48 protein-coding genes (2 of these 48 only partly in view) are annotated in these 57,671 nt (G+C 62.2%); 19 read left to right on the top strand and 29 right to left on the bottom strand.

Annotated elements, in window-relative coordinates; genetic code table 11:
* A protein-coding gene (locus ABZS45_RS12065) for a LytR C-terminal domain-containing protein (protein ID WP_412100037.1) crosses the window boundary here: on the bottom strand, positions 1 to 531 show its 5' portion. The gene continues 234 nt to the left of window position 1, outside the view; only the first 531 of its 765 coding nucleotides appear in the window; its start codon is at positions 529 to 531; its stop codon lies beyond the left edge, outside the window.
* 26 nt (positions 532 to 557) lie between these two features.
* Positions 558 to 812: a DUF3263 domain-containing protein gene (locus tag ABZS45_RS12060; protein WP_101736071.1), complete on the bottom strand. Its 255-nt coding sequence runs from the start codon at positions 810 to 812 to the stop codon at positions 558 to 560.
* 16 nt (positions 813 to 828) lie between these two features.
* On the opposite strand from ABZS45_RS12060, the gene ABZS45_RS12055 reads away from it, so the two are divergent.
* From ABZS45_RS12055 to ABZS45_RS12040, 4 genes are read left to right on the top strand one after another with little or no spacing between them, the layout of a single operon-like run.
* Positions 829 to 1,443, top strand: a complete 615-nt coding sequence (locus ABZS45_RS12055; RefSeq protein ID WP_070711593.1) for a peptide deformylase — start codon at positions 829 to 831, stop codon at positions 1,441 to 1,443.
* Positions 1,443 to 2,441, top strand: a complete 999-nt coding sequence (locus tag ABZS45_RS12050) for a GNAT family N-acetyltransferase (protein ID WP_412100036.1) — start codon at positions 1,443 to 1,445, stop codon at positions 2,439 to 2,441. Before ABZS45_RS12055 ends, ABZS45_RS12050 begins: the two co-directional genes overlap by 1 nt.
* A gap of 5 nt (positions 2,442 to 2,446) precedes the next feature.
* Complete coding sequence (locus ABZS45_RS12045) at positions 2,447 to 3,256, top strand: exodeoxyribonuclease III (protein WP_412100035.1); 810 nt, start codon at positions 2,447 to 2,449, stop codon at positions 3,254 to 3,256.
* A gap of 6 nt (positions 3,257 to 3,262) precedes the next feature.
* Positions 3,263 to 4,726 (top strand): phospholipase D-like domain-containing protein, encoded by a 1,464-nt coding sequence (locus tag ABZS45_RS12040; RefSeq protein ID WP_412100034.1) that lies wholly within the window; start codon positions 3,263 to 3,265, stop codon positions 4,724 to 4,726.
* A 502-nt stretch (positions 4,727 to 5,228) separates the two neighbouring features.
* On the opposite strand, the gene ABZS45_RS12035 is transcribed toward ABZS45_RS12040, so the two are convergent.
* From ABZS45_RS12035 to ABZS45_RS12020, 4 genes are read right to left on the bottom strand one after another with little or no spacing between them, the layout of a single operon-like run.
* On the bottom strand, positions 5,229 to 6,404 hold the full coding sequence (locus ABZS45_RS12035) for a multidrug effflux MFS transporter (protein ID WP_412100033.1): 1,176 nt from the start codon (positions 6,402 to 6,404) through the stop codon (positions 5,229 to 5,231).
* Positions 6,401 to 7,165, bottom strand: a complete 765-nt coding sequence (locus ABZS45_RS12030; RefSeq protein ID WP_412100032.1) for an ABC transporter permease — start codon at positions 7,163 to 7,165, stop codon at positions 6,401 to 6,403. Before ABZS45_RS12030 ends, ABZS45_RS12035 begins: the two co-directional genes overlap by 4 nt.
* Entirely contained in the window at positions 7,165 to 8,103 is a 939-nt protein-coding gene (locus ABZS45_RS12025; protein WP_412100031.1) for an ATP-binding cassette domain-containing protein, read from the bottom strand. Before ABZS45_RS12025 ends, ABZS45_RS12030 begins: the two co-directional genes overlap by 1 nt.
* 39 nt (positions 8,104 to 8,142) lie before the next feature.
* On the bottom strand, positions 8,143 to 8,631 hold the full coding sequence (locus ABZS45_RS12020) for an NUDIX domain-containing protein (protein WP_070524690.1): 489 nt from the start codon (positions 8,629 to 8,631) through the stop codon (positions 8,143 to 8,145).
* A gap of 84 nt (positions 8,632 to 8,715) precedes the next feature.
* Between ABZS45_RS12020 and ABZS45_RS12015 the strand changes: the two genes are divergently transcribed.
* Genes ABZS45_RS12015 through ABZS45_RS12005 form a run of 3 tightly spaced genes read left to right on the top strand, consistent with a single transcriptional unit; the run spans position 8,716 to position 13,831 of the window.
* The gene (locus tag ABZS45_RS12015) at positions 8,716 to 10,152 is read left to right on the top strand and encodes a hypothetical protein (RefSeq protein WP_412100030.1); all 1,437 of its coding nucleotides are present in this window, start codon (positions 8,716 to 8,718) and stop codon (positions 10,150 to 10,152) included.
* Positions 10,152 to 11,243 carry a glutamate ABC transporter substrate-binding protein gene (locus tag ABZS45_RS12010; protein WP_412100029.1) on the top strand — a complete coding sequence of 364 codons (1,092 nt, stop codon included), beginning with the start codon at positions 10,152 to 10,154 and terminating at the stop codon, positions 11,241 to 11,243. The genes ABZS45_RS12015 and ABZS45_RS12010 overlap by 1 nt, the downstream gene beginning before the upstream one ends.
* The gene (locus tag ABZS45_RS12005) at positions 11,243 to 13,831 is read left to right on the top strand and encodes a tetratricopeptide repeat protein (protein WP_412100028.1); all 2,589 of its coding nucleotides are present in this window, start codon (positions 11,243 to 11,245) and stop codon (positions 13,829 to 13,831) included. Before ABZS45_RS12010 ends, ABZS45_RS12005 begins: the two co-directional genes overlap by 1 nt.
* Here ABZS45_RS12005 and ABZS45_RS12000 read toward each other — a convergent pair.
* Together ABZS45_RS12000 and pta are read right to left on the bottom strand one after the other, a co-directional pair.
* Positions 13,828 to 15,048, bottom strand: coding sequence for an acetate kinase (locus tag ABZS45_RS12000; RefSeq protein ID WP_412100027.1), 1,221 nt, complete (start codon positions 15,046 to 15,048; stop codon positions 13,828 to 13,830). The genes ABZS45_RS12005 and ABZS45_RS12000 overlap by 4 nt on opposite strands.
* On the bottom strand, positions 15,049 to 16,413 hold the full coding sequence (gene pta, locus ABZS45_RS11995; RefSeq protein ID WP_412100026.1) for a phosphate acetyltransferase: 1,365 nt from the start codon (positions 16,411 to 16,413) through the stop codon (positions 15,049 to 15,051).
* A gap of 354 nt (positions 16,414 to 16,767) precedes the next feature.
* Here pta and ABZS45_RS11990 point away from each other — a divergent pair, with 354 nt between their 5' ends.
* Both ABZS45_RS11990 and ABZS45_RS11985 read left to right on the top strand, forming a co-directional pair.
* Entirely contained in the window at positions 16,768 to 18,882 is a 2,115-nt protein-coding gene (locus ABZS45_RS11990) for a glucose PTS transporter subunit IIA (protein WP_412100025.1), read from the top strand.
* 158 nt (positions 18,883 to 19,040) lie between these two features.
* Positions 19,041 to 19,868 (top strand): PRD domain-containing protein, encoded by an 828-nt coding sequence (locus ABZS45_RS11985; protein WP_412100024.1) that lies wholly within the window; start codon positions 19,041 to 19,043, stop codon positions 19,866 to 19,868.
* Between the two features lie 6 nt (positions 19,869 to 19,874).
* On the opposite strand, the gene purT is transcribed toward ABZS45_RS11985, so the two are convergent.
* The 3 genes from purT to ABZS45_RS11970 all read right to left on the bottom strand — a co-directional run bounded on the left by purT (position 19,875) and on the right by ABZS45_RS11970 (position 23,920).
* Positions 19,875 to 21,221: a formate-dependent phosphoribosylglycinamide formyltransferase gene (gene purT / locus ABZS45_RS11980; RefSeq protein ID WP_412100023.1), complete on the bottom strand. Its 1,347-nt coding sequence runs from the start codon at positions 21,219 to 21,221 to the stop codon at positions 19,875 to 19,877.
* A gap of 171 nt (positions 21,222 to 21,392) precedes the next feature.
* Positions 21,393 to 22,685: an adenylosuccinate synthase gene (locus ABZS45_RS11975; protein WP_412100022.1), complete on the bottom strand. Its 1,293-nt coding sequence runs from the start codon at positions 22,683 to 22,685 to the stop codon at positions 21,393 to 21,395.
* A 149-nt stretch (positions 22,686 to 22,834) separates the two neighbouring features.
* Entirely contained in the window at positions 22,835 to 23,920 is a 1,086-nt protein-coding gene (locus ABZS45_RS11970) for a hypothetical protein (RefSeq protein WP_412100021.1), read from the bottom strand.
* A 189-nt stretch (positions 23,921 to 24,109) separates the two neighbouring features.
* On the opposite strand from ABZS45_RS11970, the gene ABZS45_RS11965 reads away from it, so the two are divergent.
* Positions 24,110 to 25,039, top strand: a complete 930-nt coding sequence (locus ABZS45_RS11965; protein ID WP_412100020.1) for a hypothetical protein — start codon at positions 24,110 to 24,112, stop codon at positions 25,037 to 25,039.
* A 29-nt stretch (positions 25,040 to 25,068) separates the two neighbouring features.
* Here the strand turns inward: ABZS45_RS11965 and ABZS45_RS11960 are convergent, their stop codons facing one another.
* The 10 genes from ABZS45_RS11960 to ABZS45_RS11915 all read right to left on the bottom strand — a co-directional run bounded on the left by ABZS45_RS11960 (position 25,069) and on the right by ABZS45_RS11915 (position 38,332).
* The gene (locus ABZS45_RS11960) at positions 25,069 to 26,289 is read right to left on the bottom strand and encodes an FUSC family protein (RefSeq protein ID WP_412100019.1); all 1,221 of its coding nucleotides are present in this window, start codon (positions 26,287 to 26,289) and stop codon (positions 25,069 to 25,071) included.
* Positions 26,290 to 26,429: 140 nt separating this feature from the next.
* Complete coding sequence (fbaA, locus tag ABZS45_RS11955; RefSeq protein ID WP_412100018.1) at positions 26,430 to 27,464, bottom strand: class II fructose-bisphosphate aldolase; 1,035 nt, start codon at positions 27,462 to 27,464, stop codon at positions 26,430 to 26,432.
* A gap of 185 nt (positions 27,465 to 27,649) precedes the next feature.
* Positions 27,650 to 28,846 carry a glycoside hydrolase family 76 protein gene (locus tag ABZS45_RS11950; RefSeq protein ID WP_412100017.1) on the bottom strand — a complete coding sequence of 399 codons (1,197 nt, stop codon included), beginning with the start codon at positions 28,844 to 28,846 and terminating at the stop codon, positions 27,650 to 27,652.
* Between the two features lie 63 nt (positions 28,847 to 28,909).
* Positions 28,910 to 29,584, bottom strand: coding sequence for a TrmH family RNA methyltransferase (locus ABZS45_RS11945; protein ID WP_070448055.1), 675 nt, complete (start codon positions 29,582 to 29,584; stop codon positions 28,910 to 28,912).
* Entirely contained in the window at positions 29,577 to 30,122 is a 546-nt protein-coding gene (gene pyrE / locus ABZS45_RS11940) for an orotate phosphoribosyltransferase (protein WP_010188690.1), read from the bottom strand. The genes ABZS45_RS11945 and pyrE overlap by 8 nt, the downstream gene beginning before the upstream one ends.
* Positions 30,123 to 30,270: 148 nt before the next feature.
* Positions 30,271 to 31,512: a hypothetical protein gene (locus ABZS45_RS11935; RefSeq protein WP_412100016.1), complete on the bottom strand. Its 1,242-nt coding sequence runs from the start codon at positions 31,510 to 31,512 to the stop codon at positions 30,271 to 30,273.
* Between the two features lie 64 nt (positions 31,513 to 31,576).
* Positions 31,577 to 32,428 (bottom strand): sulfurtransferase, encoded by an 852-nt coding sequence (locus ABZS45_RS11930; RefSeq protein WP_412100015.1) that lies wholly within the window; start codon positions 32,426 to 32,428, stop codon positions 31,577 to 31,579.
* Positions 32,429 to 32,523: 95 nt separating this feature from the next.
* A complete protein-coding gene (gene clpB, locus ABZS45_RS11925) occupies positions 32,524 to 35,085 on the bottom strand; it encodes an ATP-dependent chaperone ClpB (RefSeq protein WP_412100014.1) in 2,562 nt (853 codons plus the stop codon).
* 261 nt (positions 35,086 to 35,346) lie between these two features.
* Positions 35,347 to 36,750, bottom strand: a complete 1,404-nt coding sequence (locus tag ABZS45_RS11920) for a TetR/AcrR family transcriptional regulator (RefSeq protein WP_412100013.1) — start codon at positions 36,748 to 36,750, stop codon at positions 35,347 to 35,349.
* Positions 36,751 to 36,961: 211 nt separating this feature from the next.
* Positions 36,962 to 38,332: a sodium/glutamate symporter gene (locus ABZS45_RS11915; RefSeq protein ID WP_412100012.1), complete on the bottom strand. Its 1,371-nt coding sequence runs from the start codon at positions 38,330 to 38,332 to the stop codon at positions 36,962 to 36,964.
* A gap of 168 nt (positions 38,333 to 38,500) precedes the next feature.
* Here ABZS45_RS11915 and ABZS45_RS11910 point away from each other — a divergent pair, with 168 nt between their 5' ends.
* Positions 38,501 to 39,700, top strand: a complete 1,200-nt coding sequence (locus ABZS45_RS11910) for an FAD-binding oxidoreductase (RefSeq protein WP_412100011.1) — start codon at positions 38,501 to 38,503, stop codon at positions 39,698 to 39,700.
* A 51-nt stretch (positions 39,701 to 39,751) separates the two neighbouring features.
* Here the strand turns inward: ABZS45_RS11910 and ABZS45_RS11905 are convergent, their stop codons facing one another.
* Entirely contained in the window at positions 39,752 to 40,561 is an 810-nt protein-coding gene (locus ABZS45_RS11905; protein ID WP_412100010.1) for a carbon-nitrogen hydrolase family protein, read from the bottom strand.
* 102 nt (positions 40,562 to 40,663) lie between these two features.
* On the opposite strand from ABZS45_RS11905, the gene ABZS45_RS11900 reads away from it, so the two are divergent.
* Complete coding sequence (locus tag ABZS45_RS11900; RefSeq protein WP_412100009.1) at positions 40,664 to 40,924, top strand: hypothetical protein; 261 nt, start codon at positions 40,664 to 40,666, stop codon at positions 40,922 to 40,924.
* Entirely contained in the window at positions 40,921 to 42,072 is a 1,152-nt protein-coding gene (locus ABZS45_RS11895) for an alpha/beta hydrolase (protein ID WP_412100008.1), read from the top strand. Before ABZS45_RS11900 ends, ABZS45_RS11895 begins: the two co-directional genes overlap by 4 nt.
* Here the strand turns inward: ABZS45_RS11895 and ABZS45_RS11890 are convergent.
* The 5 genes from ABZS45_RS11890 to dnaK form a co-directional block, all read right to left on the bottom strand.
* A complete protein-coding gene (locus ABZS45_RS11890; protein WP_412100007.1) occupies positions 42,069 to 43,589 on the bottom strand; it encodes an aldehyde dehydrogenase family protein in 1,521 nt (506 codons plus the stop codon). The genes ABZS45_RS11895 and ABZS45_RS11890 overlap by 4 nt on opposite strands.
* A 347-nt stretch (positions 43,590 to 43,936) precedes the next feature.
* Complete coding sequence (locus ABZS45_RS11885) at positions 43,937 to 44,359, bottom strand: heat shock protein transcriptional repressor HspR (protein ID WP_070448076.1); 423 nt, start codon at positions 44,357 to 44,359, stop codon at positions 43,937 to 43,939.
* A 12-nt stretch (positions 44,360 to 44,371) separates the two neighbouring features.
* On the bottom strand, positions 44,372 to 45,577 hold the full coding sequence (gene dnaJ / locus ABZS45_RS11880) for a molecular chaperone DnaJ (RefSeq protein ID WP_412100006.1): 1,206 nt from the start codon (positions 45,575 to 45,577) through the stop codon (positions 44,372 to 44,374).
* A gap of 134 nt (positions 45,578 to 45,711) precedes the next feature.
* Entirely contained in the window at positions 45,712 to 46,401 is a 690-nt protein-coding gene (gene grpE / locus ABZS45_RS11875) for a nucleotide exchange factor GrpE (protein ID WP_412100005.1), read from the bottom strand.
* A 3-nt stretch (positions 46,402 to 46,404) separates the two neighbouring features.
* The gene (gene dnaK, locus ABZS45_RS11870; RefSeq protein WP_412100004.1) at positions 46,405 to 48,249 is read right to left on the bottom strand and encodes a molecular chaperone DnaK; all 1,845 of its coding nucleotides are present in this window, start codon (positions 48,247 to 48,249) and stop codon (positions 46,405 to 46,407) included.
* Between the two features lie 508 nt (positions 48,250 to 48,757).
* Here dnaK and ABZS45_RS11865 point away from each other — a divergent pair.
* Together ABZS45_RS11865 and ABZS45_RS11860 are read left to right on the top strand one after the other, a co-directional pair.
* Positions 48,758 to 52,201, top strand: coding sequence for a bifunctional proline dehydrogenase/L-glutamate gamma-semialdehyde dehydrogenase (locus tag ABZS45_RS11865; RefSeq protein WP_412100003.1), 3,444 nt, complete (start codon positions 48,758 to 48,760; stop codon positions 52,199 to 52,201).
* Between the two features lie 35 nt (positions 52,202 to 52,236).
* The gene (locus ABZS45_RS11860) at positions 52,237 to 53,529 is read left to right on the top strand and encodes an AI-2E family transporter (protein WP_412100002.1); all 1,293 of its coding nucleotides are present in this window, start codon (positions 52,237 to 52,239) and stop codon (positions 53,527 to 53,529) included.
* A gap of 123 nt (positions 53,530 to 53,652) precedes the next feature.
* On the opposite strand, the gene ABZS45_RS11855 is transcribed toward ABZS45_RS11860, so the two are convergent.
* Complete coding sequence (locus tag ABZS45_RS11855; RefSeq protein ID WP_412100001.1) at positions 53,653 to 54,231, bottom strand: nucleosidase; 579 nt, start codon at positions 54,229 to 54,231, stop codon at positions 53,653 to 53,655.
* A 111-nt stretch (positions 54,232 to 54,342) separates the two neighbouring features.
* Between ABZS45_RS11855 and ABZS45_RS11850 the strand changes: the two genes are divergently transcribed.
* The 4 genes from ABZS45_RS11850 to ABZS45_RS11835 all read left to right on the top strand — a co-directional run bounded on the left by ABZS45_RS11850 (position 54,343) and on the right by ABZS45_RS11835 (position 57,109).
* Positions 54,343 to 54,831, top strand: coding sequence for an LppP/LprE family lipoprotein (locus tag ABZS45_RS11850; RefSeq protein WP_412099999.1), 489 nt, complete (start codon positions 54,343 to 54,345; stop codon positions 54,829 to 54,831).
* Between the two features lie 51 nt (positions 54,832 to 54,882).
* Positions 54,883 to 55,494 carry an LppP/LprE family lipoprotein gene (locus ABZS45_RS11845; RefSeq protein ID WP_412099998.1) on the top strand — a complete coding sequence of 204 codons (612 nt, stop codon included), beginning with the start codon at positions 54,883 to 54,885 and terminating at the stop codon, positions 55,492 to 55,494.
* A 92-nt stretch (positions 55,495 to 55,586) separates the two neighbouring features.
* Entirely contained in the window at positions 55,587 to 56,450 is an 864-nt protein-coding gene (locus ABZS45_RS11840) for a hypothetical protein (RefSeq protein ID WP_412099997.1), read from the top strand.
* A 35-nt stretch (positions 56,451 to 56,485) separates the two neighbouring features.
* Complete coding sequence (locus ABZS45_RS11835; protein WP_412099996.1) at positions 56,486 to 57,109, top strand: hypothetical protein; 624 nt, start codon at positions 56,486 to 56,488, stop codon at positions 57,107 to 57,109.
* A 41-nt stretch (positions 57,110 to 57,150) separates the two neighbouring features.
* On the opposite strand, the gene ABZS45_RS11830 is transcribed toward ABZS45_RS11835, so the two are convergent.
* Positions 57,151 to 57,671: the end of a sulfate adenylyltransferase subunit 1 gene (locus ABZS45_RS11830; protein WP_412099995.1), read on the bottom strand. It continues 775 nt past the right edge of the window; 521 of the gene's 1,296 nt are visible here — the last part of the coding sequence; its start codon lies beyond the right edge, outside the window; its stop codon occupies positions 57,151 to 57,153.

The raw sequence follows: 57,671 nt of genomic DNA, 5'->3' as shown, positions 1-57,671 counted from the left end.
CTTTTCGGTCTTGAGGCGCTCTGCCTCGTCAGCGGCGTAGTTGGCGCGGCCGGAGTTGTTGAAAACGTTGACGGGGATCTCCGCCTGCGGGCGCTCAGAGTTGCCTACGGCGGCGCCCGCCTCAGCATTCTCTTCGCGGTTCTCCTTGTGCTCCGCGCCGGCCTGGTCGGCGCTCTCCGAGTCGGCGTCGGCATCAGCCGGGCGCTCGTGCTCGGCGGCGTCCTTGTTCTTGTCGGCTTCGCCCTCCGCACCGCCGGTGACAGCATCGCCTTCAACGCCACCGGGGGCGGGACCGGAGACGGCGGCGTCGTTGGCGGGCGCATCCTGCGCGGTGTCCTCGGAACCATCCGAGGTCATGGCGTACAGAGCCCACATGCCGAGCATGACGGCCACGGCGATGAGCACCATGGCAACACCACGCAGCGGGAGCTTGCTAGCGGAGGCCGGGGCGGCGGCAGCCGAATCGGAATCGGCGGCGTGGCGCGCGCGGTCAGCGGACGAGGCAGAGTTTTCCGGATTCACATTAGTCACACTGGCAACTCTAGTATCTATGGGCCTCAGTCCGGTGCATTGTCGTGTGCGGCGCGCCGGACGTCCTCGCGGGCGTCGCGAAGCCGGCGCAAACGCGTCACCAACAGCGGGTAGGAAGCGTGCGCGGCGGGGTTATCAAGGAGCACGTTGAGGCGTTGGTGATAGCGGACCGGAGTAATGTCCAGCTGCGCACGGATGGCCTCCTCCTTGGCGCCGATATCGCGCGGGGCGTGGGCCTCGAACTCCAAAATCGCGGCGTCTAGGTCTGACAGGGAGTGCATGCTTAGACTGTATGCCATGACTATTCGTCCCATCGTTATCCACGGCGACCCGGTCCTTCACAATCCCACCGAGCCGGTCACCGAAGCCATCGACTCCCCCGAGCTGCAGGAGCTCATCGCGGACATGCACGAAACCATGGATGCCGCGCACGGAGTAGGCCTGGCTGCCAACCAGATCGGCGTGAACAAGCGCCTCTTTGTCTACCACTGCCCCGACACCGACGGGCCAGATGGCACCGAGCTTCCCGAAGGCGGCATGCGGCGCGGCTGCGTGATCAACCCGGTGCTGGAGACCTCCGAGATTCCGGAAACCATGCCGGCTGACGACGGCTCCGAAGACGAAGGCTGCCTCTCTGTTCCGGGTGAGGGCTTCCCCACCGGCCGCGCCGACTGGGCGCGTGTGACCGGAAAGAATGAAAAGGGTGAAGACATCTCCATCGAGGGCTACGGTTTCTTCGCGCGCATGCTGCAGCATGAGACTGGCCACCTCGACGGCTTCGTCTACACCGACGTGCTCACCGGCCGCTACAAGCGCCAGGCCAAGAAGGCCATTAAGCGCAACGGCTGGACCGAAGCCGGGCTTACCTGGCTTCCGGGCGAAGACGAAGATCCCTTTGGACACGACGACTAATGTCCCGCATCTTCCGCTCCGATTCCGTCCAGGTGGGCGAGCGCGTGGTGGCCCGGCGCGATTTCGGCGGCGTGCACAGTGATGTGATTGGCCACGTGCTCAGCCTGGAGCCGCTGGTCATCCGCCCGCAGGAGGTCGGTGGCTACCCCTCTTCGCTCGACGCAGTGGAGATTCCGCCGGAGCAGCTCAAGATTATTAAGCGCCTCTCCCCGCGCACCGTCCGCAACTCCGATATCCGCGCCGTCGAGGTAGCCACCGCGGCTGCCTTCCCGGGCAAGGAGCACACGTGGACATCTGATGGCCAGTGGCTCCTGCGCGCAGGTGATGGCGTGACGGGCCGCTCCAATTCGGCGGTGCCGCTGGGCCCGTCTGCGGGTTTCTTGCCGGTGCCTCTCGAAGAGATTGAAGCCTTCTACGCGCGCCACGATCTTCCTGTGCGCTTGGCCATCCCGGAGCGCATCGGCAAGCCTGCCGAGAAGCTCGTGGCGGCGCAGCCCGAAGCCTGGGAGCTCGAACCGGAAATCTTGGTGATGGTCCGAGACCTGGAGGAGCTGCCGGCGCTTTCCGACGTCCACTTCGTCGTCGACAAGCAGCCCGATGCCGAGTGGCTCGACCTTTACCACTTCCGCGGCCAGGCGCTCCCGCCGCTGGCGCTGGAGTACCTGCGCAGCCACATTGAGGGCACGATGGGCTTCGGACGCCTCCTTTCCCCTGCTGGTGAGACCATCGCGATCACGCGCGGCACGCTCACCGAATCCGGGGACGGCACCGTGTGGCTGGGTTACTCCGCCGTGGAGGTGGCCGAAGGCTGGCGCCGCAAGGGCCTGGGCACCGCGCTGGGCGCGCACATGCTGGCCTGGGGCAAGGCACAGGGAGCGGAGAAGGCCTACCTGCAGGTCGTGGCTCATAATACGGCGGGAATTCGCCTCTACGAGAAGCTCGGCTTCCTCGAGCAGCACCGCCACCGTTACGCCCGCCGCCTGCCTCAAGTACCCTAAACCACATGCGCATCGCTACCTGGAACATCAACTCCGTTCGCACCCGCGCGCAGCGCGCGGTGGATCTTCTGGCCAAGCACGACATCGACGTGCTCTGTCTGCAAGAAACCAAGGTGGCGGATGCGAAGTTCCCCCGCGAGCCTTTTGAGGAGGCCGGCTACCACGTCACCTGCCACGGGCTTAACCAGTGGAATGGCGTGGCCATCCTGTCCAAAGACGAGCCGGAAGAGATCCAGACCTTCTTCCCCGGTCAGCCCGGTTTCCACAAGGACCCCGCTAAGGAGCAAGCGCGCGAGGCCCGAGCGGTTTCCGCGCGCATCCGCGGGATTGAGATGTGGTCCCTCTACGTTCCCAACGGGCGCGACATCACGGACCGGCACTTCGACTACAAACTGGACTTCCTCTATTCGTTGGCGCGCTATGCGGAGACCCGCGCGCAGTCGAAGCTCTTGCTCACGGGCGACTTCAACATTGCCCCGCGCGATGAGGACGTCTGGAATATGTCCCTTTTCCGCGGCAAGACGCACGTCACCGAGCCGGAGCGCGCGGCCTTCCAGATGTTGGAGGAAGCCGGGCTGGTGGAAGTCACGCGCCGCTTCACCGAGGCGGAGCGCTGGACCTATTTTGATTACAAGTCCCTGCGTTTCCAGAAGAACGAGGGCATGCGCATCGATTTCCAGCTGGCCAGCGAACCCCTCGCACGCCTCGTCCAAGGAGCGCAGGTGGACATGGTTGAACGCGCCGGCGACAAGACCTCCGACCACGTGCCACTAATCGCGGATTTCGATGTCCCCGATTTCGCGTCAGTGCGCTAGCCTGCCATGAACCTCAACATCGATCTCTCCGTCTGGCAGTTTGTACTGCTGCTTATTGATTACGGCATCAAAATCATCGCCATCGGCGTGGTCCCCGAGGGCCGCCGCCCCTCCAGCTCCACTGCCTGGCTGTTGGCCATTCTTGTGCTGCCCATCGTGGGGCTGCCGTTGTTCTTGCTCATGGGCTCGCCCTATATCAACCGCCGGCGCCACCGCATCCAGCAGGAAGCCAACGCCCTGCTTAACGACGTCACCGCCTCCACCCCCAACCACCCCTCGGGCCGCCTCTCCCCGGAGGTGGAATCCCTCATCCAGCTCAATCGCAACCTCACCGGCCACCCAGCTCTCATTGGCCACAACAAAGGCCTGCACGCCTCCTATGAGGAAGCCATCCTGGCCATGGCTCAGGCCGTCGACCGTGCTGAGAAATACGTGCTCATTGAGATCTACATCCAGTCCTGGGATGAGGTGACCGATGTCTTCTTCCAGTCCCTCGCGCGCGCCCGAAAGCGCGGCGTGGAGGTCAAGCTGCTGCTAGACCAGATCGGCAGTTTGAAGTACAAGGGCTATTTCACCCTGGGCAAGCGCCTCACCGAGATTGACGTCGACTGGCGGCTCATGCTTCCGCTGCAGCTGCACAAAGGCCGCTTCCGCCGCCCGGATTTGCGCAACCACCGCAAGATCGTGGTCATTGACGGCCACACGGGCTTCTTGGGCTCGATGAACATGATCAAGCGTGAGTACAAGACCAAGGACCGCGCATGGATCGACTACATGGTCGAGATGACCGGCCCAGTGGTGACATCCTTGGCCTCGGTGTTCGCGGTGGATTGGTACCTGGAATCGGAGGAGCAGCTGTCCTTGGATATGCAGCCCTATGACGACGCTATGACGGCGGACTCCAACCACCTCCAGTTGGTCCCCTCCGGCCCCGGTTACACCACGGAACCCAACCTGCGCATGTTCATTTCGGTGGTGCACCACGCCAAGGAGAAGCTCATTCTCTGCTCGCCCTACTTCATCCCGGACGAGTCCCTCTTGGAGGCGGTCACCACCGCGTGCTACCGCGACGTCGAGGTAGAGCTGCTCGTCTCAGCGAAGGCAGACCAGTTCATGGTTAACCACGCGCAATCCTCCTACTACCAAGCACTGCTGGAGGCCGGCGTACGGATCTTCCAATTCCCAGAGCCCTTCGTGCTGCACTCCAAGTTCATCCTGGCGGACCCGAACCTTCCGGAGCGCGACGCATTGTGCATGTTTGGTTCCTCCAACATGGACATGCGTTCCTTCGGCCTCAACTATGAATCGACCATGTTGGTGGCCAAGGGCGACCTCATCGAGGATTTCACCCGGTTGGCCAGGAATTACAAGAAGGTCTGCCACGAGCTCACCCTCGAGGAGTGGAACGAGCGCGGCGTGCTGCGCCGCTACGTGGACAACATCATGCGTTTGTCCTCGGCCCTGCAGTAGCAAGCACATGTGGCACCACACCTCGCTGCAGTAGGGCTGCATGGGTCCGCACATGGTTTCAGTCAGAAGTCTCTAGTCAAACGGTTCCAGTCAAACGGTTCCTCTGGGGGCAAACAAACCTTCTGCGAGGCGGTAGATGGTTCGTTTGGGGGGCAAACAAACCATCTGACTAGAACCATCTCTGAGGATGGCAAGAGCCTCGCCCTGATGTACTCGCCGCGCGCGTGGAGGATGACAAAAGGCATCTAGCAAAAGGCGTCTCTCAAGAGGCGTTTTTGGTCCTAAAACGCCAACTAGCGCCCGCAAAAGGCGTTTTCAGAAGCAAAGACACCCTTTGACTGATGCCTTCTGCAGTGCGCCGTTTGCAAGATGCCTTTTGTTAGATGCCGTTTGCAAGGCACCAACTGCGTAGCACACTGTGCTCGGTGTCTTGTGACGGTACCCGTTTGCTCGGTGGCTTGTGCTCGGTGGCTTGTGCAACGTCCTCGTGCACAGCGCCGCGCTAGGCGGCGCCGCGGGACAGCCGCGTGGACGCCACAAGGCCGCATAGCGAGATGAAGCTGCAGCACACCATTCCGATGGCCATGGTCAGCGCCGCATTTAAGCCCCATCCCATGAGCGGGCTGATGGCGCTGGCTAGCAAGGACTGACCAAAGCCCATGATGGCGGACACGCTGCCCGCGCGCGGGCGCATGAGGCCCGTGGCCAAGGCGGTGGCGTTGCCCATGATGAAGCCGGTCGGCGCCACGCAGGCAAAAAGTACGATGAGGCAGACCCAGACCGGAGCGCCGAGCGACACCGATAGCAACAAGAGCACTCCGCAGACAAAGACACCGGTCACGCCGATGCGCAACATGACCGCCGGGGAGAGCGAATCCATCGCCCGCGAATTCACCAGCGTGGCCGCGAAAAGGCCCACGGAGTTGATGCCGAAGATCAGCGAATAGCCCAGCGGTGAAAAGCCCCACTGTTCTTGCACCACGAAGGCTGAGGCGGAGATGTAGCAAAACATGGAGCAGAAGCCGAAGGCCATGGTCACCAAGTAGCCCCACACCCGGGCATTGGTCAGCACCGCCCAGTAGTTGCCCGCCACCGTGCGAAACAGCCCGGCGCGGGAGCGCCCGCCCGCGGTTTCCGGGACGATGACAACCGCCAGTACCAATTGCACGGCATGCAGCCCGGCGAGCACCCAAAAGATGCCGCGCCAGCCCAGCGGCTCCGCCAGGACGCCACCGAGCACCGGGGCCACCGCCGGCGCGATACCTTGCAGTGCCATGAGCAGCGAGTAAGCCTTAGCAGCCGCCGATCCGTGCACAAGGTCAGGAATCACCGCGCGGGCCAGCACCACGCACGCTCCCCCGCCAAGCCCCTGCAGTACACGCGCGGCCACGAGCACGGTGGCCGTCGGAGCCATCGCTGCCAACACGGAGGCCACCAGCGCGAGGGAGGCACCGGCGATGAGGAGGCGCTTGCGCCCGATGGCGTCGGACAGCGGGCCCATCACGAGCTGGCCGATACCCATGCCGATGAAGAAGCCCGAGATGGTCAGCTGCACCATGGCCCGGGTGGTGCCCAGATCGGAGACAATCTCCGGCATCACCGGCAAATACATATCTGTGGCAAAAGGCGCTGTTGCGGACAACAGCGCCAATGTAGCCAGGAGTGGATAGGGGATCACGCGTCGCGATTCTCCAGAACAATCACGCCCAGGATCCACAAGACCGCGGCCCAACAGAAGAAGACGAGGGCCTCAAAGCCCACCGATGACCAGGGCGCGTTCTCATCGACATAGCCCAACGCCCAGTTCTGGAAAGCGGTAAAGGGCATGAAGTGAATGACCTTATCGCCCACAGCGGGGAGCAAGCGCACCAAATTTTCAAGACCCATGTACAAGATGAGGGAAATCGCCACCGTGCCGGCGGTCTGCCGTAGCAGCAAGCCCAAACCTTGGACGAAGACAACCGCGCCAAACGCCGCGACCGGGAATGCCCACAGCATGTGCTTGCCGTCGTCGCTAGAGAAAGGCTGGAAAGCCTCCGCCGCCGATTCATTCGTCGTCATATCCGCCAACACGAAGATGTACACCAGGCTCAAGAAAGCAATGATGGCCGCAATCACGCCGTAGAGCAGCAGCTTGGCACAGGCCACGGTCCAGCGCTTCGGATTAGCCATGAAGGTCAAAGATTGCGTTTTATAGCGGTACTCCGTGGTCACCACCATCGCGCCCTGGATCATCATGATCGGCATGCCCATGAGCAGGATGATGGAGCTCAAGGCCCGCTCCTGCAGCGGGCTAATTCCTAGCACGGCTTCGCCCGCGTTGAGCGAATTCAGCAGCGTCCAGCCCGTCACGATGAGAATGATGAGGGCTGTGGTCCACCAGAAGGACTTCGTCGTGCGCAGCTTCGTCCACTCCGAGTGAACAGTATTGAGAAACATTAGCGCTGTACCCCTTCCTGCGGTGCTTCCGCCTGGTACTGCACCGCGCGTTCCGTCATAGCCACATAAGCCTCTTCCAGCGAGGCGCGGTGGAGCGTCAATTCCGTCAGCGGCACACCCGTGGAGTAAGCCAGCTGACCCACGTAGTCCGTGGTCTGGTGAGGGATCACCAGCGTTGGTCGCTGTTCCTCATCGGCCGACTCGTGGTAGGAAATTCCGGCCTCCTTGAGCGCCGAGCCGAACTCGCGCAGGTGTTCCGAGCGCACGATAACCGAGGCACTGGAGTTTTCCTTCACAAAGTCATAGGTGCGCTGATTGGCCAAGAGCCTGCCACGGCCGATCACCACGAGGTGGTCCGCCGTTTGTGCCATCTCCGCCAGTAGGTGGGAGGAAATGAGCACCGTGCGGCCTTCTGCTGCCAGCGCGCGCACGAGCGAGCGCACCCAGCGAATGCCCTCCGGGTCCAGGCCATTGACCGGCTCATCCAGGATCAGCACGCCCGGGTCTCCCAGCAATGCGGCCGCCAGGCCGAGGCGCTGGCCCATACCGAGGGAGAAGCCGCCGGCCTTCTTACCCGCAACATCAGCCAGACCCACAAGCCCCAGCACTTCATCGACGCGAGAGGTCGGGATGCCGTTGGCTTGCGCCATCCACGTCAGATGGTTGGCGGCGGTGCGATTGGCGTGGACCGCTTTGGCGTCGAGAAGCGCGCCCACCTCACGCAGCGGGTTATTCAGCTCACGGTAGGGCTTGCCGTGCACCAAGGCGGTACCAGCGGTGGGCTTGTCCAAGCCCAGGATCATGCGCATCGTCGTTGATTTTCCAGCGCCGTTTGGTCCCAGAAAGCCGGTCACTTGTCCCGGCTCCACCTGGAAGGTGAGGTCATCGACGGCGCGGACAGACTTGTACTGTTTGGTCAGTCCGGCTACTTCAATCATGTCCTACAGCGTGCCACAGGTTCCCGCCGCGCGCCTGTATCAGCTGCCGTTTTCTTCCCAATACTTCAGCAGCCGCGGTAGTGCTTCCCGGAAGGGAGCCAAAAGCTCCAGCTCTTCTATCTGGTTAAAGGGCACCCAGCGCAGCTCAGCAGATTCTTCGTTGGCGGTCGTGGCCAAGCGCTGCCCCGAAAGAGTCCGCGCCAACACCGTGGTATAAGTCCAGCCTTCCTCGAAGGGCCCGGCGGTAACGAGCGAGCCTAGAACCTCGACGTCCGCCGGCGAGATTCCGGTTTCTTCCTCCGTTTCCCGCAGCGCGGCCTGCTCCGGTGACTCCGGCTTATCCCGCGCCCCGCCCGGGATTCCCCAGGTCCCACCGTTATTCGTCCACGTAGCGCGATGCTGCAGCAGCACGTCATCCCCCGCCACCAAGAAAAGGCCAGCAGCTCCGAACTTGCCCCACACCGGCACCCCGCCCGGACCTTTAGACCAGCCATCACCGGAAAGCTCTGGGTTAACGCGTGTACACATGCCTTATACGATACGCGAGAATTAGCCCACGCCATCCTGCCCCAAATCATCGCGCGATGGGGTGTGGGGCGCTATCCTAAGGGAATGACCGGCCCGGCCACCGAACTGCGCGAGCACTCCCCCGAATCATGGGGCGATCATTGGCTCGATGAGGTCACCGAGCCTGCTGCCCCGGCTTTCAGCCGCCCCACACAGCTGGCCATGAGTTCCTTCTCCGGCCCAGCGCGCGTCCTCCGGCGCCTCTACAGTTTCGCCGCCACCACGCCCGGCAAGCTGTTTACGGTCACCGTCATCCTGACCGCGGCGCTTGCGGCAGCCGGGTTTTCTATGTCTTCTTCCTCGGCCGCGCGCCACGATGACCTGGATACTCTGCTGACCTCCACGGAGCCGATGTCGAATGCGGCGCATCACCTCTACACCAACCTGTCTCTGGCCGATACCGTGGCCACCACCGGCTTCGTGCAGGCGGGCGTGGAGCCGGAGGTGAACCGCAACCGCTATAACGAGGCCATCGATGCCGCGTCCGTCGCCGCCACGCAGGCCATCGTGGGCACCTCTGCGGAGGATGAGCGCGTGCGCGAGCTCGTCACCTTTATCCAACGCAAGTTGCCGGTGTACACCGCCCTCGTGGAAAAGGCTCGCGTTAATCACCGCGCGGGCCACGCCGTGGCGAATTCCTATATGTCCAATGCCTCAGCGCTCATGCGGACCCAGATCCTCCCCGCCGCCGCGGAGCTGTTCACCCTGACCTCGGAAAAGGTGAGCCAGCAGCAGCAGCGGCTGACCCGGCCGCAGTGGGTGCCGCTGTCCGGGCTGGTGGCCGCGCTCATCTTCCTCGGCTTGGCGCAGTGGTGGCTGTGGCGGCTGACCCGCCGCCGCTTCAACCGCGGTTTCGTGGTAGCCACGGGCCTGTTGTTCCTCGCGCTGGTGTGGGCCTCCGCCTCCAACTTCGCCACGTGGGCCTCGGGCCACCAGGGTTTCGAGACGGTGTCGCGCCCCTGGGACTCACTGACTGCCTCGCGCATTGAGGCCCAGCAGATGCGCACCTCGGAGACTCTCGCGCTAGTCTTGCGCTCCTCCGAGCAGGACATGTCCGTTCACTTTAGCTCCACGGTGTACTCCGTGGACCAGGCCCTGCGGGACTATGAGCAGGCGCTTAACGACGACGACTTCCCCTCCTCCGATCCCTCCCTGATTCCCCGCGCCAAGCAGGCAGTGGAGGACTGGACATCCACGCACGAGAAGTTCACCGAGGACCTTGCCATGGGCGACTACGATGCTGCCCTCTACCAGGCCACCGCCATCGATCCGGATGGTGACCCGACCGCCGCCAGTGCTTTCAACGCCGTGGATAGCTCCTTGGCAGCGCTCATCGATCAAGCCCGCGATGCCATGCGCACCTATCTGGTCCAGGGGCTCAATGCCATGACGATGGTCTCGACCGGCGTGCTCCTGGCCACCTTTGGTGCGATTATTTCCGTGTGGCTAGGTATTCGTCCCCGTCTGCAGGAGTACCTGTGATGCGCCGCCGAAACTCTCAACGCTTAGCATGGACCACAGCCTTGCTTTTGCTCAGCAGCGCCGTGGCGCTCAGCGGCTGTGAGCCGGAGCCGCCCAGCGCGCCGGATCCCATCCTGCCCTCCACCGCGAACCTTAATTCCACGCCGGGCCCGCCGCTGCCGGAGGATGCCATTATCGAGCCCGCCGGCAGCGGCGAGGTGTCCAAGCAAAGCGATGCAGAAGCCTACGGCTCCTATCGCCCGGACGATAAGACGCCGGAGGAGCGCGTGCCCGATATCCTGGCGCGCGGCCGGCTTATCGTGGGTGTGGATCGCTCCAATAACCTGCTCAGCTACCGCGATACTGCCAGCGGCGAGGTTCGCGGCTTCGAGGTCGATATTGCTCGCGAAATCGCCCGCGATATCTTCGGGGATCCCAACAAGGTGGACTTCCGCTTCGTGGAGGCTTCCGAACGTGCGCGTGCGCTCAATGATCGCACGGTGGATATCGTCATCCGCACCATGACGATTAGCTCCAGCCGCCAGCGCGAAGTCTCCTTCTCCATTCCCTATATGCAAACCGACGCGCGTTTGCTGGTGCTGAAGAACTCCGGCATTGAGTCCATCGCGGATACCGCTGGGAAGACCTTGTGTGCGACAAAGGGTTCCACCATGGTGGACGCGATACGCACGCACGCGCCTGCTTCCGACATCCTGGAAACCCGCGCCTGGGGCGATTGCCTCATGGCCCTGCAACTGGGGCAAGCGGATGGCATCGTGGTGGATGATGCGCTGCTCTCCGGCATGTTGGCTCAGGATCGCTACACCGAGATTGTCGGTGCTCCCCTCGAAAGTCAAAACTATGGCGTGGCCGTGCGCAAACCCGATGGCACGTATGATTCGCGCCCGCTTATCCGCCAGGTGAACTCCACGCTGGAGCGTATTCGCAAGGACGGGACCTGGCAGAGGCTCTTCAGCACGTGGTTGGGAGATTATATGGATCAGCCGGTGCTCCCGGCGCCTAAGTACCTCGATGAGACCCCACCCGCGACGGAATCCCAGCCGAGTTCCCCAACCAGCAACCCACCCGGCGAGAAGAAGGAGGGACACTAATGTCGCACCGCTTCAGCGAGGATGAGCTCGATCACCTCACGCCCGAAGAGCACGAGATTGCGGAGCCCGAAGCTCCTGCCGACGCCACGCAGGCCGTCCGCTTCGATCCTTTCGCCGATGAGGAGGACGGTCTCTCGGAGGATCACCTTCTCAGCACCTCGCCTGCGGAACCAGGTGATCCGGGAACAGCAGCCTCCGGCGCCGACAACACGGAAGCCTCCGACCGCACCGCGGCCGTACCTTTCGATCCTTTCGCTGACGACCCCGACGAGGATGATCCCACCGCCACTGGCGCCGTCCTCTCCCCCGCCGGTCAGCCCGGCACGCACGGCACCGCGACGAACAAGCCTGGCGAAGGCGAATACGTCGATTCAGACAATATCGCCGCGCTCATCGAAGAGCTGGGGCAGCTGCGAGATCGTCGCAAAGCAGAGGACCCTTCGCAGGCTTCCCACCGCCGCGCGCTCGATACCTTCCGCCAGCGCCGCAGTACTAAGCGCACCGACCGCGAAGTGGCCGATGGCATGGCCACCTTGCCCTTCGTCGTCCCGGATGATCCCACTCAAGCACTCATCGATCCGCAGGATGCGCCCCGCGCCGCCCCGCCGCAGCTTAAGCCGGGTGACATGGTGGCGGGCCAATACGAAATCCTCGGCGTGCTGGCGCATGGCGGGCTGGGTTGGATCTACCTGGCCAATGACCATTTCGTCTCCGGGCGCATCGTGGTGCTCAAGGGCATGCAATCCACCAACTCCGCCGAAGAGACGGCGACTGCAGAGGCGGAGCGTGAGTTCCTCGCGGATATCACGCACCCGAATATCGTCAAGATTTTCAACTTCATCGATGATCCCCGCGTTCCCGGCGGCTTCATCGTCATGGAATACGTCGGCGGACCTTCGCTGAAGCAACGCCGCAACGACCAAGCCAATGACCGTTTCCCGGTCGATACGGCCATTGCCTATATCTTGGAAATCCTGCCCGCCCTGGATTACCTGCACGCCCGCGGCGTGGTCTACAACGACTTAAAGCCCTCCAACATCATCGTCACCGAGGACCAAGTCAAACTCATCGATCTGGGCGCTGTCTCCGGGATCGGGGCCTTCGGCCACATCTACGGCACGCAGGGGTTCCAGGCACCGGAAATCGCCACCCAGGGCCCCTCGGTGGCCAGCGATATTTATACCATCGGCCGCACCCTGGCCTGCCTGACGTTGAAGCTGCCGGTGGAGGATGGCGTCTATAAGCCCGGCCTGCCCTCCCCCACTGAGGAGCCGCTGCTGCGCCGCTACCTTTCTTTCTACCGCCTGCTCTTGCGCGCGACTGATCCGGACCCGGAGCAACGCTTCGCGTCGGTCTCCGAGCTGCGCGACCAGCTCTTCGGCGTGCTGCGCGAGGTCATCGCGCTCCGTGATGGCATCCAGCACCCAGCTCAGCACTCTGTCTTCTCCCCACAGCGTACGACCTTCGGCACGAAGCATCTGGTCTTCCGCACCGACCAGCTCATCGATGGCATCGACCGCACCGTCCGCATCACCGCCCCCGAGGTGGTCTCCGCGCTGCCCATCCCGCTGGTTGTCCGCTCTGACATCGGAGCCCCGCTGCTGCAGGGCTCCTCCTATACCGAGCCGCAGGAAGCGCTGGAAACCCTGCGCCAGGCCATGCAGACCCCGGAGTATGAAGAGTCCGCCGAGATTCCCCTCGGCGTGGTGCGCGCCATGATTGACCTAGGCTATATCGGCCAGGCCCGCGAGTGGCTGACCTCGATCGAGGAACGTTTGGGCAAGGATTGGCGCTTCCACTGGTACTCGGGCGTGACCGAGCTGCTTTTGGATAAGTACCGCGAAGCACAGGCACACTTCGCGCACGTTCTCGACGTGCTGCCAGGTGAGGCTGCACCGAAGCTGGCCATCGGTGCGGTCAACGAACTCATCCTGCAGCAACTTGGTTTTTCGGAAGCCGCGCTGATCGACGCCTCCGTTGCCCGCGCCTGCGCCAACCTCACCACCTCGCTGGCGGATTTGCCCAATGATGCTTTTGAGGACCAGCCGGGCATCTGGGACCACATCACTGATGATCCGGCCCACCTGCGTTTCAACTCGCTGCGCCTCTACGGCATCGTGTGGGCGACGAACCCGACGACGGTCTCCTCCGCCTTCGGCTTGGCCCGCCAGCTGCGCGCCGAGCACCAAGTTGAGCTCGCCGTGGCCACCTTGGATAAGGTCCCCAATGCCTCGCGTCACCACCGCATGGCCCGCTTGACCACGGTTTTACAGCTCATCGTGCATGATCTCTCCGAGTCCCGCATCCGGCGCGCCGCCCGCCGCCTGGAGGAGATTCCGCAGAACGAGCCGCGCTTCCTGCAGATCAAGATTGCGGTCATCTCTGCCGGGCTGACCTTCCTGCGTGAATCAGACCTCGATGCTGCGGCCTCCCCCAACGATCTTTTCGAGTTCCCCTTTACCCAGCGCGGCCTGCGCTATGGCCTGGCGGATACCCTGCGGGCACTGGCCCGCCAGGCTCCGTTCGCCCGCCACCGCTACGCGCTGGTGGACCTAGCCAACAAGGTCCGCCCAGTCACGATGTTTTAGTACAGGCCCGCCTCCCGGGCCATGGCCGCGATACCCGCGGACTTCTGCGCGATGGCCAGCTCCTCGTTCGTCGGCACCACGAAGACCTTGACCTGCGATTCCGCGGTCGAAATCATGCGTGGCTCCTTCGAGCGCACCAGGTTGGCTTCCTTATCGAAGTCAATGCCGTACATGTCCAGGTTATACAACGAATCCTGGCGGACCTCGGTATCATTCTCACCCACGCCGGCGGTAAACGTAATCGCGTCCACGCGGCCCAACGCAATCATGTACGCACCAATGAAGCGGCGCAGCTGGTGGATGTAGATGTTATAGGCCAGCCAGGCGTCTTGGTCCTCGTTGTTGATGCGCTCGCGCAGCACGCGGAAGTCGTTGACACCCGCAATGCCCTTCACACCGGAGCGCTTGTTCAGAAGGTTGTCGATCTCATCGATCGACATCCCTGCCTCACGCGAGAGGTGGAAGATAATACCCGGGTCAATATCGCCCGAGCGCGTGCCCATGGCCAGACCCGCCAGCGGGGTCAGGCCCATCGAGGTATCGATCGGGCGGCCGTTGCGAATCGCCGCGGCGGAGGCACCGTTGCCCAAGTGCAGCGTGATCTGGTGGACGTGCCCCGGGTCGCGGTCAAGAAGCTTCGGTACCTGCTGCGAGACAAACTCGTGGGAGGTTCCGTGGAAACCGTAACGGCGGATATCGTACTGCGAGGCCACATCATTGTTAATGGCGTAGAGTGCTGCCGCCGGCGGCATGTGGTTAAAGAAGGCCGTATCGAAGACCGCCACGTGCGGGATTTCCGGTAGCAGCTTGCGCGCCACGCGGATGCCGTCCAGGTTGGCCGGATTGTGCAGCGGTGCGAGCGGAATGAGGTCCTCGATCATGGACTCGATCTGGTCCACGATGAGCTGCGGCTCGCTAAATAGGCGCCCGCCGTGCACCACGCGGTGGCCCACGGCGATGACCTCGACATCCGTCGGGCCTACACCGTGCTCGTGCATGATGCCGAATGCGCGGTCCAGACCGAAGGAGTGGGTGGGAATCTCCAGCTCTTCCTTGTATTCCTCACCGCCCGTCTTGACGGTCACCGCACCCTGCGGCTCGCCGACCTGCTCCACCAAACCCGAGACCAGCGGGGCATCCGTGGCCGAGCTCTCCGGGTCCACGAGCTGGAACTTTACCGAGGAAGACCCCGAGTTGAGAACGAGTACGTACGCCATCTACTTCACCCCTGCCTGGATAGCGGTGATAGCCACCGTGTTAATGATGTCCGGAACGGTCGCGCCACGCGAGAGGTCATTGACCGGCTTGTTCAGACCCTGCAGAATCGGACCCACCGCCAATGCACCACCGGTGCGCTGCGCCGTCTTATAACCAATGTTGCCGGCCTCCAGGTCTGGGAAGACGAAGACCGTGGCCTTACCTGCAACGTCGGATTCCGGCGCCTTCTTGGCTGCCACGCCTGGGTCACAAGCAGCGTCGAACTGCAGCGGACCATCCACCGCCACGGAGGAGTCAATGCCGCGAGCCACCTCGACGGCCTTGACCACCTTCTCCACGTCCGGGCCCGCGCCCGAGGTGCCCGTGGAGTAGGACAGCAGCGCCACGCGCGGATCCAGCCCAAACTGCGCTGCGGTCTGCGCGGAGACAATAGCGATTTCGCCGAGCTGCTCCGGTGTCGGGTTCGGGTTCACCGCGCAGTCACCGAAGGCCCACAGTCGGCCCGGCATCACCATGAGGAAGATGGAGGAGACTACGGAGGCCTCCGGCTTGGTCTTAATGATCTGGAAGGAAGGCTTAATGGTGTGCGCCGTGGTGTGCGCCGCGCCGGAGACCATGCCATCGGCCAAGCCCTTGTGCACCATCATCGTGGCGAAGTAGGACACGTCCTTCATCGTCTCGCGCGCCTGCTCCAGCGTCACGCCCTTCTTCTTGCGCAGCTCCGCGAAGTCCGCCGCAAACTCTTCTGCCAGCGGAGATTCCAGGTGGTTGATGATGTCCACGCTGGACAAGTCAATCCCGAGTTCCTGGGCGCGCTTCTCGACGTTCCCGTCACCCAGAATCGTCAGCTTCGCCACCTTGCCCTTGATGAGCTCACCGGCAGCCTCCAAGATGCGATCATCTTCGCCCTCCGGCAGCACGATGTGCGCGCCAATCTCGCGGGCCTGATCCAAAAGCTGCTTCTGGAAGAGCTCAGCGCTCATATAAGGTTCGATCTCTTCCAGGGAGGAAATCGCACTGGGGACTGAGGAGACGTCGTCAATCGCGCCCACCACGGTGGCGCCCACCGAGCGCGCGTGGTTCAGCGCCAGTTCCGCGGCGCGTGCGGGTGCGGCGGAAATCAGCACGAAGGGCAGGCCCAGGGCGGCGGCGGCCTTGGCATCAAAGTCCATAACGCCGGTGCCCTGGAGGACCAGGTTGCCCGTAGGGGCATTCTCCAGAACTTCGCTGAGCGTGGTTCCCAAGTCATCTACCAGGGCGAAGGTGGCCCCTAGTTCCTGAGCCACAGCAGCAACGTCCAAACCGTCGAAGCCGCGCCCAATGACGCTGATGAAGGCGGAATTCCGTGAGGACTTGGCGGTCATGAGAAACCTTTCTCTGCTTAAAAAGCGTGTACCCGGGCTCACATAGTGGGGCACACAGTGACACTATGACACTTTCACAGTACGGGAACGCACCTCTTCTCGCCGCCGACCTACCACTTTCCATCAGCAACTCCCCAGGCCACTGGCACCTCACCCGAAGGCAAAGTGTGCTATTCCACAGAAACTTGTCTCCCGTGAGCAGCCCGGAGTAGGCTCCTAACCAGGATTGTTACTTCGGGCAAGACCTAGGCTCCCCACTCTTAGCCGCGTGGGGATGGTTCGCTATGAACCATTGTGGCCTAGGTCTTTTGTGGTTTTTAGCCACAGCGCCTGACTACTCTCGAAAGGATTCTCATGTCGACAGAGACTCGCTCGGCAGCCGAAGCCATCTTGGATGGCATCGGCGGGGCGGACAACATCACCTCTTTCACGCACTGCGCCACCCGCCTACGCTTCGAGCTGGCTGATGCCTCGAAAGCCGATAAGGAAGCACTCGAATCTATCCCCAAGGTCATGGGTGCTGTGCCCCAAGGCGGGCGCAACTACCAGGTCGTCATCGGCGGTGACGTGGCCACCGTCTATGACCAGATCAACGCTCTCCCGCAGATGAAGAATGCCGGCGGTGCCGATGGCCGTTCCAATGACGATGTCAAGGCCGCCGCCCGCGCCAAGTCCAAGGGCAAGCTGCCATGGATGGATACCTTCTTCGAGTATCTCTCCGATTCCTTCCGCCCGATTCTGGGTGTGCTGCTAGGCGCTTCCCTGGTCATCGCCTTCGCATCGGTGCTGGATGCCTTTGGCGTCGTGGACTTCCGCTCCCCGGACAAGCCGGCCTCCTGGTTCTTCGTGGATGCCATGTGGCGTTCAGTCTTCTACTTCCTGCCGGTGATGGTGGCTTATAACGCCGGTAAGAAGCTGCGCATCGACCCCTGGGTCCCCGCCGCGATCATGCTCGCACTGTTCACCCCGGAGTTCCTCGATCTCTCGGAGAATCCCGCGGTCCAGTGCGTCACCAACGACACCCTCGGTGCAGAGCAGTGCTCCATTGAGATTTTCGGCATGACCATGCAGCTGCAGGACTACGGCGGAAACGTCTTCGTCCCGCTCATCATGGCTGCTGTTGCCGCGCTCTTCTACAAGGGTTTCCAGAAGATCATTCCGTCCGCGGTGCACATGGTCTTCGTCCCCTTCCTCACCATGATCGTCCTCATCCCGCTGACGGCCTTCCTCATTGGCCCCTTCGGCGTATGGGCCGGTAACGGCATTGGCGCCGGCCTGTCCTGGATGAATGACAACGTTCCGTTCGTCTTCGCCCTGGCCATCCCGATGCTCTACCCGTTCCTGGTTCCGCTGGGCCTGCACTGGCCGCTTAACGCCCTCATGCTGGTCAATATCCAGACTTTGGGCTATGACTTTATCCAGGGTCCAATGGGCGCATGGAACTTCGCCTGCTTCGGCGCCACCGCTGGTGTGCTGGCTCTGTCCATCCGTGACCACGACAACGTGATGCGCCAGACCTCCGGCTCTGCTCTCCTGGCCGGCCTGCTCGGTGGTGTGTCTGAGCCTTCCCTCTACGGTATCCACCTGCGCTACAAGAGGATTTACCCGCGCATGCTGGTGGGCTGCTTCGCTGGTGGCCTGACCGTGGCTCTGCTGACCCTGGGCACGAACGGCATTACTACCGATGCCTTCGTCTTCACCTCCCTGCTGACCATCCCGGTCTTCACCCCGATGGCCAAGTACGCCATCTCCATTGCGGTGGCCTTCTTCGTGGCCTTCCTGCTCATCCTCTTCACCGACTACCGCACCCCGGAGGAGCGCGCTGAGGCCAAGGCCGCCCGCGAGGCAGCCGAGAAGGCCGAGCTCGACAACGCCAACAACGCTGACAACGCCGCGCTTGCCGACGCCCCCGCAGCCACCGCCACTGCCGGTGCTGCTGCTGGCGCCGGTGCCGCCACCGCTACCGCTACCAAGGCAGATGCCCCGGCCAAGGCTGCTGAGCCCGCCGCTGGCACCACCACCGACATCGCTTCGCCGTCTAGCGGCAAGGTTGTCCCCATGGCTGAGATCGATGACCCGGTCTTCTCTGCTGGAACGCTCGGCGATGGCGTCGGCATCGTCCCTGAGGGCAACGACGTTTACTCCCCGGTGAGCGGCACGATCGTCAGCGCTATGAAGTCCGGCCACGCCTACGGCATCAAGACCGAGGACGGCGTGGAGGTCCTGGTTCACATCGGTATCAACACCGTGAAGATGAAGGGCGAAGGTTTCGCCCCGGCCGTCAAGAAGGGTGACACTGTCAAGCAGGGCGAGCTGCTTGCCACCGTTGACTTTGCCAAGGTCACCGAAGCCGGCTACGACACCACCATCGTCTTGGCCGTGACCAACACCAAGGCACTGTCTGCCGTCACTCCGGCTGGCCTCAACCACGCCGCCGCTGGCGATACGGTCATCACCACGACCCGCTAAAACACCCACTAGGGAACCTTTAGCACGCCTTCAATGAACCCTGACTAAGCTGGCTCGATGTAATCACCATCGTGGCCGGCTTTAGTCGTTTTGTACCTCAACCGGCTAGCCTCATCCGGCTAGCCTTAACAAGTTAACCTCAACCAGAAAGGTGCCTTGTGCAACTGCTGCGAGTATTCAATAACAACGTCGTTCTCGCACGGCGCGGCGCGGAGGACGTCATTGTCACCGGCCGCGGCATTGGCTTCCAAGCCAAACCTGGCACTGAGGTTGACCCGGCCAAGGTGGTGAAAGTCTTCGTCCCGGATACCGGCCGCGACCCGGACCACCTCGCCGCCATGATTGCCGGTATCCCCGGCGAGTACGTGCAGCTGGTCATCGATGCCATGCATTCCGTCGACATGTCTGAGGCTCTGCGCAGCAAACTCACGCTCGTCGTGGCGATTGCGGATCACGTCCACGGCGCGGTTTCCCGCGGCACCGCAATCGCCTACCCCTTAGAGGCTGAGGTCCGACATCTCTACGCCGAGGATTTTGCTCTGGCGCAGGACCTGCTGACCGCCATCAACAGCGGTCTGCACAAGCCACTAGCCCCCGACGAGGCCGTGGCCATCACCCTGCACTTGGTCAACGCCGGCTTCGCGGTGGGGGATCTCTCCGGCACCTACCGCATGACGGGCCTCATCCAACAGATCCTGGCCGTCATTGGATCTCACAACGACACGGAGCTCAACAGCGAGGACATCTCCGTCGCCCGCTTCATCACGCACCTGCGCTACCTCTTCGTACGCATGGCGGAGCACCAACAGCTCGACTCCGACGACCGCCAAGTGGCCACCGCCATCTCCGCCCGCTACCCCGATGCCGTCGAGACCGCCCAGATGGTAGCTAACCTGATTGAGCTGCGCCTCGACAGCGCTTTAACCCCCGATGAGGTCTCCTACCTAACGCTGCATATCGCGCGCTTGGAAGATGCTTCAGTCTAATGAGTCCTAGTCATCGGCGGAGCGAATCAGCTTTGGGTCGACATCGACAACCGGCTCCGGCACCTCAATAACCTCAATGTCGGAGACGGCAGTGGCGGTCGGCTCCACCGGCTGAGATTCAGCATGGACAGTTTTATCAGCATTCGGCCCTACAGTAATCTTTCCCGCCGCCAGCGCCGCCCTGTCACGGGCGGTCTCAACGTCGTCGGCAGTCGTAGCCACCATCCCCATACGTCGACCTGCATACGCCCACGGCTTACCAAACAGACGCACATCCGTCTCCTCGTAGGAGAGAGCAGTGTCGAGGCCAGAGTAGGAGACATCATCAAGCTCTGCGTCCGCGTGCAAGATAACCGCAGCACCGGGGCTGACCAATGTCACGTCAATGGGAAAGCCCAGAATCGCACGGACATGTAGCTCAAACTCAGAGAAGCGCTGTGTATATCCAGTCAGCATGGCGGTATCCAAAGGACGCGGAGAGACGGAGGAGAAATACACCTCATCACCCGCAACAAAAAGCTCAACGCCGTAGACGCCACGCCCACCCAATTCATTAGATATACGCGCCGCAACAGAGCGTGCGTTCGCCAGGGCGTCCTCACTCATCGCCATGGGCTGCCAGGACTCCACCAGGTCACCCTTCTCATGGCGGTGACCAATGGGCTCACTGAACCACGTAGCCATCTTGCCCGTAGCCGGGTCAATGGAGCGCACAGCAAGCAGCGTGACCTCATAATCAAAGTCAACGAAGCGCTCCACCACTACGCGCTTATACTCCGAGGACACGTGTCGCACCATGGACCAGGCCTCCTCCACGTCCTCTTCTTCCTTAAGAAGGATGTGGCCCTTCCCGGAGGTCGTAATATCCGGCTTCACGATGCACGGCAGCCCCAACTCCCCCACTGCCTCCTGCAGCTGTTCAGCGGACTCAGCAAAGCGATAGGCAGTGACGGGGAGGCCGATGCTTTCAGCTACCTCACGCACGCTCTCCCGGCACTGCGTCAGCTCACAGGCCCGCGCCGTCGGCACGACGGTAGTTCCGAATTCCTCAATGCGCTTCAGCGCCTCCACCGCGACGGTTTCCACCTCTGGGACCACGTAGTCTGGCTTGATCTTCTCAGTCAGCTCCCACACCTTGTACGGGTCCCTAATGTCTGCGATGTAGCTAAAGTGCGCAAGCTGCTGCGCGGGTGCTCCTGCGTAGCGGTCCACGGCGTGGACCTCAAGCCCTAAGTTCTGAAAGGCAATTACCAACTGCTTGCCCAGCTCACCCGCCCCCAAGAGCAGCACCTTGGTGGCGTTTCCTGTCAAAGGGGTTCCGATCTGGCCTGCGATGTCGCCTACGGTAGTCATTCTCGAATTATCGCACACTTTTGGCACTGCCTTGCTTGGCGACGTCCCGCCAGGTTCCCACCATCCGGTTCTAGAGTCTTTAGCAACACCAAAATAGTAAAATCGTCCCATCCCTCTCCACGTGGTGGTTTAGAAGGGCGGGACGATGAGCGCGCTAGACTGATTGGCGCCTTACTGATCTTGCATGACGTCGTGGCGCACGATGGTCTGGTCACGGCCGGGGCCGACGCCGATGTAGGAGATGCGGCATCCGGAGAGCTCCTCAAGGCGCAAGACGTAGTCCTGTGCTTTCTGCGGAAGCTCCTCGAAGGTTTGGCAACCAGTGATGTCCTCATCCCAGGCCGGCATGGTCTCAAAGATGGGCTCGGCGTGGTGGAACTCAGACTGGGTCAGCGGCATCTCGTCGTAACGCTTGCCATCGACGTCATAGGCCACGCAGATGGGAATTTCCCCAATGCCGGTGAGCACGTCCAGCTTGGTCAGGAAGTAGTCCGTGAAACCGTTGACGCGGGTGGCATAGCGGGCAATGACGGAGTCATACCAACCACAACGCCGCTTGCGGCCGGTGTTAACTCCGATTTCACCACCGGTGGTCTGCAGGTACTCGCCCCACTTGTCGAAAAGCTCGGTGGGGAAAGGACCAGCGCCCACGCGAGTGGTGTAGGCCTTAATAATGCCCAGGGAGGTAGCAATGCGCGTCGGACCAATGCCGGAGCCCACTGCAGCGCCGCCGGCAGTCGGGTTCGAGGAGGTCACGAACGGATAGGTGCCGTGATCCACATCCAGCATGGTGGCCTGGCCGCCCTCCATGAGGACGTGCTTGCCTTCATCAAGAGCTTGGTTCAGTTCCAGCTCAGCCTCAATAACCATCGGGCGCAGGCGCTCGCGGTAGCTCAGGAAGTACTCCACAACCTGGTCCGGCTCAATGGCCTTGCGGTTGTACATTTTCACCAGCATCTGGTTCTTAATGTCCAGGGCGGATTCAACCTTCTGGCGCAGGATGGATTCATCGAAGATGTCCTGCACGCGGATGCCGATGCGAGCAACCTTGTCGGCATACGCCGGACCGATACCGCGGCCGGTGGTGCCGATGGCGCGCTTGCCTAGGAAGCGCTCCTGCACGCGGTCCAAGGTCTGGTGGTACGGCGCCACGAGGTGGGCGTTGGCGGAAATCTTCAGGCGCGAAGCGTTAGCGCCACGGGCTTCAAGGCCATCGATTTCATCGAAGAGGGCCTCCAGATTAATCACCACGCCGTTGCCCAGGACCGGGGTGGCGTTTTCAGAGAGAATGCCGGCGGGAAGGAGCTTCAGCTCGTACTTCTCGCCGCCGACCACGACGGTGTGGCCGGCATTGTTACCGCCGTTGGGCTTAACTACGTAATCGACTTTGCCACCGAGGATATCGGTAGCCTTGCCCTTGCCTTCATCGCCCCACTGGGCGCCGACGATGACGATCGCTGCCATGTTTGGTGTCACTTCCTATTTATTGAAGTCAAATACGCACCTACTTTACCTGCCATGGTGGTGCAGCGGTGAGATTGTGACATGCTCGTCAGGAATTGATGTGTTGGCAGCACGCGGCACAGCCCACTGCAGGTACAGCACTAACCCGTTTAGACGGTTTCGGTGGCCGAGTCGTTGCTGTCAGAGTCCTCGTTATCGAAGTAGATCGTGTCGTTAGTGAACATCAGGCGCGACTTGTCTGGAGTGCTGACGATGATGCCGTCGTCAACAACCGCAATCTGGGCTTCGATGTCACCGATGCCAATTCGGTAGAGCCCGTTGCCCTCGATCTTTGTGCCGTTCGTCGGAACTTCGTCGTCATACTGGGTGAACTCAGTGCTGCCCTCTAGCGGCAGGAAGGTCACCAAGTTGAATTCCATGCCCTCCGGCATTGGGGTCTTGGCACCCTTGATGGCCCAAGTCCCGCCGTCGCCATGCGCACAGTCAATGGCGTTGTTTTCCTCAATAATGCCGCAGACCATGTTCCAGCCCTCGGCGGAGATAGTGAAGAGCTCTTCGCCGCGGAGGTCTTCTTCATCCTTAGCCAAATCTGCGGACTCAGTCGGTTCCGAGTCCACGTCGATGAAGAAAATGTCGGAGTTCACACCATCAAAGGAGTTTTCCATGGACGTGGCTTCGGTCCCTGGGCGCTTGTTTACTTTGCCCTCGACACCGACGATGTCGCCATCGGTCTTGGACTCATAGGTATAGCCCTCACCGTCCTCCTCTACCTCTAAGGAAGAGGACGTGATGTAGAGAGCATCCTCGTCCCTGAGATCGCCCCTGGAGAAGAAGACGGGGACTTTGACATCCTCCCCATCAAACTCGCCTTCCAGCACCACGTAGCTGAGGAATTTGCAGGGATCGTATTCATCCTCACCGACGCTTACGTCCTCAAACTTCTCGGTGGAGCCCTTCACATAGGCTTCTTCATTCTCCAGGACCTTGCTGAGTTCGGTGTCCTCGAGGTCTTTATCCTCATCGCAGTTAGCGTTGGCGCTTGAGGAGGTTGCACTGCTGGACGTCGAGGTGGCCTTAGAAGAAGTAGTCGTCACAGAACTCGTCACGGACTCGGCGGCAGCCTCGGTGAATCCGGGCTCCTCAGCTTCCGTCAGGGAACCGCCGATGAAGCTGCACGAGCTCATCAAGAGACCAGCGGTGGAAACAAGCGCAAGGGTTGTCATACGAGCGGACATGGTGGTTACCTCCAGCAGTTAGACAAAGAAGAATTGAGTGGAAAAGTTGAGTATTAAGAAGTTTGGTGTTGCCTTGGAGCCTACTGGCGGAATGTGACGTGCACTACTTTTCTGGGGAAAGCTCCGCTGCTCGTGCGTCGCTTAAGGCGCTTTTTAGCCAAGCTCTGCCGACGCTTCTATGCTTCTTGTATGATCTGTGCACTTTTAGACTGCGGTGGCCACCTCACCGACGCTCACACCACTGCACTCACTGAGACTGCCCGGCGCGGAATACGTATCGAGCACTTCCGCGTCGCGGAGGTCCCCAGTCGGCAGGAGCTGAAGGCTATTGATTCCTTAGCCAGGGAGATCCTGCCAGAGGACCCCACCCCTTCACTGGATGAGATTGCCGCACAGCCGGACGTGAGCCATCTCGGCGCACCGGGGCCAGCACCGCAAGCCCCATTCCTGCACGAGTCGCTGCGCATCGTGGTGATCGGCAACGATGCTGCGCTTAGCGCCGTACTGACCCGCATGATGCGAGCGGATTACCTGTGGGCCGAGGTGGGCTACGTCCCCACCGAGGAGAACTCCACCGCGGCGATGAATTGGGGCCTGAAATCGAGCGAAACGGGCCAGCGCCGCCAGGGTCTCGGCGACCAGGTCGCCGTTATGGAGGAGGCACTCTCCTTTGCCATGACCGCGCCTGTCAAGCCGGCACCGCTCATCCGCAATGATGCGGGCCTGGCCGTGGCGGGTTCGGCAACGATTGCGGAGTGGTCGAACGAGGAAATCACCGGGGAAATCATCGTCGATGATGCCGTGCTGCTGCGCGCCGACCGTGAGAAGGATGTTTTCGGAGCGAAGCTCGTGCCGATGACGGATGCGCCGGGCATCGTGGCGGCGAAGGCGGTGACGAGTTTTGAGGCGGACGCAGCACCGCGCCGGGGGCTCTTCGCCCGCCTGCGCAAGCCTGCCCAACCTGGGCAGCTCGACCCAGCTAGTGTCGTGCAAGGCCGGGCGGTACAGGCTGGCGGGCCTTCGCTCAGCGTCAGCGTTGATGGAGTCCGCGCCAAGCGGCCGGTCAAGCGCGTGACGTTTTACCGTCACCTGCGGGATCTGCAGATAGTGCGGCCCTAGACAGCACGCCTGAGTCTTGGTTTTAGCCCCTAGTCCCCTTCCCAGACCTCCGGCGGGTAGGCCGGGTGCTTGGAGGTGGGTACGAGCTGCGCCACGGCTGACTCGCGGGACATGCCACACACCATGAGCAGGTCCACGATGATGGAGCGCGTCTGTGCCAGCACAGCATAGGCGGAGAGTACGGCTTCCTCGCCGGCGATGTCCACCGAGCAGCGCGCACCCAGCTGGCGCAGGCGGTTGACTATTTCCGGAATTGCTTGGGCTTCATCCACGCGGCGCTCATGCGCTGTTTGGTGGGTATAGAGGTCGGAGAGCTCCATCGTGATTTCAGCAAGTTCGTCGATGATCTCAACTTGCTCGGCGGTGGCTTGGTCGCCGTCCTCGGCGAGAACAAGCGCACGGCGGGAGAGCACGCGGGTGCCGCGGACCATGTTGTCAACAGGAGTGAGGATGCGCTCCAAGGAGCGCACGGTGCGCTGCGTGCTCCACAGAAAGGGTGATAGCCGTGCGGTTTCCGCACCGCCCTTGGTGGCGTTGAGCATGTTGTTGATGTCATCCTGCGTGCCGCGCACGGCGTCGCGGGCCTCAGTGATGGTTTCGGGATCATTTTCTTCCAGCCCCTTGGCCACGTCGGAAAGGACCAGGGAGGTAATGCCTAAGACCTTCGAGACTTCCGAGCGCCCCGCGCGCAAGGGCGAGGAAGGAATCAGCACGATCATCGTCAGGCCAATGACCGCACCGATGATGGCGTCAATAGCGCGGGAGATTCCGCCCATTTCTTCCGGCGGAAGGATGGTGGCGATAAGGATGGCGGCGATGACGATTTGGTTGCTCACCAGCTGCGAGCCTGTGACGAAGGAACCAATCACCAAAGCAAGACCAATGATGATAGTCATGTGGATGGGGCCGGTCCCGAGGGTATCGACAAGCAGCGTGCCCACCAGAACACCCACGATGCCGCCGATGGACATGTCCACTGCGCGCTTAAGGCGGTCACTGCCCGATAGGCCGAGGATGATGATGACGGCCATCGGAGCAAAGAAAGGCTGCTCGTGGCCGAAGAAATCATGCGCAACATAGAAGGCCAAACCAGCACCTATCGTGCACTGAAGCATGAACACGAGCCGGTTGCGGATACGGGTGAGGCGCGCCTTGAGGGACTTATCCACCAACCGCAGCTGCTCGCGGGTAGTTTTGCGAACGCGCTTGACGGTACTTGACGAACTCGACGATGACTCTTGCGCTTCCATGACTCCGGTATTTTACGCGTTCTGGCGGCGGGCTTGGACGAACAAAGCCACCCCTCGTGGGTGAGAGGTGGCTTGTTGGCATGTGATGACGCCGCTCAGCGCCGGCGGCTGCTCAGCAGCGTCATCCAGTTGGTGTGGGTTTACTTAGAAACCGTCTTGCCCACGGAGTGCAGGTCGGTGCAGGCCTCAACCACGCGGTCAGCCATGCCCTGCTCAGCCTTCTTCATGTAGGAGCGCGGGTCGTAGACCTTCTTGTTGCCAACCTCGCCGTCGATCTTGAACACGCCGTCGTAGTTAGCGAACATGTGGCGTGCAACCGGGTTGGTGAAAGCGTACTGGGTATCGGTGTCAACGTTCATCTTGATGACGCCGTAGCGCAGAGCCTCTTCAATCTTTTCCTTCTCGGAGCCGGAGCCACCGTGGAAGACGAAGTCGAAGGGCTGGGAGCCTTCCTCCAGGCCGAGCTTCTTCACAGCAACCTTCTGGCCCTCATCCAGGACCTCCGGGCGCAGCTTCACGTTGCCCGGCTTGTACACGCCGTGGACGTTGCCGAAGGTAGCGGCCAGCAGGTAGCGACCCTTCTCACCGGTGCCGAGGGCATCAACAGTCTTTTCAAAGTCCTCCGGGGAGGTGTAGAGGTTCGCGCCGGCCTTGGCCTCAACGCCGTCCTCTTCACCGCCAACGACGCCGATCTCAACCTCGAGGATGATGTTGGCGTTGTGGGCCTTCTCGAGGAGCTCCTGTGCAATCACAAGGTTCTCATCGATCGGGATAGCGGAGCCATCCCACATGTGGGACTGGAAGAGCGGAAGCTCGCCGCGGTCAACGCGCTCCTGGGAGAAGGCGATCAGCGGGCGCACGTACTCGTCCAGGACTTCCTTCTGGCAGTGGTCAGTGTGCAGCGCAACGTTAATGCCGTAGTGCTGTGCAGCCTCGTGAGCGAAGGCAGCCAGTGCCTTGGCGCCGGCAACCTTGTTCTTCACGGACAGGCCGGAACCGAACTCCGCGCCGCCGGTGGAGAACTGGATGATGCCGTCGGACTCAGCCTCGGCGAAGCCGCGGAGAGCGGCGTTGATGGTTTCGGAGGAGGTGCAGTTAATTGCCGGGAATGCGAAGCCGCCCTTCTTGGCGGTATCCAGCATCTGGTTATAAACCTCAGGGGTTGCAATAGGCATGAAATTCCATCCTTTGGAGTTGCTGTGCAGTAAGCCGTGCCGTCTCACAAACCAGCGAAACAACACGTTCCAACACCCAAGTATGCCTGTTGTTGTGGTTTTCCGCCGCGAGATGAGATGTGACCTCACTTAAACAGCGCTGCACGGGCAGGATAAGACCCCGTCTACCTGGGAAAATGGACCTTCTAGTTGGATTCTGACTTGTACTTCACAATCCGGGTGCAGGCCTCCAACAACATCCAACCGGACAACTGAACGGACAAATCGCGCTCAGCCACGCGGATAATGCCCATCTTCTGGCTCAGAGAAGAGGGCCCGAAACCGTAGTTATGAGGCAGCTTCGCATCCGCGGTCCAATCGGAACCGAAGATGGGCAAGCCGTCTACCTCTAGTCGGTGTTCCCACACGGATTCCGCAGAGGCCGTCACAAGGCGAGCAGCCAGCTTCTTGGTTGCGCGGTTGGCCGGGGAATCGCCCGGCAGACGGACCGCCACGTCCGCGAGGTAACGGGCAAGGATGCCTTTGAAGAGGCCGCCGTCGCCGTCGCCAGTCTGCCAATCGATGACGCCCGTGTACGTCGCCATGCCAGTGGCCACCGCTTGGACTAGGCCACGGATGCGCGTGGTGTAGTCCATCATGTCCGCAGCGAGTTCTGCCTCGTGGACGGAGTCGATATTCTCCACGGAGCGCAGGCCGGTCTTCTCCCGCAGCGCCAGCACGATTTCCAAGCAGGCACCGAGCACCACGCCCTGGCAGTAGGGGTGGATGTTGCGGACGATCTCCTGCCCATCCATCCGCATGCGGATGCCGTCCATGACGAAGCCATCGTCGTCGATCAAGTGATCGTAGATCCAGTCCACGATGTGGCGGGCCTCGTCCACGCGCCCCATCCGGGCCAGCATGATGGCGCCCGGACCGTTGGAGGGAACGTTGAGGAAGGTCTCGCCTTCGCGCCAGGGCAGCACGCCGACCTGGGTGTCGATGCCATCGCGGATGTTGTGCTGCAGGGCGCCCAACTTCTTGTAGGGGCGCTGCTTCTTGAGCTCACCAGCGCGGCCGATGGCCAGGGCCAGCCAAGCTTTGTCGTCGTAGTAGCGATTCTTCGTCAGCGCACGGAGATTGCGCACATGGATGCCGCGGATGGTGTCAGCGATGCGCGCGCGGCGAGCTTTGGTGTTTTTGCGCAGGGCCGCGTCAACAAGACAGTCCAGATAATGCGCCTGCCACCAATAATGCCAGTGCACAAAGAGTGATTCCTTGGTGGTGGGTGGCCAACTCACCACGGCAAGGTTGGTACGGGGCAAGCCCCACACGGCCTGCGCGTGGCGCTCATTGATGGCTGTTTCCGCAAGGTCGGCGCGGTGGGACCATTTCTCTAACACTTTTGTCTCATCATTCTCACAATGTGAATTCGTTACCTAGATGTAAACACAGTGCGCGGGATCTCACCAAGCTTTTGATAAATCGGCGTGCTGCCGAATCCATGCATGCATGGCGATGCCCGCAGCCACGCCCGCGTTGATGGAGCGAGTAGAACCAAATTGCGCGATTGAGCAGGTCATTACTGCTGCGTCCTGGGCCTCCGGGCTGACGCCTGGGCCTTCTTGTCCGAAGAGGAGCAGGCAGCGCTCGGGCAGCTCCGCTGTCTCTAGGGGGACACACCCGGGGGTGTTATCGATGGCCACAACGGTCAGTTCCTGGTCCGCCGCCCAGGCCATTAGCTCAGTAACATCCGCGTGGTGCATGAGGTGCTGGTACCTGTCGGTGACCATGGCGCCGCGCCGGTTCCAGCGGCGGCGTCCCACAATGTGGACGGTGTCGACGGCAAAGGCGTTGGCGGTGCGCACCACGGTGCCGATGTTAGAATCGTTCTCGAAGTTCTCAATCGCGATGTGCAGGGCGTGCCGGCGCTTATCGATATCCTCCCGGATCGCCTCGCGCGTCCAGTAACGGTAGGCATCGACGACATTGCGGCGATCCCCCTCCGCGAGCAGTTCGGGATCGTATTTCTCCGCTTCGGGGCCTTCGGGCAGCGGGCCTTCCCACGGGCCAACACCGTGGCGGCCCTCGTTCCACTCGGTGGGGCCTTTGGCTGCCGCCTCTTCCTCGGGCTTAGGCAAGGTCGAGATCCTCAAGGCCCAGCAGGTAGCGGTACTCCAGGCCCTCGGCGGCGATGGCTGCGCCGGCATCGGTGTTGCGGTCCACCACGGTGGCCACGCCGACGACCTCGGCGCCTGCCTTGCGAAGAGCCTTCACGGCGGTCAGCGGCGAGTTGCCGGTCGTAGTCGTGTCCTCGACAACGAGCACCTTCTGGCCCTCGACGTTGAAGCCCTCAATCTGGCGCTGCATGCCGTGCTTCTTGGCCTCCTTGCGGACGACGAAGGCGTCGATATCGCGACCATCGGCATGCATGATGGACAGCGCAACCGGGTCCGCGCCCATGGTCAGGCCACCGGCGGCGGCATAATCCCAGTCAGCGGTGAGCTCACGCAGCAGCGAGCCAATAAGGCGCGAGGCCTCGTGCTGCAGGGTGGCGCGGCGCAGGTCCACGTAGTAGTCGGCCTCCTTGCCGGAGGACAGCGTGACCTTGCCGTGGACGACGGCCAGCTCCTTCACCAGTTCTGCTAGACGTTGCTTCTTCTGCTGATCCAGGCTCATCGCTCGCTCCTTAAAGTCTGTGGCTGTTCGGCCGTGAAAAATCCGCCCTGTAGTTTACCCTCTTCCCGCACGGTTGCCCGCGACTAGTGCTGGTGCTCGGCTGTGACACCTGGCTGCGGCGCCTCGCCGCGGCGGCAGGCTGGCGGGTCTAGTCGAAGATGGAGGAGCCGCCATCGAAGCGGCGCGGCAGGCGGGCCTGATTGTTTTCGTGGGTGGGGCGCTCGTGGCCATCGGCAATCGCGTCGACTTCATCCGCACCCAGGCTGGAGTGGTCAATGGTGCCGCGGGCCTCGCTGGTGGTGCGGCTCGGCATGACCACCGGCTCGGTGGGGCGCTGGATGGTGGGGGCGTCGAGGGAATCATCGCGGTCCGGAACCGCCGTGGGCCCGGTGGGTTCCGGCTGCGGAGGTTCCGGGATGTCGCGGCTGGGATCCAGCTCATCGACGCGCAGGACCTGAGCGGCTTCGGAGCGCGGTGGAAGAACGCGAGCAGCATCGGCGAGCAGCGACAGCGGTTCGAGCAGCTCTTCCCACTCAGCGCTGCGGGCCTGCCGGGTAGTTTGGGCCAGCACCCACTCCCCTTCCAGCCACACGGCAGTCACCGCGGCGGGTAGGCGGCTCAGCGCCGCGGTGACGCGGGTATCGATGAAGCGCTGGCCCACGCCAGCATCGGAGGAGAAAACCTCGAAACCTTCCTCCTCACGCACGTACAACAGATCCTCGGAGAGGTTTTCGATCTTCTCGCCTGCTCGGCGGAAATCCACCACGATATCGGAGGCCGCGCCGGTGCGCATAGCCATGACGGGGATAGCACCCATATCGAAGAGCAGCGTCTCGTGTCCCCGGACAGTTCCGGCGACGATGTCGCGGGGTTCGTGGCCGCGGGCGGCAGCGCCGCGGGTCCACTCATCCGCCAGGTAGGAATCATACTTGAGGTATTCCCAGCCGCGCTGCTGGCCAAAGGCCTTGCGCTCACGGCGGGCACTGCCCGGCACGAGGTACTTGGCGCGCTCTGCGCGCTCCGCAAAGCTGGGTGCGGCCGCTTGCGGTTCGGCGGCCGGTTCCGCAATGGGCTCGGCGGCCGGTTCTTCAGCGGCATCCGCAGTTGGCTCGGTTGCCGGCTCAGCCACGGGTTCTGGCTCCGGCTCGGTGATGATGTCGGGCTCTGGAGCAGGCTCAGGCTCCTCGGCGAGCGCAGGTTCCTCGGCGAGCGTGGGCTCTGAGGGGGAATCAGCGGTGAGTTCAGACTCAGCGGAATCGGCCGCTGCGGTGGGTTCGTCGGCGACATTCTCGTCGGTGGAGAGTGCGGCGCGCTGGCGCTGGTCCAGCCAGAGCACAATGAGACCAGCCGCGAGCGCGACGGCGGCGAGGGATAAGAGTACGAAAGGCATCACTGCCTGACTCTAATCGCCCGGCGCGCTCGATCTGCGCTGACGCGCTGGTCACGCGCGGATTCTAGACGTGCTCGCGGTCGCCGCGCTCAACCGGATTCTTCGGGTTGGCTGACCACTGCGACCATCCACCCACGAAGTGGCGCAAGCCGGTAAAGCCCACGTGTTCCAGCACGGCGATCGTAAGCGCGGAGTGGTTACCGGATCCGGAATAGATAATGGCGCCGTTCACGTTGTCCTTGGTCACGCCGTGTTGGTCGAGGATCTCCAGAATCTCCTCCTTGGACTTCCACACGGTGATGTCCTGCGTGTGGAAGAGGCGCTCCGGAAGATTAACCGCGCCTGGGATGTGGCCGGCCTTCAAGTCGAGGTTCTCGCGGCGGCCGGCGAAGCGGTTGCGCGTGCGAACGTCGAGAAGCAGGCCCTCATGGGCCTTAACCTCATCGATGGTGACCGTGGGCATCGACCCCGACTTCACTTTAAGGTTCGAGGTCATGCCCAGGTTGCCCGGACCGGTAAGCGTGGGCATCGCCTGGGCACGCCAGTTGGACAGGCCGCCGTCAAGAATGCGGACGTTGCGGATGCCCGCCCAGCGCAGCGTCCACCACGCACGGCCGGCGAAGAGGCCGCGGCCTTCGTCGTAGACCACAACCTCGCTATCCTCACGCAGGCCCCAGTGATCGATCCACTCTTGAATCTTCTCGGGCTTCGGGAGGGGGTTGCGCCCGGCCTTGGAGCCCGGCAGGCCCACGAAGGCTGAAGCGGCGTCGGCGTACTGGGCAGTCGGAATGTGGAGGGAGGAAAACTGATTGAAGGCCTCGCCTTCCCCTGGTGCCCAGAGGGAAGCGAGGATGGTCGTCTTATCACCGCGGTAAATCTTCTCACTCAACTCGTGAGGGGAGATCAAAATGCTCATGTCCCTAGATCATAGGGGCATGAGCGGGTGCTGGCGACCGGTGAGCGCGGTGAGCGCGGTAAGCGCTCATCGCGCTTACCGGTGTAGGCGGAGCCTTAGGCGGTGCGGGCAGCTAGCTCGAGGCGCTCGCCACCGTCGGCGACGTCAACGTGCACGGTATCGCCGTCCACGATGTCGCCGGCCAGGAGCTTCTTGGCCAGCTGGTCACCGATGGCCTGCTGGATGAGGCGGCGCAACGGGCGGGCACCATAGGCCGGGTCATAACCGCGCTCGGCCAACCACAGCTTGGCCGCGTCGGAGACCTGCAGCGTCAGACGGCGGCCGGACAGGCGCTCGGCCAAGCCCTTGAGCTGGATGTCCACGATGCCGGAGAGCAGATCCGAGGTCAGCGGCTCAAACATCACCACATCATCAAGGCGGTTGATGAACTCCGGCTTGAAGCTGCGCTTGACCGCCTCCATGACCTCCTCCTTGGTGCCACCGGCACCCAGGTTCGAGGTCAGGATGATGACCGTGTTGCGGAAGTCCACGGTGCGGCCCTGGCCATCGGTCAGACGGCCTTCATCGAGCACCTGGAGCAGCACGTCAAAGACATCCGGGTGGGCCTTCTCGACTTCGTCGAAAAGCACCAGCGTGTACGGACGGCGACGCACCGCCTCCGTGAGCTGGCCACCGGCGTCATAGCCCACGTATCCCGGAGGGGCACCGACGAGGCGAGCGACGGAGTGCTTCTCACCGAACTCGGACATATCGATGCGAACCATGGCGGATTCATCGTCAAAGAGGAAGTCCGCCAGAGCCTTCGCCAGCTCCGTCTTACCCACGCCAGTGGGGCCCAGGAAGAGGAAGGAACCGGTCGGGCGATTCGGGTCAGCCACACCAGCGCGGGCGCGGCGCACGGCGTCGGAAACCGCGGTGACGGCTTCCTTCTGGCCCACCACGCGCTCACCCAACACGGACTCCATGTTGAGCAGCTTCTCGGTCTCACCCTGCAGCATCTTGCCAGCCGGAATACCGGTCCAAGCGGAGACAACCTCCGCGATGGTATCCGGAGTGACCTCCTCGGTGAGCATGGTGTTGTGCTGCTGCTTCGCCTTCTCCTCGGCGGCGGCCAAGTCCTTCTCCAGCGGTGGCATCTTGCCGTAGTTGATCTCGGAGGCCAAGGCTAGGTCACCATCGCGCTCCGCAATCTCTGCCTGGCGGCGCAGATCCTCGAGTTGTTCCTTGATGGTCTGCACATCATCGATGGCCTTCTTCTCATTGGCCCAGCGGGCCTTGAGTTCACCGAGCTTCTCGCGCTCATCAGCCAGCTCCTGCTGAAGGGCAGTCAGGCGGTCCTTCGAGGCGGCGTCCGACTCCTTCTTCAGGGCCAGCTCCTCAATCTCGAGGCGGCGCACGATGCGCTCCAGCTCATCGATCTCCTGCGGGGAAGAGTCAATCTCCATGCGCAGGCGGGAGCCTGCCTCATCGACCAAGTCGATGGCCTTATCCGGCAGGAAGCGGTTGGTGATGTAACGGTGCGAGAGCTCAGCGGCAGAGACTAAGGCCGAGTCCTGGATGCGCACGCCGTGGTGCACCTCGTAGCGCTCCTTGAGGCCACGGAGGATACCGATGGTGTCCTCCACGGAGGGCTCAGCGGCGTAGACCTGCTGGAAGCGGCGCTCCAGGGCGGCGTCCTTCTCGATGTACTTGCGGTACTCATCAAGGGTGGTAGCACCGACCAGGCGGAGCTCGCCGCGGGCCAGCATGGGCTTAATCATGTTGCCGGCGTCCATGGAGCCTTCACCGGTGGCGCCAGCGCCCACGATGGTGTGCAGCTCATCGATGAAGGTGATGATCTGCCCATCGGAAGCCTTAATCTCATCGAGCACGGCCTTGAGGCGCTCCTCGAACTCGCCGCGGTACTTCGCGCCGGCGACCATGGAACCGAGATCCAGGCTCAGCAGGGTCTTGCCCTTGAGGGATTCCGGTACGTCACCCGCCACGATGCGGCGGGCCAAGCCCTCCACGATGGCGGTCTTACCCACGCCGGGCTCACCGATGAGCACCGGGTTGTTCTTGGTGCGGCGGCTAAGAACCTGGACCACACGGCGGATCTCCTGATCACGGCCGATGACCGGGTCAATTTTCCCTTCGCGGGCACGGGCGGTTAAGTCCGTGGCGTACTTCTCCAGGGCCTGGAACTGCTCCTCGGGGTTCTCCGAGGTCACCTTGGCTGCGCCGCGCACGGAGGGGAAAGCGCCCTTGAGCGCGTCGTAGGTAGCACCACGGGAGGTCAGAAGCTCGGCGGCATCCGACTTCGAGCCCGCAATAGCAGCGAGCAGGACCTCGGTGGAGACATATTCATCACCGAGCTCGCCGGCCAGCTCCTGGGCGCGGGTGAGGACGTTGAGGGCGTCGCGGTTAAAGTTCGGGTTCGCCATGTTGGCGCCCTCGGCCTTCGGGAGGGCGCCGATAAGCTGGCGTGCCTCCTTGAGCACCGTCTCCGGATCCACACCGGTGGCCTTGAGCACTGGGGCGGCGATGCCGTCCTTCTGCTCGAGGATGGCTGCTAAGAGGTGTGCCGGGCGGATGTCCGGGTTACCGTTGGCGGAAGCCGTCTGCAGTGCTTGCTGCAGGGCCTCCTGAGTTTTAGTGGTGGGGTTAAAAGAACTCATTGTTGTGTTTCTCCGTTTCTACCGTTTATCCAAACCTCCCTGCGGCTACAGCAGGGAAGGAAGCTTCACTGTCTATAACGCTACAGAACTTGAGTCTGTTCCACTCAACTAGAACTTTTTTAAAACCAACCACCCCCGACTGGGTTGATAGGGCTTCACTCAAGTTTTTCTTCTGCCCGCTTGGCAGGCCATAGGTATAAGAAAACCGGCCCCTCCGCCCTGCTGGGTGCAACGGTGCGGAGGGGCCGGTGCCGTAAATGCTTAAGCCGACTGAGAGGCTTGTGGTTGCTCCTCTGGAAGGTCGTAGGAAAAGGAAGCGAGAACCACGGCCGTAACAAAGTAATAGAGGGACCACTTCTGTTCGAGGTCGATATCTCGAAACCCACCCATCGACGCCAAGTGGCACATGCCGTCAGCACCGGCCCACAGTGTGAGGTTCTTGATATAGACCAAGCGATCCTCCGGCGCATAGCCGGCCTCTCGCAGCGCCTCACGGGCAAACCGCATCAGCAGCGCGAAGGACTCACCCATCTGGGTTTGCTCCTCACCGTCCTCACTCAACGGCACCACGGAGCCGGAGGCAGCAGCAATGCAGGCGCTATATCGTTCGGGGAAGGTCACCGCATAGTAGAAATAGGCCACCGCAACGCACAGGAGCTTGTCGACGGCCGATGCCCCCTCCGGCAGCCGCTCCAGCAGGTAGAGACTGTGGGCTTCAAGCTCGCAGTCGGTTTCCCACTCAACGGATTCACGCAACACGAAGTCATTGTCCACCAGCGAAGCAACGAAAACATCGGAGACACCGAAATACTCGGCCACGTTCTCAATGGTCACGTACTGCAGCCCTTCCCGCGCTGCCAGCTGGATGGCACGTTCCTTAACAGCCATGCGTGCCCGCTCTGTGGAAAGTTCCTGCAAGTCCTCAATCGCGGAGATGTCCAACGAAATATCGCGGTCCGGAACAAACCCGGCGAGCAACGCGCGATACTCCTGCATCGGGCTACGCAGATCCGGCATCTCCAAGAACTCTGCAGCCTTGAACAGGGTTCGAATTAGTGCTTTACACACTTCACGGAGGTTAAAGCGTCGCACCACCGAGTGCTGGTGCCGCAGCACACCCAAAACACTCAGGTGCGCCATACCGTGGACGGTAGCCAAGGTGGCCACGCTCAGCCGCGCCACCGTTTGAAAGCACACATCGCTTCCTACCTTAAGCTTCTCCTCGGCCGCGATGAGCGAGATGTTTTCATAGATCAGGTCCAAGGTGCGGTTGTGGGATAAGTTTCCCCGCAAAAGAGCACACCATTCCTCCTCGTAGACATAGGCCTTCTTCTCAAAGAGGTAGCGGAACAGCTCCGGCTCGCGCTCGGCGTACTCGTAGTAGGCCTCAATAAAAGTGGTCAGCTTAGTAAAAAGATCGGCGTAACCAGGAGCAGCGTCGAGCGTTTCCTCGAGGAACTTAACTTTCCGCTCAGTTACGTAATCAGGAAGCGCGTGCACGATTGCCTCGCGATCAGGAAATTCCGCGCGCACCTCAGCGACGGGAAGCTCTGCCAGCTTGGCCACGGATTCCACGGTAATAGCCTCATCGCCCTCGGCCGCCCCGATATGCAGCGCAGACTCGAGCATAAGCCCACGAGGTGAGTCTTCATAAAGAATATGCATATGGATTCCTAAGTCTGCTTACACTGAGCAAAAAAGAAAAAGAGAGGATGGGAGGGCGCCACACTGACAGCTTCCTGAATTTTAGCCTTTCCCTTAACAAAAGAGCAATGCAAGATTAAATCCATTTCGCACTAGCATTCAGGCCTTGCTTAAGACGAGAAAACCCTCAAGCCATAAGGCTGAGGGTTTTCACGTGCTAGCAGGTCAGCGTCTACTTCTCTGAGCCGACGTGTCCGATGCCTTCCTTGAAGATGGTGCCGCGCGGCGGCATCATCCCACTGAACTTGAAGACGAGGTAAATGACCACCGCGATGCCCAGGGAGATCCAGCCGAAACCAGCGGTGAAGCCGTACATGACGGCCAGCGGCGCGATGATGGTCCAGGAAATCTCGAAGGGACCGAAGCCAATGTAGGCCATGCCGTACTCCGACAGGGTGCCGGACTTGAGCTTCGGATCGACGATCTTGAGGATCGCAATACCGGTGGCCACGGTAGCCGTGGCCCAGCCCCAGCCAAAGATGCCGCGCTCAATCCAGCGCTCACCGAAGAACTCGGCGGGGAACCACATGAGGAAGAAGACGCAGTAGATGGTGCCCAGAACGAAGAGCAGGAGAAGAGCCTGCCAGTAGGCCGCGACGGCAGCCGGCACGATGGCCGCCACACCGAAGGCGATGAGGTAGTCGGTGGCCGCACCGGACACCGAGCTCACCGTGTCCTTATCCAGGTAATCCTTGGCGCCCACCATGTTCATCACGGCACGGAAGAGCAGACCCACGACCATAGACATAGCGAACAGCGGGATAGAAACATTCTCCCACACGGAGGAGATTCCCTTGTTGATGCCATAAGCGGTCATCACGGTCAAAGCGATAAAGCCAACGTGCAGGGTGATGGGCTCGATGGCAGACGGGTTGGTGGTAGCGCGGCCGAGGGATGGGCGGTCCTCCAGGCGCGAGATGTAGCCGCGGCGCAGTTCCTCCGGAAGCTGCTTCGGCACGTGCGAGACCTTGCCCTTGCGAATGCCCCAGTTACCGGCGACGATACCGCCAATGATGGCGGCCAGCGTACCCACGGTGGCGGAGGTAAAGCCCAAGGAGGACGCCGCCTCAGCCCCCACACCTTCCAAGGCACTGCCGACAGCCGCTGCGGTGCCGAAGCCACCCGTGAAGCCAACGGGCAGCATCATGCCGAACCAGTCTGGGGTATCAAAGGTTGGCTTGAACAGGAGAAGACCCAAAACAATGAACAGGCCCCACTGGCCGGTGAACATCATGGTGGAATAGCCCCACATGTTACGAGCGCCCTTGCCCATGTTGCCGCCCATCTCCATAGAGAAGGCCATGGAGGCAAAAACCACGGCGATGAGCAGCGAAGTGTAATCACCAAGATTCTCGGAGAAACCGATCCAGCCCAAGACATTAGGGCCTAAGAGCAAGCCGAGTAGACCTGCCGTGATGGGGGCAGGCAAGAGCAAGTCCTGGAACACGAACTTGATCTGGTGGCGCAAAACGTTGCCGATAACCATGAGCAAGGAAATCCAGCCCACGTCGGTCATGATTGTGTACGCAGAGAAATCTTCCATGCGAAAACTTCCTTCCATGCCGCACTCGGCGGCGTCCTTGAGACGAGACTCACCCTCTTTCGGGAAATGAACCGTTGATTACACTACAACCCCCTCCCCACTTTTCCACCCCTGGCATATAACCCTAGGGTGATGTTCCTCTACCCCCAGGGGCTAGGATGGGCGGGCATGAGGGAACTGGGTGAGCACCTACGCAAGCACGCGGAAGACTATCGCGATGCAGTACACAGGCACTTTTTCGCCACCGTAGCCGAGTCCCGCCAAGTCTTTGCCCTGTCGATGAAGGACACGCACCCCTCCATGGCCCCGGCGCTGGCGTGGGTGCTGGAGAATGTGGAGGACGGTGAGGTACAGGGGGACGTCGCCCAGCGCCTGGCACGGATGGGACGCGATCATCGCCGCCTCGGTTTCCCGCCTGAGGTCTATCCGAAATTTGAGGCATCGTTAGTGCACGGCTTAGAGGTGCTGGGGCTCACCCCGTATCAGTACGACGTCGCCACGCGCACTATTTCCCGCGTGTGTTCCATCATGCGCAGCGCCGCCCAGGAGGCGGATGCCGCCGGCACTCCCCCTGCTCACAGCGCCCAGGTCGTGGCGGTGGACAAGCCCAACCGGAACACCGCTGTGGTCCGGCTGGAATCCGGCATGGCGCTGAACTACCGCGCGGGCCAGCACGTACCGGTGACCTCGCAGCTCACGCCGGGAACCTGGCGCCCGCTGACCCCGGCTGCTCCTGCTGATGATCCCGGGCAACTGATTTTCCATCTCGCGCTGGCCGGTGAGGCCTCCTCCATGCTGGCCAAGGCGCAGCCGGGTGATTGGTGGACGCTAGGCATGCCCGCCGGTGAGCCGCCGCGACTTGATTCCGGAACCACCCTCATTTCTTTCGGCACGGGGTGGGCAGGTGCCCGGGCGCTGCTTCTCGACGCCCTGGAGAACACCCTCCCCTCCGGTCTCCAGGTCTATGCCGTAGCACCTTCGCCGGGCGAGCACTATGACACGGAATTTCAGGCCAACCTGCAGGCTTTGCTTCCGGAGCTGAAGCTGCGCCACATCGTGCGGGAAGGGCAGGACCCTTGGCTGCTGGGGGCGCAGCCGGCTGCCCACGGGTTTAAGCCCGTGGTGGCCAAGGAGCCGATGGAACCGGTGCTCGCTGAAGGGACTGACCGCCGCTTTGTACTCATCGGTCCGGCCGACCGCGTGGAACTAGCGCGCGCGGCCTTGCTCGCGGGTGGTGTCGCGGAGAAGGCTATCACCATGAATAGCTGGCAGCGTGGCCACGAGTGGGCGGCCTCCGCCGCGGAGCTCGACGGCTGGGGCGATGACTGGGAAGCCTGGGCGGCGTGGAAGAAATCCCAATGGGCCTAAGCGCTATAAGCGCTTAGACGTGCAAGCGGAGCTTGGGCATGCAAACGGAGCTTAGGCGTCTAGGACTGGGAGGGATTCGCGGACCTTCGCCACGGTATCTGGCTCCACCTCGCCGTAGAGGATTTCCGGCTCATAGCCGACTTCGGCAAGACGTGTGCCATCCGGTGCCACGAGGACGGAATGACCAATTCCGGTGGGCCCGGAGGTCTCTCCCGCCTTAGCCTTACCACCGGGGCGGGCTTGGCCTGCGGCCAGAATATAAGCCGTGGAATCAAGCGCGCGGGCCGCACTCAGCAGGCGCCATTGGTCCAGCTTGCCCGGGCCATCTGCCCAGCTGGTGGGCACGACGATGAGCTGAGCACCCTGGCGGGCGAGCTCCTTGAATTGCTCGGGGAAGCGGATGTCATAGCAGGTGGCGACACCCACGGTGAGCTCCCCGGCATCAAAGACAACGAGCGATTCGCCGGGCCGGACGGTGTCGGATTCCTTGTACTTGAAGGCGTCGTAAGTGTGGATCTTTTCGTAGCCACCAAGGACGCCAGGACCGGCGAGGAGCGCGACGTTGGCCACGCGGTTAATGGTCTTCTCACCACGCTGGACGGTATCCGCCGGGGCGAACATTCCCAGCACCACATACACGCCGAGTTCTTCTGCCAGCGCGCGCACGGCGGTGGCGGTGGGGCCATCAAGCCCTTCTGCGTGTGTATCGAGGCGCCCGGAGTCGAAGCTCTGGGTGGTAGCTTCCGGCAGGACGATGAGCTGCGCGCCGTTTTCCGCGGCTTCCCGGATTTTGTCGAGCGCTACTGTGAGGTTTTCCTCGACGTTTCCGGTACTGGTCAATTGAACTGCTGCTACCTTCATGCGGCCCACGGTAGACGAGCCCGGACTACTTATCCACAGATTTCGTGCATTCGCGGTTGCCGCTCTTTACGGCGATTGGACAGTTAGCGCACTCTCGATGCTATGAATCACCTCGACATCGACCATGCTGCCCTTCAGGAGATCCGTTCCCTCTTCGCCCATGCCTCCCCCACCGCCTCCACTTCCTTGCTAGAACCCCCTCGCACGGCTCGCGCGCTAGCCCTTCTCTGCGCGCGGTGGGAGGAGGTGCGCAGAGCCAGCGAAGGGGCTCGACGGGCGCATTTGGAAGAGCTAGAGCGCTTCGTGGGTGTGGCCCAGAGTCTTGATGTAGCGCTTTCCGCACGCCTGGAGGGAAGCCAATGAGCGCGTCGGCGGCACTGCGCGCGGAGACTAATCGTATCGAGACTTTCGCGTCTGAGCTTGAACTTTACATTGATGATGCACACCATAATTGGGCAGACCTAGCGCTATCCGGAGCTGCTGCCGATGCCGCGCGGCGCGCATTGCAGCGCGCCACCGACACGCTGTTAGAACCCGCGCAACAGATGCGCCTGGCCGCGCGGATCCTGAGCCTCTATGCGCCGCTACAGGAGAGAATTGAACAGCTGCGCGCACGCGCCCTGCAGCTCGCTGCGGTTCCCGCTTTTGCTGAGCCCGCCAGCGTGGTGCTTGGGCAGTTGGATGCATTGGCCGACGTCCTCGATTGGGCCTGCGCCCGCCAACTAAACGCCTTATGCACTCCGGAGATGGCCCAGCCACCGAGCCGCTTGGAGGATTTCAGCGACCTGACTCTCACTGAGCTGCACCAGGTCCAGCTGACCATGGCTAGCGAGGAGGTTCGCTCCCTGGCTGCGGCTAACCCGGACCTCACTGTGTTGGAGGCCAGCCCTGGGCGGTTAGTGGCGCTCGTGGATCCCGAAGGCATCGGGACCCACGCTGCCCAGGTAAGTACGTTTGTGAGCGGGGTAGGTTCTTCCGAGACAGCGAGCTGGCCCACCGCCGTGGAGCGCGCCCGCGCCATCGCGCGCGCCACCAACGGGCCCACGGTGGCGTGGATTGGCTATTCCGCCCCGGCCTCGCTGCCCCGCGCTGCACACGAGGACCCGGCGCGCCGCGGAGCTGCTGAGCTGGGTCGCTTCCAGCGCGCTTTGCGGCAGCGCTTTCCGCACGCGCAGCATATCCTCCTGGGCTACTCCTATGGCTCTGTGGTGGTGGGCAAGGCGGCGCAGCAGGACTATGTTGCGGATGACATCGTGCTCGTCGGCAGCCCGGGCGCTTCCGTGGATAGCGCTTCGCATCTGCACGGCCGGGTGTGGAGTGCGCGGAATACTGAGGACCCCATCGCGATTGCCACGGGGCCGCGCGGCGGAATTCACGGCCCCGATCCCTCCTCCCCGCCCTTCGGCGCAGCGGTGGTGCCCGGCACGAGCAGCCTGCCGGGGGATCATGGTTCCTATTGGAAAGACCCCGCATTTCTGCAGGGTCTGAGCATCATCGCGCGACGCTTTTAGAAGAGGCCAGCCTGCTCCTCAGAGTAGGACACCAGCATGTTCTTCGTCTCCTGGTAGTGGGACAACATCATGAGATGGTTCTCGCGGCCGATACCGGACTCCTTGTAACCACCGAAGGCGCTGTGAGCCGGGTACACGTGGTAGTGGTTGACCCACACGCGGCCAGCCTGAATTTCGCGTCCGGCACGGTAGCAGGTGTTCTGGTGGCGCGACCACACACCAGCACCGAGGCCGAAATTGGTGTCGTTGGCAATCTGAATGGCTTCCTCGAAGTCCTTGAACGTGGCCACGGAGAGCACCGGTCCGAAGATCTCCTCACGGAAAATGCGCATGTCGTTGGTGCCGCGGAAGACGGTCGGCTCAATATAGTAGCCGTTCTCTAGGCCCTCCACCTTGTTCACATGTCCACCGATGAGGGTCTCCGCACCTTCCTTCGGGCCGATCTCGAGGTATTCGGTGATCTTGTCCATCTGCTCCTGGGAAGCCTGCGCGCCCATCATTGTTTCGGTGTCGAGCGGGTGGCCGATCTTGATCTTCTTCACGCGCTCTACGGCCAGCTCCAGGAACTCGTCCGCGATGTCCTCGTGGATGAGCGCGCGCGATGGGCAGGTGCAGACCTCACCCTGGTTGAGCGCGAACATGACGAAGCCTTCGACGCACTTCTCCAGGTAGGCATCGTCCTTGTCCATGATGTCCGCGAAGAAGATGGACGGTGACTTGCCGCCGAGCTCCAGGGTGACTGGGATGACCTTGTCGGCGGCGGCCTTGTTGATGATCTTGCCCACCGGGGTGGAGCCAGTGAAGGCAATCTTGGCAATGCGATCCGAGGTAGACAAAGCCACGCCCGCTTCCTCACCGACACCGTTGACGATGTTGAGCACGCCCTTGGGAAGGAGATCTCCAATAATTTCAATAAGCAGAAGGATCGATGCCGGGGTTTGCTCGGCCGGCTTCATCACAATGGTGTTGCCCGCGGCCAACGCCGGGGCAATCTTCCACGCCGCCATGAGCAGCGGGAAGTTCCACGGGATGATCTGCCCCACCACACCCAGCGGCTCGTGGAAGTGGTAAGCCACGGTGTCCTGGTCAATCTGGGAAAGGCGCCCCTCCTGAGCACGAATCGCGCCGGCAAAGTAACGGAAGTGATCGACAGCCAGCGGGATATCAGCAGCGAGGGTCTCACGCACGGCCTTGCCGTTCTCCCAGGTTTCCGCGACGGCGATCTTTTCCAGGTTCTCCTCGATGCGGTCCGCAATGCGGTGCAACAGGAGCGCACGCTCGGCCGGGGTGCTCTTACCGAAGGTTTCGAAGGCTTTCTCTGCGGCGTCGATGGCCAGGTTGATGTCTGCTTCCTTGCCGCGGGCAACCTGACAAAAGACCTCTCCGGTAACCGGGGTGATGTTGTCCATGTATTCACCGTCGACCGGCGGTACCCACTCGCCGCCGATGTAGTTGTCATAGCGCTCACGGAAGTTGACGATGGCGTCTGCGGTTCCGGGGTTGGCGTATAAAGTCATGGTCATCGCACCTTTCTTAGTTTTCCTTTGTGTTTCCATCGGCTTTCCCATTCTTAGCGATAGGTCACAGTCAAAGATCGAACGTGATAAGCAACACAGCTGTGGCTGCGAGTGTAGCGCTAATTTTTGACAAACTCACGTTTTCTACAAAGAAAGCATTTTCTTCTGGACGATTGCCGCCAGAAAAAGTGCCCGAGTTGCCAAAGTTTCACGGTCCAGACGAATTTTGAACAAGAACTTTGGCAACAAGGGCACTTGTTAAGCAAAGAGCACAGAGATTCCGGCCGAGCAGACTGTAGATGGGCCCAAAACGAAAAGAACCCCCTCCGCGAAGGAGGGGGAAACTTCTAGCTGTCGCGGCGTCGATTACGGCGAGGCGTCCACATCACCACGGAGGTCGAACGCGGTACGTGGACCAGTTCACCGCGCGATGGGCGGGCCTGGCTGCGCAGGCGCTCAACTTCTGCCTGCAGTTCATCGCGCTCGGCGGCGAGGCGGTCACGCTCCGCAGTCAGCTCGATGATGGATTTAATACCGGCCAGGTTCACGCCATCGTCCTGCGAGAGCGCCTGAATCTTCCGCAAGAGCTCGATGTCGCTTTCGGAATAGCGGCGCCCGCCCCCGGAGGTGCGGGCTGGGGAAACCAGCCCCATCCGGTCATACGTGCGCAGGGTTTGAGCATGCATGCCGGACAGTTCCGCAGCCACGGAGATGACATACATCGCCTTGGGCTGCGCCGCATCACTTCGGCTTGTTCTGTCCTTGCTCATCTCACACCTCCTTTAGCGCGCTACCGTGTTGCCGGCCCAACCGGCACGCGGATCAAAGCCGGAGTCCTTCTCCGCCTGGGCATAACTGCGCAGCGCCGAGGAGGCCGCCGCATCCAACGTGGAGGGCACGGTGACCTGCACGGTCACCATGAGGTCACCGGCCTTGCCGCCGCGCTTGGCCACGCCGCGGCCCTTCACGCGCAACGTGCGGCCATCTGGCGTGCCCGCGGGCACCTTCACGCGCACAGGCGAATCGAGGGTCGGCACCGTAATGGTGTCTCCCAAGGCCAGCTCCGCAAAAGACACGGGGACGGTGACGTGCAGATCATCGCCTTCCCTGGTGAATACCTTGTCAGGCTTGACCGTGACCGCCACAAAGAGGTCACCGGAGGGAGTGCCATTCGGGCCAGCTTCGCCTTGGCCGGCGAGGCGCACCTTCTGACCGTCAATCACACCTGCGGGGATACGCACCGTGATAGAACGGGTGCGATGCACCGTTCCGGAACCGGAGCAATCCGGGCACGGGTCCTCGGCGCGCTGGCCAGTGCCATCGCAGTCAGCGCACGGCGCCGAGAAGCCGAAGGTACCGCGCTGCTCAGAGGTAAAGCCTGTGCCGTCGCACGTTGAGCACGTCGTCAGCTTTCCGCTCTTCGAGCCGGAGCCGTGGCACGTGGTGCAGGGAGCTTCGCCACTGAGCTGCAAGGGAATGGTGGTTCCCTTCGCTGCCTCGCGGAAGTCGAGGGTTATTTGCGTTTCGACGTCGGCCCCCCGCGACGGCCGAGCTGTGTGGCCAGCACCACCGCCGCGGTTGAAAACGCCACCGAAGATATCCCCAAGACCGCCGCCTTGAGACGCTCCTCGAGCGGATCCCCCGAAGATGTCGGAGAGGTCGAATTCTTGCGCACCCGGTCCACCCATGTGCGTGGATCGAAACCCGCCGGGAAACCCGGCGCCTCCTCTCCGTCCAAAGCCACCGCCGCGCATCATGGCTTTGAACTCGTCATAGTCCTTGCGGGTAGCTTTATCAGAAAGCACATCATAGGCCTCTGCCACCTGCTTGAATTTTTCCGCCGCCGCGGGGTTATCCGGGTTGGCGTCGGGGTGGTTCTGACGGGCCAGCTTGCGATAAGCCTGCTTAATCTCTTCGGCGGTTGCGGACGAGGAGACCCCCAGATCCGCGTAATAATCCTTGTCTGCCCATTCTGGCTTAGCGTTCACTGGGCATCTCCTCCTTTCAGGAGAGTCGATAAACGGTTAAGTTTTAAGATTTTTTGCTAAGTAAAAATGCTAATTAAGTAGTGAAAAGAAGAGTGGCGCCAAGGAACACTGAGCCCTGACGCCACCTGCGATGCCTATTCTGCGCTATCCGAGCTATCCGGACTATCAGCTGTATCGGCTGACTCGGCGGGGTCGGCGATAATCACCATAGCGGTGCGCACGACGCGTTCGCCCACCGTGTAGCCACGGCGCAAGACCGTGCCGATGACCTGTTCATCACCAGTCGAGAGGTCCTGGACTGCTTCGTGCACCTCGGGGTCGAAGGCATCGCCCTCGGCGCCGAACGGGATCAGCTGGTTATTAGTCAGCACGCCCGTGAGCTTGTCCGCAATGGCCTTGAGCGGCCCCTCGTTGAGGTCACCGTGTTGGCGTGCGAGCTCCAGGTCATCAAGGATAGGCAGGAAATCTGCCAGGACCTTGGCCTTGGTGGTCTCGATCACGGCCTGACGGTCGCGCTCGGTGCGACGGCGGTAGTTGGTGTACTCCGCGTTGAGACGCTGCAGATCCTCGGTGCGCTCAGCCAGCTGAGCCTCCAGGGAGTTCTCAGCGCTGGCGTCCTCATCAGCGATGTCGTGAGCGGCATCCTCAACCGCAGCCTCTGCCTCAGCGGTGCCCGCGGTGGCAGCATCAGCCTGTGCCTCAGCAGCCTCATCCACGGCGCCGTCGGCCGAAGCAGCCTCTGCGGCGGCAGCCTCCGCAGCCTCAGCGGAGGTTGCCTCGGGGTCGGTGTTGGCCGGGTTGCCCGGGTCCTGAGGGGAGGTCATGGTTTACTTCTCCTTGTTCTCGTCGTCCTCGTCAACAACCTCGGCGTCGACAACGTTCGGGTCACCAGCAGCGTCGCCGGCAGCAGCGCCCTCGGCGCCTGCCTCAGCAGCCTGGGCCTCGTACAGGGCCTTGCCCAGCTCCTGGGACTCGGTGCCAAGCTTCTCGACGGCCGACTTAATCGCCTCAATGTCATCGCCCTTCAGCGCCTCATCGACGGCATCGGCGGCCTCAGTCACGCGGGTCTTGAGGTCCTCCGGCAGCTTGTCGGAGTTCTCGTCCATGAACTTGCGGGTCTGGTAGGAGGTGGATTCCGCCTGGTTGCGGGTCTCCTGCTCCTCGCGGCGCTTCTTGTCCTCTTCGGCGTGTGCCTCGGCGTCCTTGACCATGCGGTCGATCTCCTCCTGGGACAGGCCAGAACCATCCTGAATCTTGATGGTGTTTTCCTTGCCGGTGGCCTTGTCCTTAGCGGAGACGGAAACAATGCCGTTGGCGTCGATGTCGAAGGTGACCTCAATCTGCGGTACACCGCGCGGTGCCGGAGCAATGCCACCGAGCTCGAAGGAACCGAGCAGCTTGTTGGCGGAAGCCATCTCGCGCTCGCCCTGGTAGACCTGAATCTGCACGGAAGGCTGGTTGTCATCAGCCGTGGTGAAGGTCTCCGACTTCTTGGTCGGGATGGTGGTGTTGCGCTCAATGAGCTTGGTCATCACGCCACCCTTGGTCTCGATACCGAGGGAGAGCGGGGTGACGTCGAGAAGCAGCACGTCCTTGACCTCACCGCGCAGGACACCTGCCTGCAGAGCCGCGCCGACTGCCACAACCTCGTCCGGGTTAACGCCCTTGTTCGGCTCCTTACCAGTCAGTTCCTTCACCAAGTCGGACACAGCCGGCATACGGGTGGAGCCGCCGACGAGAACCACGTGGTCAACCTCGGACAGGGAGAGACCAGCATCCTTGATGACCTGGTTGAACGGGGTCTTGGTGCGGTCCAGCAGGTCCTGGGTGATCTTCTGGAACTCGGTGCGGGACAGGGTCTCATCCAGGAAGAGCGGGTTCTTCTCAGAGTCCACCGTGATGTACGGCAGGTTGATGTTGGCGGACTGGGAGGAGGACAGCTCAATCTTGGCCTTCTCAGCAGCCTCACGCAGACGCTGGACAGCGCGCTTATCCTTGGTCAGGTCCACCCCCTGGGAAGCCTTGAACTTATCGACGAGCCAGTCGACGATGCGCTGATCCCAGTCATCGCCACCCAGCGCGTTATCACCAGCGGTAGCCATAACCTCGACCACGCCGTCACCGATCTCCAGCAGGGAAACGTCGAAGGTACCGCCACCCAAGTCGAAGACCAGGATGGTCTGCTCCTGCTCGCCCTTCTCCAGGCCGTAGGCCAGTGCAGCGGCAGTCGGCTCGTTCACGATACGCAGGACGTTGAGGCCTGCAATCTGGCCAGCCTCCTTGGTGGCCTGACGCTGGGAGTCCTCGAAGTAAGCCGGGACGGTAATAACGGCGTCGGTAACATCCTCACCCAGGTAAGCCTCGGCGTCGCGCTTCAGCTTCATGAGCGTGCGGGCCGAAATCTCCTGCGGGGTGTACTTCTTGTCATCGATATCGATGGTCCAGTCGGTGCCGATGTGGCGCTTGACGGAGCGGATGGTGCGGTCAACGTTGGTGACCGCCTGGTTCTTCGCGGACTGGCCGACGAGGATTTCACCGTTCTTAGCGAAAGCCACGACGGACGGGGTGGTGCGAGAACCCTCAGAGTTGGCAATAACGGTGGCCTCGCCACCTTCCAGTACGGATACGACCGAGTTGGTGGTACCGAGGTCAATTCCTACTGCGCGTCCCATGATCTTTTCTCCTTGCTTGGTTGGGTTTGTTCTTAAGTTGATAATGCGCGACTCAACTTCTGCCGCGTTCAGGGTTGAACTCTAACAGAAGCGGCACCCGATGTCATCCAAACCTGAGCGCCGGTCACTCAACCTACACAACGGAACCAACAACAAAGTTGTTCCCATCTGACTCAACTTTCTTTTTCACCCCTCCATTCCCCCAGCTCATCGGCACCTCACCAAGTGGAAATGTCATGCAACTCACAATTCTCAGGAAACGGGGCTAGCCAAACGTGACATAGCCGCCCCCGTGCTGGAATGAGTGATAAGGATTTCATATACTGTCCGCACATTCGACGCGACACATCATTCAGGCCCTCACCGTCGCACTTGAAGTACCCATTGAAAAAGGGACACGGATTCGATGATTTCTCCTGTGCTGCGCACCCGTCGTGCTGGTGATCGCCCGCCGGTCCACCCGGCTTAGCCACCTGACCTACCCACCACCAACACAGAAGGAATCCCCATGACAAACGCTCACACCCCCGTGCCCGAATCCACCGACATCGACGCCGCGCTGATCGACGCCGCCGCGGCCCAAGCCCACTCCTGGCTCGCCTCCACAGCCGACGAGCAGGACCCGGCCACAGAACAACTCGCAGACTTATTGCGCAACCCGGACGGAGTGGCCTTCACCATGGACTTCGTGGACCGCGTCATGCGCCCCGAGGATGACAAGGTAGCGGCCCACGCACTCAAGTCCGTCACCACCACCTATGACGCGTCCTTCCTCGGCCTCATCAACGGCTCCCTCGTAGGCCTGGGTGGTTTCTTCGGACCGATCCTGCCGAACCTGGTCATGCCGCTGGCGCGCATGCGCATGCGCCAGATGGTGGGACACCTGGTGCTCGACGCCGAGAGCGATGCCCTGAACAAGACCTTGGACAAGGCCGCCGAGTCCGGCGAGCAGCTCAACCTCAACCTCCTCGGTGAGGCGGTGCTGGGCGACGACGAGGCGCGCTCCCGCGCCGAGCGCACCCTCAAGCTCATCAAGAACCCGCGCGTGACCTACGTGTCCGTCAAGGCTTCCTCCATGGTGGCCCAGCTCAACCCGTGGGATATCGAGGGCTCCCTGGTCCGCCTCAAGGAGCGCCTACGCCCGCTGTACGAGGCCGCCGCGCGCCGCCCCGACAAGGTCTTCATCAACCTGGACATGGAGGAGTACCACGACCTCCACCTCACGGTGCGCCTGTTCACCGAGCTGCTCAGCGAGCCGGAGTTCATCAACCTCGAGGCAGGCATCGTGTTGCAGGCCTACCTGCCGGATACCTTCGATGCCTTGGCGCACCTCGCCGAGTTCGCGAAGAAGCGCGTGGCCGAAGGCGGATCCCACATCAAGATTCGCATCGTCAAGGGAGCGAACCTCTCCATGGAGCACGTCCAGGGTGAAATCCACGGCTGGCCGGCAGCTCCCTATTCCACCAAGGATGAGGTGGACGCCAACTACTACCGCCTGCTCGATTACATCCTGCGCCCCGAGTTCGCCGACTGCGTGCGCATCGGCGTGGCCACACACAACCTCTACACCGCGGCCTTTGCCTACAAGCTGGGCACCAAGCGCGGCGTCATGCGCATGATGGATTCCGAGATGCTCCAGGGCATGTCCCCGGCCCAGCAGACCGCGGTCCGCAAGGCCTTCGAGGGCCGCCAAATCCTCTACACCCCGGTGGTGCACATGGAGGACTTCGACGTCGCTGTGTCCTACCTGGTGCGCCGTTTGGAGGAGAACTCTGCGCCGCAGAACTTCCTCTACGCCCTCTTCGCCCCGGAGGATCAGGCACTGAAGGACCAAGAGGAGGTCTTCCGCGAGGCCGTCGCACAGCGCTGGGATACCTTCGCCGGCCCGCGCCGCACCCAAAACCGCCTGGAGGAGGCAAAGCAGGCAGCCGGCCGCCAGGCACCGCGCACCGGGCGTTTTGCCAACGAGCCGGACACCGACCCGGCCCTGGAGGCTAACCGCGAGTGGGCGCTTAAGGCCCTGGCCACCGACCCGGGTGAGCACGGGGTGGATGAGGTGACGGATGCGGGGGTCGTCGACAAGCACGTGTCCCGCGCCGCCGAGCTCGGCGCCGAGTGGGGTGCGCGCCCTGCCGAGGACCGCGCCCGCGCGCTCGAGGCCGTGGCCGATGAGCTGGCCAACCGCCGCGGCGAGTTCATCTCCGTCGCCGCCTACGAGGCCAACAAGACCGTCACGCAGACTGACCCGGAAATCTCCGAGGCCATCGATTTCTGTACCTACTACGCGCAGTCCGCGCGCCTGCTGGAGCGCTACTCCGCCGAGTTCACGCCCCACCGCGTGACCGTGGTGACCCCGCCATGGAACTTCCCGGTGGCTATCCCCACCGGCGGCATCGCGGCGGCACTCGCCGCAGGTTCCGCCGTCATCATCAAGCCCGCGCCGCAGGTCGTACACTGCGCGAAGCTCGTCGTGGAGGCTTTCCGCGCCGGCTTGGAGGCACAGGGCCTCGACCCGAATCTGGTCCAGCTCGTCTTCACCGACGAGGGCGACGCCGGCCGCGCGCTCATTTCCCACGCCGACGTCGACGCCGTCATCCTCACCGGTGCCTCCGATACCGGCAAGCTCTTCCGCTCCTGGAAGCCGGAGCTCAACATCATGGCGGAGACCTCCGGCAAGAACGCGCTCATCATCACCCCGTCCGCGGACCCCGACCTGGCCATCCAGGACCTCTACCTCTCAGCCTTCGGCCACTCCGGCCAGAAGTGCTCGGCCTCCTCCCTGGTCATCTTCGTGGGTGCGGCCGGCGAATCGCAGCGCCTGCGCTCGCAGCTTGTCGACGCCGTCAAGACCCTCATCCCTGGCCCCGGCTACGAGATCACCACGACGATGAACGGCCTGGCCGAAGCCCCCAGCGAGAAGCTGCTGCGCGGCCTGACCCAACTGGAGCCGGGTGAAAAGTGGCTGGTAAAGCCGGAGAAGCTCAACGAGGAAGGCACCCTGTGGTCGCCGGGTATCCGCGATAACGTGCGCCCGGGCTCCTGGTTCCACGTCAACGAGTGCTTCGGCCCGGTGCTTGGCATCATGCACGCGGAAACCCTGGAGGAGGCCATCGAGTGGCAGAACTCCACCGGCTATGGCCTGACCGGCGGCATCCACACCCTGGATAACGACGAGATCGATTACTGGCTCGAGCGCGTCGAGGTGGGCAACGCCTACGTCAACCGCGGCATTACCGGCGCGATTGTCCAGCGCCAGTCCTTCGGCGGCTGGAAGCAGTCCGTCATGGGCCCGGGTGCCAAGGCCGGTGGCCCAAACTACGTGGCACAGTTCGGTACCTGGGCCGATGGCGCGCTGCGCCCCTTCGACGTCGATATCACCCAGCCGGTGGTGTCCCAGCTGCGTGCCTTCGGCGATCTGGGCTTTTCGGAGGAGGATACCGCCTGGCTGTGGCGCGCAGCAGAACTCGACGAGCTGGCATGGCAGCAGGAGTTCGGCCGCAAGCACGACCGCGCAGGCCTTGTCTGCGAGGCCAACGTCTTCCGCTACCGCCCAGTGCTCACGCCGCTGCAGGTACGCATTGCCTCGGACGCCGCGCTTCGCGATGTCTCCCGCCTCGCCCTCGCCGCAACCCGCACCGGCTCCCCAGTGCGCTTCAGCGCCGCCCCGGAAAAGGCCGCGGAACTGCGTGATCTGGGCTTTAAGGTTGACAGCGTGTCGGCGGATGCCTTCGCCCGCGAGGTCGCTCGTCTAGAGTCCGGCCGCGTGCGTGCAGTGGGCTCTGTCGAGCCGGGCGTCTTTGAGGCGGCAGTGGAATCCAACTCCGTGGTCTTGGATCAGCCAGTGCTGGCTGATGGCCGCCGCGAGCTGCTGCCCTTCCTCCTCGAGCAGGCAGTTTCGGTGACGATGCACCGCTTCGGCATCATCCGCCAGGTAAGCAGCATCCGCGCATAGCTCGTTTCCTGCGCTCATATGAGAAGATGTAGCGCATGACAAACAACAATGATGACGGTGCCCGCTCGGGCACGTCCTCCACGGTCTCTGATGCGGCGGCGTCCGCCGCCGCAGAGCAGTCCGCTGCTGCGAAGCCCATTAGCGAAGAAGCCACGCTCCCGGTGTCGAAGACCGATGACAAGTCCCGCGTCCTCGGGCGCGACGCCATTTCCTTGGCCAAGGTGTGCCTGATCTTCATCATCGTGGTGGCGGGCGTCGGCCTGGCTGGCTACCTGCTGAAGTTCATCTGGGTAGGCCTGCTACCGGTCATCCTGGCCATCCTGGTGTGCACGGTGCTCTTCCCCGTGACGAACTGGTTGCGCGCGCACAAATTCCCCCGCGCGCTGGCCTCCATCACCACGTTGCTGGGCTTTTTGGCCATCATCGGCGGCGTCTTCGCAGCGATGGCCCCGGTGGTCTCCTCCCAGGGCGCTTCCTTGGTCAATCAAGCTGAGGGCGGCTTGAACAAGCTCGTCGATATGGCCAAGAACCTGCCCTTCGATATTGATGCGGCAAAGGTCCAGGAAGTCCTCGATGACGCCATGACCTTCATCAAGGGCCAAGCTTCCAACATCGCCACCGGGGTGATTTCCGGCGTATCGATGGCCAGCTCCATCGCCATGGCGCTCGCCATCATGCTCTTCGTAGCTTTCTTCATCCTCAAGGACGGCGATAAATTCCTGCCATGGCTGCGCACCTACACCGGCTACTCCGCCGGCTGGCACGCCACCGAGCTACTGACTCGCGTGTGGAACACGTTGTCCGGCTTCATTCAGGCACAGGCAGCCGTCGCAGCTGTCGACGGCCTCCTCATCGGCCTCGGCCTCTGGGCTCTCCAGGTACCGCTGGCCCTTGTCATCGGCGTGGTGACGTTCTTCGCCAGCTTCATCCCGGTCATTGGTGCTGTCACTGCGGGTGTTTTGGCCGTCATCATCGCTCTGGTCTCCGATGGGCTGACGAAGGCCTTGCTCGCCTTGGCGCTCATCATCATCGTGCAGCAGGTGGAGGGCAACGTCCTCCAGCCGATGCTGCAATCCAAGGCCATGGGCCTGCACGCCGCCATGGTGCTGCTCTCCGTTACGGTCGGCTCCGCCTTGGCCGGCATCATCGGCGCCTTCCTGGCTGTGCCGGTGGCTGCCACCATTGCCGTGGTCTTCCGCTACCACCAGGAGATGGCCAGCCTGCGTGCCGGTGAAATCGAAGCTAAAAACATTAATATTTCCACGGCCGAGGGCCATGCGGACGTCATGGAGCTCTACGAGAACCTAGAGGCCAGCGGCACCCGCTAGCCACACAACCGGCGCATGGCTCTAGCCCCGGCCGTGCAACTGCCCTAGTTGCCAAACTTCTCCCCCATCACCCGCGGCGGGAGCAATGGTTTTGGCAACTAGGGCAGTTTTCGTATGGAGGGCCTAGTCCGAGGACACCGTGCCGAAAGCGGCGGCCAGTTCCTCCGCTGCGCGATCGAGCACCGAGGCCCACGAGCCATAGGATTCCTCATTAGCGGTATCCGAAACCTGCTTGAGCAGCGTGCACGGTACACCGAACTTTCGACACACCGCCGCGATGGCGTAGCCCTCCATGTCACACAGGTCGGAATCCTGGGCAAGGCGCGTGCGGGTCGGGGTATCCGAGATGAAGGAATCACCCGTCGCCAGCGTGGCGGTCGGCAGCTTTCCGGAGGTCTCGAGCTCGATGACCTCGGGAAGGAGGTAGCGGGAGACATCGCTGAGCACCTCCAGGTGGAAGTCATGCTTGCGCACGTGGGAAACCTCGAAGACGCCTGAGAGATCGTCGCGAAGCGCGCCCGCAGTACCGATGTTGATAACCCGCTCCGGCAGTTGCTGTGCCGAGGCCAGCACCGTGGTCAGCTCGATGGCGGCGGGAACCGTACCAATACCGGTGATGAGCAGCGGCGCTCCTTCGGGAACGTGTGTGGCTTCAGCATCCACGGCGGCGACGAACAGTGTACGACCAGACAGATTCTCCATGCCTGCGAGACTACCCGCTGTCCCGAGGAATGCTCTCCACAACTCTGTTCTGAGCGGAGCAGCCGCTTGTAGCGTCTGGAACCACACCGAGACCTCAGAAAGGAGAACGCCATGTTCACACCACGAGTTTTCGCCGGAGCGGCACTCCTATGCATGCCGCTCATCGCCTGCGCCACCCCTGAAGAAGCCCAGGCCAGCCCCGTAGTCTGCGAGGCCGGGAACGCCCAGGCGGCTTTCGATAACAACGTTGCCCACGTTCCTCAATGGCATGGCCACGAGTGGGCGCTGGTTGATTCTTCCCACTTCGATCCTTGCGCGGCCTTAAGCTGGCAGACCATCTCCATCAAGGGTGCCACGGCCTCCTCGCCGCACCACATCATGCTCTTCCACTATGGCGAGTACCTTGGCACCGCCACTGCTGAGCCTTATGGTTTCTTCCCCGACGTCGAGCGCGTGAATGACGCCGAGATCGCCGTGACCTACCACTGGCCACAAGATGGCAACGCCAATGCCGCACCGACGGGTACGTCAAAGGCCAGCTTCCGCTGGGATGAAGTCCAGAACACAGTCATCATGAGCGGCGACGTTCCGCCTAGCTAAGATAAACCGTGCGCCTCAAGGTGAGGCGCGCATTCTATGGAAGGAACACCAATGCTCCGGTCTGCTTCTGTCCTCGTGGGTGCTGCACTCATGTGCCTTCCCCTCGCCGCCTGTTCCCAGGACGAGCAGGGCGAGGTGGACACCCCGATGTTTAGCGCGGTCCTCAACAGCCCGGCGAGCGTTGCTGCCGACAGCCCCACAGAAGAAGCCGCGAGCCCGGAGCCAACGAGCAACCAGGCACCTGCCCCGAAGACCGAGGAACCAGAGTCCTGCGAAGACATTGACGCTGAAGAGGCCTATCAATCAGGCATTGGCACCATCGCACCGTGGAATGGCTTCGGTTGGGGGCGGCCTTTCTCCTCAGAGTTCGACCCTTGCGCGGATTTGAGCTGGCTAATCATTGCCATCGAGGGTGCCACGGCCTCCTCGCCGCACCACATCATGCTCTTCCACAAGGGCGAATATCTCGGCACCGCGACTGCCGAACCTTATGGCTTCTTCCCCACCATCGAGCGCGTGAATGACGCCGAGATCGCCGTGACCTACCACTGGGCCCGCGAGGGCGAAACCACCGCCGGGCGCACCGGCGAAACGCATGCCGGGTTCCGCTGGGATGAAGGCCAGCAAAAGGTGATCATGAGCGGCGATGTTCCGCCCGTATAAAACCCTGTCTCACGGGGACAAGACGGCTAAAGTGTGACACGGCTTCCTGTGGAAGCCGTGTGCGTCGCCCCCGTCTTAAAGGAGTTCCCTGCGTGACTAATAGCAACCCCTGGGCCCCGCCAAACAACGAGGGCCCGGAACGTCCTGCACGCTCGGGGAGCATCGTGATCATCGCCCTTATCGTGCTCCTTGCGGTCATTGCGGGTGTCACGTGGTTTCTGATGTCACGCTCTTCCTCCGACACGACGGAGCACGAAACCCGCTTTACGCAGGTGGCCCCGAACACCACCACAAGTGCTGAGTCCGGCTCAACAAGCAGTAAAACCCGCACTACAAGCGTTGAGACGAGCACTACGAAACCTGTGACGTCTAAGAACAAACCTCAGGACAGGTGCGGTACAGCAGCTGAGAAGACTAGGGACGGTATTCCTCGCCCGATGACGCTGTTGTGCAACGACGATTGGCTCTACCTCGCCACGGAGAACAGCTCCTCCTTTTATCTCTTCACCTGGGGCGGCACGGAGTGGACTTCCTATAAGAACGACGATGTCGATGACACCTCGTCAATTAAGTGCTGGGATGCTGACCGCCTCAAGGCAGACAACGCCCCGTCACAAATCATTGACGACATCCCTCTCTGCACAGACAGCACTGAGAACGTAGAAGCTCAGGAAACCTGCGATGGCCGCTACATCCTCATCGTGGACTCCCTCCTCGTCCCTTATGGCGAGTCACCGCAATCCGAGATCGACCGCGTGAAGTCCCACTACGCTGGGATCAACATCATGCCGGGAACGGCGTGCAGCTCGCTGCGTTCGGAACACGAAGGAAAGCAGGTCTATGCGGCGTATTACGACGCCGGGCACAGCGTGGATGAGGTCTGTAAACTCAAGGCGCGGTACGGTGGCAACGCCCGTTCGCTCAATAACGATGCAGACTTCAGCGACCCCTGCTAGGGCAACAACTTAGTTTGGAAAGGATTTTTCGCCTCGTGGCACACTACAACCTCTATAGCTCCCTCAACCTTGACCCTTCCGCTGATTCCGCGGCATTGGCCTCGGAGATCGAACGCCGCCTTTCCACGACGGACCCGTCCAACGCCGCGCTTTACGACGAACTCTCCACCGCCCACAGCATCTTCTCCCGCCAGGACCGCCGCGAGCAGTATGACCGAGCACTCGCGGATCCCTTCGGCCCCGAGGTGGACGTCGCCCGCATCCGTGAGATCGCCAACTCCGGCTCGGGCGTGCAGATCATGCCGCAGCCTTCGAGCGCCCAGGCTTCCGGCTCCTCCAGCTTCAACGTTGATTTCTCCTTCCCCGTGGAGCCCTCCCGTCAGCGTGCCCAGTCGATTCAGTGGTGCATCGTGTGGGGTCTGCTGGCCTTCATGTGGATCATCTCCACCATTCGCGGCCTCGGTGCCCTCGCGGAGGTCGGCAACGCCAGCAGTGTTGAGCTTCTTTACGGCGCTGATGACTACGTCGACGAGGCTAGTTCCGCCGGCGCCTTCTTCTTCATGGTCGCCGGCGGCACCCCGGTCTACCTGATGATTGCGGAGTTCATCTGGTCCTTGCGCAAGACCTTGGGCCGCAAGCAGGCCGAGAAGAACGTTTAAAGCGCCACAACCCGCGGCCATAAAGCCGCGGGTTAGGGGGGCTAGCGCAGGCGCTGGCCTACAAAGCCGGCGGCAAGGGTGTTGCCGCTGGACTGATCAATGAGCAAGAAATTGCCCACCGCGCCGCGAGCGGCGTAGTCCTCCACGGGAAGCTCCGCCTGCGTCTGGACGGTGATGTAGGCGATGTCATTGAGTGCCGCGGACTCTGGGGCCTCCACATCCGCCACGCCATCCAGGTCGAGGATGCGCTCCACCGATGCCACGCGCGCCTTGACCAGCGCAGCACCATAACGCAGCTTCACCATCTGTCCCGCGCGCAGCTCCTTGTCCGTGAGGACAACAGCGGTGGCGGCGAATTCGCGCACCTCCTCCGGGCGCTGTGCCCCGGCAATGAGGTCGCCGCGAGCCAAGTCGATGTCATCGGCCAGCCGCAGAACCACGGAGTCGCCGGCCCACGCGGCCTCACCTGAGCCAAGCGGACCATCGGTGGTATCGATCGCGGTGACGGTCGAGGTGCGCCCGCCCGGGAGCGTTACCTCATCCCCCACCGCCACGTGCCCGG

The organism is Corynebacterium aurimucosum, from assembly GCF_046895345.1.
Taxonomy (GTDB): Bacteria; Actinomycetota; Actinomycetes; order Mycobacteriales; family Mycobacteriaceae; genus Corynebacterium; species Corynebacterium aurimucosum_G.
This window is presented reverse-complemented; position numbering and strand designations above follow the sequence as displayed.

Bases quoted from the DNA above. Each gene is read 5' to 3' on its own strand.
- ABZS45_RS12060 (WP_101736071.1), bottom strand. From the start codon at position 812: ATGCACTCCCTGTCAGACCTAGACGCCGCGATTTTGGAGTTCGAGGCC.
- ABZS45_RS12055 (WP_070711593.1), top strand. From the start codon at position 829: ATGACTATTCGTCCCATCGTTATCCACGGCGACCCGGTCCTTCACAAT.
- ABZS45_RS12050 (WP_412100036.1), top strand. From the start codon at position 1,443: ATGTCCCGCATCTTCCGCTCCGATTCCGTCCAGGTGGGCGAGCGCGTG.
- ABZS45_RS12045 (WP_412100035.1), top strand. From the start codon at position 2,447: ATGCGCATCGCTACCTGGAACATCAACTCCGTTCGCACCCGCGCGCAG.
- ABZS45_RS12040 (WP_412100034.1), top strand. From the start codon at position 3,263: ATGAACCTCAACATCGATCTCTCCGTCTGGCAGTTTGTACTGCTGCTT.
- ABZS45_RS12030 (WP_412100032.1), bottom strand. From the start codon at position 7,165: ATGTTTCTCAATACTGTTCACTCGGAGTGGACGAAGCTGCGCACGACG.
- ABZS45_RS12025 (WP_412100031.1), bottom strand. From the start codon at position 8,103: ATGATTGAAGTAGCCGGACTGACCAAACAGTACAAGTCTGTCCGCGCC.
- ABZS45_RS12020 (WP_070524690.1), bottom strand. From the start codon at position 8,631: ATGTGTACACGCGTTAACCCAGAGCTTTCCGGTGATGGCTGGTCTAAA.
- ABZS45_RS12015 (WP_412100030.1), top strand. From the start codon at position 8,716: ATGACCGGCCCGGCCACCGAACTGCGCGAGCACTCCCCCGAATCATGG.
- ABZS45_RS12010 (WP_412100029.1), top strand. From the start codon at position 10,152: ATGCGCCGCCGAAACTCTCAACGCTTAGCATGGACCACAGCCTTGCTT.
- ABZS45_RS12005 (WP_412100028.1), top strand. From the start codon at position 11,243: ATGTCGCACCGCTTCAGCGAGGATGAGCTCGATCACCTCACGCCCGAA.
- ABZS45_RS12000 (WP_412100027.1), bottom strand. From the start codon at position 15,048: ATGGCGTACGTACTCGTTCTCAACTCGGGGTCTTCCTCGGTAAAGTTC.
- pta (WP_412100026.1), bottom strand. From the start codon at position 16,413: ATGACCGCCAAGTCCTCACGGAATTCCGCCTTCATCAGCGTCATTGGG.
- ABZS45_RS11990 (WP_412100025.1), top strand. From the start codon at position 16,768: ATGTCGACAGAGACTCGCTCGGCAGCCGAAGCCATCTTGGATGGCATC.
- purT (WP_412100023.1), bottom strand. From the start codon at position 21,221: ATGACTACCGTAGGCGACATCGCAGGCCAGATCGGAACCCCTTTGACA.
- ABZS45_RS11975 (WP_412100022.1), bottom strand. From the start codon at position 22,685: ATGGCAGCGATCGTCATCGTCGGCGCCCAGTGGGGCGATGAAGGCAAG.
- ABZS45_RS11970 (WP_412100021.1), bottom strand. From the start codon at position 23,920: ATGTCCGCTCGTATGACAACCCTTGCGCTTGTTTCCACCGCTGGTCTC.
- ABZS45_RS11965 (WP_412100020.1), top strand. From the start codon at position 24,110: ATGATCTGTGCACTTTTAGACTGCGGTGGCCACCTCACCGACGCTCAC.
- ABZS45_RS11960 (WP_412100019.1), bottom strand. From the start codon at position 26,289: ATGGAAGCGCAAGAGTCATCGTCGAGTTCGTCAAGTACCGTCAAGCGC.
- fbaA (WP_412100018.1), bottom strand. From the start codon at position 27,464: ATGCCTATTGCAACCCCTGAGGTTTATAACCAGATGCTGGATACCGCC.
- pyrE (WP_010188690.1), bottom strand. From the start codon at position 30,122: ATGAGCCTGGATCAGCAGAAGAAGCAACGTCTAGCAGAACTGGTGAAG.
- ABZS45_RS11935 (WP_412100016.1), bottom strand. From the start codon at position 31,512: ATGCCTTTCGTACTCTTATCCCTCGCCGCCGTCGCGCTCGCGGCTGGT.
- ABZS45_RS11930 (WP_412100015.1), bottom strand. From the start codon at position 32,428: ATGAGCATTTTGATCTCCCCTCACGAGTTGAGTGAGAAGATTTACCGC.
- clpB (WP_412100014.1), bottom strand. From the start codon at position 35,085: ATGAGTTCTTTTAACCCCACCACTAAAACTCAGGAGGCCCTGCAGCAA.
- ABZS45_RS11920 (WP_412100013.1), bottom strand. From the start codon at position 36,750: ATGCATATTCTTTATGAAGACTCACCTCGTGGGCTTATGCTCGAGTCT.
- ABZS45_RS11915 (WP_412100012.1), bottom strand. From the start codon at position 38,332: ATGGAAGATTTCTCTGCGTACACAATCATGACCGACGTGGGCTGGATT.
- ABZS45_RS11910 (WP_412100011.1), top strand. From the start codon at position 38,501: ATGAGGGAACTGGGTGAGCACCTACGCAAGCACGCGGAAGACTATCGC.
- ABZS45_RS11905 (WP_412100010.1), bottom strand. From the start codon at position 40,561: ATGAAGGTAGCAGCAGTTCAATTGACCAGTACCGGAAACGTCGAGGAA.
- ABZS45_RS11900 (WP_412100009.1), top strand. From the start codon at position 40,664: ATGAATCACCTCGACATCGACCATGCTGCCCTTCAGGAGATCCGTTCC.
- ABZS45_RS11895 (WP_412100008.1), top strand. From the start codon at position 40,921: ATGAGCGCGTCGGCGGCACTGCGCGCGGAGACTAATCGTATCGAGACT.
- ABZS45_RS11890 (WP_412100007.1), bottom strand. From the start codon at position 43,589: ATGACTTTATACGCCAACCCCGGAACCGCAGACGCCATCGTCAACTTC.
- ABZS45_RS11885 (WP_070448076.1), bottom strand. From the start codon at position 44,359: ATGAGCAAGGACAGAACAAGCCGAAGTGATGCGGCGCAGCCCAAGGCG.
- grpE (WP_412100005.1), bottom strand. From the start codon at position 46,401: ATGACCTCCCCTCAGGACCCGGGCAACCCGGCCAACACCGACCCCGAG.
- dnaK (WP_412100004.1), bottom strand. From the start codon at position 48,249: ATGGGACGCGCAGTAGGAATTGACCTCGGTACCACCAACTCGGTCGTA.
- ABZS45_RS11865 (WP_412100003.1), top strand. From the start codon at position 48,758: ATGACAAACGCTCACACCCCCGTGCCCGAATCCACCGACATCGACGCC.
- ABZS45_RS11860 (WP_412100002.1), top strand. From the start codon at position 52,237: ATGACAAACAACAATGATGACGGTGCCCGCTCGGGCACGTCCTCCACG.
- ABZS45_RS11855 (WP_412100001.1), bottom strand. From the start codon at position 54,231: ATGGAGAATCTGTCTGGTCGTACACTGTTCGTCGCCGCCGTGGATGCT.
- ABZS45_RS11850 (WP_412099999.1), top strand. From the start codon at position 54,343: ATGTTCACACCACGAGTTTTCGCCGGAGCGGCACTCCTATGCATGCCG.
- ABZS45_RS11845 (WP_412099998.1), top strand. From the start codon at position 54,883: ATGCTCCGGTCTGCTTCTGTCCTCGTGGGTGCTGCACTCATGTGCCTT.